At 34.2% G+C, this 57,671-nt stretch carries 54 protein-coding genes and 1 riboswitch (2 of these 55 running past the window's edge); of the genes, 10 read left to right on the forward strand and 44 right to left on the reverse strand.

Annotation, left to right across the window (positions count from 1 at the left end; all coding sequences use genetic code 11):
- Window positions 1-542: the 3' portion of an HD-GYP domain-containing protein gene (locus C8E03_RS09180; RefSeq protein WP_094377386.1), read on the forward strand. Its footprint begins 526 nt before the window's first position; only the last 542 of its 1,068 coding nucleotides appear in the window; its start codon lies beyond the left edge, outside the window; the stop codon is at window positions 540-542.
- A 137-nt stretch (window positions 543-679) separates the two neighbouring features.
- On the opposite strand, the gene C8E03_RS09185 is transcribed toward C8E03_RS09180, so the two are convergent.
- From C8E03_RS09185 to C8E03_RS09225, 9 genes are all read right to left on the reverse strand, one after another.
- The gene (locus C8E03_RS09185; RefSeq protein WP_094377385.1) at window positions 680-2,812 is read right to left on the reverse strand and encodes a glycoside hydrolase family 95 protein; all 2,133 of its coding nucleotides are present in this window, start codon (window positions 2,810-2,812) and stop codon (window positions 680-682) included.
- Window positions 2,813-3,016: 204 nt separating this feature from the next.
- Window positions 3,017-4,126, reverse strand: coding sequence for a beta-galactosidase BglB (bglB, locus tag C8E03_RS09190; protein WP_094377384.1), 1,110 nt, complete (start codon window positions 4,124-4,126; stop codon window positions 3,017-3,019).
- 198 nt (window positions 4,127-4,324) lie between these two features.
- Complete coding sequence (locus tag C8E03_RS09195) at window positions 4,325-6,025, reverse strand: CehA/McbA family metallohydrolase (RefSeq protein ID WP_110290876.1); 1,701 nt, start codon at window positions 6,023-6,025, stop codon at window positions 4,325-4,327.
- 164 nt (window positions 6,026-6,189) lie between these two features.
- Window positions 6,190-7,800, reverse strand: coding sequence for an extracellular solute-binding protein (locus C8E03_RS09200; RefSeq protein WP_170122957.1), 1,611 nt, complete (start codon window positions 7,798-7,800; stop codon window positions 6,190-6,192).
- Between the two features lie 85 nt (window positions 7,801-7,885).
- On the reverse strand, window positions 7,886-8,749 hold the full coding sequence (locus tag C8E03_RS09205; protein ID WP_110290878.1) for a carbohydrate ABC transporter permease: 864 nt from the start codon (window positions 8,747-8,749) through the stop codon (window positions 7,886-7,888).
- Window positions 8,749-9,705: an ABC transporter permease gene (locus C8E03_RS09210; RefSeq protein ID WP_110290879.1), complete on the reverse strand. Its 957-nt coding sequence runs from the start codon at window positions 9,703-9,705 to the stop codon at window positions 8,749-8,751. Before C8E03_RS09210 ends, C8E03_RS09205 begins: the two co-directional genes overlap by 1 nt.
- 368 nt (window positions 9,706-10,073) lie before the next feature.
- The gene (locus C8E03_RS09215; protein ID WP_110290880.1) at window positions 10,074-11,366 is read right to left on the reverse strand and encodes a UDP-N-acetylglucosamine 1-carboxyvinyltransferase; all 1,293 of its coding nucleotides are present in this window, start codon (window positions 11,364-11,366) and stop codon (window positions 10,074-10,076) included.
- Between the two features lie 326 nt (window positions 11,367-11,692).
- Complete coding sequence (locus C8E03_RS09220) at window positions 11,693-13,231, reverse strand: M23 family metallopeptidase (protein WP_110290881.1); 1,539 nt, start codon at window positions 13,229-13,231, stop codon at window positions 11,693-11,695.
- Entirely contained in the window at window positions 13,228-13,746 is a 519-nt protein-coding gene (locus C8E03_RS09225; protein ID WP_330410749.1) for a shikimate kinase, read from the reverse strand. Before C8E03_RS09225 ends, C8E03_RS09220 begins: the two co-directional genes overlap by 4 nt.
- Before the next feature lie 145 nt (window positions 13,747-13,891).
- Here C8E03_RS09225 and C8E03_RS09230 point away from each other — a divergent pair, with 145 nt between their 5' ends.
- The gene (locus C8E03_RS09230) at window positions 13,892-14,833 is read left to right on the forward strand and encodes a pectinesterase family protein (RefSeq protein ID WP_110290882.1); all 942 of its coding nucleotides are present in this window, start codon (window positions 13,892-13,894) and stop codon (window positions 14,831-14,833) included.
- Window positions 14,834-14,878: 45 nt separating this feature from the next.
- On the opposite strand, the gene C8E03_RS09235 is transcribed toward C8E03_RS09230, so the two are convergent.
- The 5 genes from C8E03_RS09235 to C8E03_RS09255 are packed head-to-tail and all read right to left on the reverse strand — an operon-like array spanning window position 14,879 to window position 19,896.
- The gene (locus C8E03_RS09235; protein ID WP_110290883.1) at window positions 14,879-15,568 is read right to left on the reverse strand and encodes an ABC transporter ATP-binding protein; all 690 of its coding nucleotides are present in this window, start codon (window positions 15,566-15,568) and stop codon (window positions 14,879-14,881) included.
- On the reverse strand, window positions 15,561-16,496 hold the full coding sequence (locus C8E03_RS09240) for an ABC transporter ATP-binding protein (protein ID WP_110290884.1): 936 nt from the start codon (window positions 16,494-16,496) through the stop codon (window positions 15,561-15,563). The genes C8E03_RS09235 and C8E03_RS09240 overlap by 8 nt, the downstream gene beginning before the upstream one ends.
- A complete protein-coding gene (locus C8E03_RS09245) occupies window positions 16,496-17,326 on the reverse strand; it encodes an ABC transporter permease (RefSeq protein ID WP_110290885.1) in 831 nt (276 codons plus the stop codon). Before C8E03_RS09245 ends, C8E03_RS09240 begins: the two co-directional genes overlap by 1 nt.
- Window positions 17,323-18,264, reverse strand: coding sequence for an ABC transporter permease (locus tag C8E03_RS09250; RefSeq protein ID WP_110290886.1), 942 nt, complete (start codon window positions 18,262-18,264; stop codon window positions 17,323-17,325). Before C8E03_RS09250 ends, C8E03_RS09245 begins: the two co-directional genes overlap by 4 nt.
- Before the next feature lie 9 nt (window positions 18,265-18,273).
- Window positions 18,274-19,896, reverse strand: a complete 1,623-nt coding sequence (locus C8E03_RS09255) for an ABC transporter substrate-binding protein (protein ID WP_110290887.1) — start codon at window positions 19,894-19,896, stop codon at window positions 18,274-18,276.
- 173 nt (window positions 19,897-20,069) lie between these two features.
- Window positions 20,070-20,245, reverse strand: a riboswitch (cobalamin riboswitch).
- Window positions 20,246-20,479: 234 nt separating this feature from the next.
- Between C8E03_RS09255 and C8E03_RS09260 the strand changes: the two genes are divergently transcribed.
- Window positions 20,480-21,685 (forward strand): Y-family DNA polymerase, encoded by a 1,206-nt coding sequence (locus C8E03_RS09260; protein ID WP_110290888.1) that lies wholly within the window; start codon window positions 20,480-20,482, stop codon window positions 21,683-21,685.
- On the opposite strand, the gene C8E03_RS09265 is transcribed toward C8E03_RS09260, so the two are convergent.
- The 10 genes from C8E03_RS09265 to C8E03_RS09310 all read right to left on the reverse strand — a co-directional run bounded on the left by C8E03_RS09265 (window position 21,686) and on the right by C8E03_RS09310 (window position 33,778).
- Complete coding sequence (locus C8E03_RS09265) at window positions 21,686-22,288, reverse strand: helix-turn-helix domain-containing protein (RefSeq protein ID WP_110290889.1); 603 nt, start codon at window positions 22,286-22,288, stop codon at window positions 21,686-21,688.
- Window positions 22,289-22,497: 209 nt separating this feature from the next.
- On the reverse strand, window positions 22,498-24,372 hold the full coding sequence (locus C8E03_RS09270) for an ATP-dependent nuclease (protein ID WP_110290890.1): 1,875 nt from the start codon (window positions 24,370-24,372) through the stop codon (window positions 22,498-22,500).
- A gap of 63 nt (window positions 24,373-24,435) precedes the next feature.
- Window positions 24,436-25,101 carry a flavin reductase family protein gene (locus tag C8E03_RS09275; RefSeq protein WP_110290891.1) on the reverse strand — a complete coding sequence of 222 codons (666 nt, stop codon included), beginning with the start codon at window positions 25,099-25,101 and terminating at the stop codon, window positions 24,436-24,438.
- Window positions 25,102-25,119: 18 nt separating this feature from the next.
- Window positions 25,120-26,769, reverse strand: a complete 1,650-nt coding sequence (locus tag C8E03_RS09280) for a putative manganese-dependent inorganic diphosphatase (RefSeq protein ID WP_110290892.1) — start codon at window positions 26,767-26,769, stop codon at window positions 25,120-25,122.
- A 43-nt stretch (window positions 26,770-26,812) separates the two neighbouring features.
- The gene (locus tag C8E03_RS09285; protein WP_242993464.1) at window positions 26,813-27,748 is read right to left on the reverse strand and encodes a YitT family protein; all 936 of its coding nucleotides are present in this window, start codon (window positions 27,746-27,748) and stop codon (window positions 26,813-26,815) included.
- 12 nt (window positions 27,749-27,760) lie between these two features.
- On the reverse strand, window positions 27,761-28,231 hold the full coding sequence (locus C8E03_RS09290; protein ID WP_110290893.1) for a hypothetical protein: 471 nt from the start codon (window positions 28,229-28,231) through the stop codon (window positions 27,761-27,763).
- Between the two features lie 562 nt (window positions 28,232-28,793).
- A complete protein-coding gene (locus C8E03_RS09295) occupies window positions 28,794-29,432 on the reverse strand; it encodes a GTP pyrophosphokinase (RefSeq protein ID WP_110290894.1) in 639 nt (212 codons plus the stop codon).
- A 109-nt stretch (window positions 29,433-29,541) separates the two neighbouring features.
- A complete protein-coding gene (locus tag C8E03_RS09300) occupies window positions 29,542-30,069 on the reverse strand; it encodes a cob(I)yrinic acid a,c-diamide adenosyltransferase (RefSeq protein ID WP_094380101.1) in 528 nt (175 codons plus the stop codon).
- Between the two features lie 138 nt (window positions 30,070-30,207).
- Entirely contained in the window at window positions 30,208-31,992 is a 1,785-nt protein-coding gene (locus C8E03_RS09305; RefSeq protein WP_110290895.1) for an ABC transporter ATP-binding protein, read from the reverse strand.
- Window positions 31,985-33,778, reverse strand: coding sequence for an ABC transporter ATP-binding protein (locus tag C8E03_RS09310; RefSeq protein WP_110290896.1), 1,794 nt, complete (start codon window positions 33,776-33,778; stop codon window positions 31,985-31,987). Before C8E03_RS09310 ends, C8E03_RS09305 begins: the two co-directional genes overlap by 8 nt.
- 202 nt (window positions 33,779-33,980) lie before the next feature.
- Here C8E03_RS09310 and C8E03_RS09315 point away from each other — a divergent pair, with 202 nt between their 5' ends.
- The 3 genes from C8E03_RS09315 (at window position 33,981) to C8E03_RS09325 (ending at window position 37,387) form a co-directional block, all read left to right on the forward strand.
- Window positions 33,981-34,829 carry an AraC family transcriptional regulator gene (locus C8E03_RS09315; RefSeq protein WP_094380095.1) on the forward strand — a complete coding sequence of 283 codons (849 nt, stop codon included), beginning with the start codon at window positions 33,981-33,983 and terminating at the stop codon, window positions 34,827-34,829.
- Between the two features lie 331 nt (window positions 34,830-35,160).
- The gene (locus C8E03_RS09320; protein WP_110290897.1) at window positions 35,161-35,427 is read left to right on the forward strand and encodes a hypothetical protein; all 267 of its coding nucleotides are present in this window, start codon (window positions 35,161-35,163) and stop codon (window positions 35,425-35,427) included.
- A gap of 190 nt (window positions 35,428-35,617) precedes the next feature.
- A complete protein-coding gene (locus C8E03_RS09325; protein ID WP_094380091.1) occupies window positions 35,618-37,387 on the forward strand; it encodes a GGDEF domain-containing protein in 1,770 nt (589 codons plus the stop codon).
- Window positions 37,388-37,493: 106 nt separating this feature from the next.
- On the opposite strand, the gene C8E03_RS09330 is transcribed toward C8E03_RS09325, so the two are convergent.
- The 3 genes from C8E03_RS09330 to C8E03_RS09340 all read right to left on the reverse strand — a co-directional run bounded on the left by C8E03_RS09330 (window position 37,494) and on the right by C8E03_RS09340 (window position 40,523).
- The gene (locus C8E03_RS09330) at window positions 37,494-38,843 is read right to left on the reverse strand and encodes a glucose-6-phosphate isomerase (RefSeq protein WP_094380089.1); all 1,350 of its coding nucleotides are present in this window, start codon (window positions 38,841-38,843) and stop codon (window positions 37,494-37,496) included.
- A gap of 134 nt (window positions 38,844-38,977) precedes the next feature.
- Window positions 38,978-39,703 carry a hypothetical protein gene (locus C8E03_RS09335; protein WP_094380087.1) on the reverse strand — a complete coding sequence of 242 codons (726 nt, stop codon included), beginning with the start codon at window positions 39,701-39,703 and terminating at the stop codon, window positions 38,978-38,980.
- Window positions 39,704-39,830: 127 nt separating this feature from the next.
- Entirely contained in the window at window positions 39,831-40,523 is a 693-nt protein-coding gene (locus C8E03_RS09340; RefSeq protein WP_181899246.1) for a 5'-methylthioadenosine/adenosylhomocysteine nucleosidase, read from the reverse strand.
- 152 nt (window positions 40,524-40,675) lie between these two features.
- Between C8E03_RS09340 and C8E03_RS09345 the strand changes: the two genes are divergently transcribed.
- Window positions 40,676-40,915 (forward strand): TIGR03905 family TSCPD domain-containing protein, encoded by a 240-nt coding sequence (locus tag C8E03_RS09345; protein WP_094380083.1) that lies wholly within the window; start codon window positions 40,676-40,678, stop codon window positions 40,913-40,915.
- Window positions 40,916-40,933: 18 nt separating this feature from the next.
- The gene (locus tag C8E03_RS09350; RefSeq protein WP_110290898.1) at window positions 40,934-41,995 is read left to right on the forward strand and encodes an undecaprenyldiphospho-muramoylpentapeptide beta-N-acetylglucosaminyltransferase; all 1,062 of its coding nucleotides are present in this window, start codon (window positions 40,934-40,936) and stop codon (window positions 41,993-41,995) included.
- Window positions 41,996-42,045: 50 nt separating this feature from the next.
- Here the strand turns inward: C8E03_RS09350 and C8E03_RS09355 are convergent, their stop codons facing one another.
- Entirely contained in the window at window positions 42,046-42,456 is a 411-nt protein-coding gene (locus tag C8E03_RS09355) for an HIT family protein (RefSeq protein WP_094380079.1), read from the reverse strand.
- 96 nt (window positions 42,457-42,552) lie between these two features.
- Here C8E03_RS09355 and C8E03_RS09360 point away from each other — a divergent pair, with 96 nt between their 5' ends.
- A complete protein-coding gene (locus tag C8E03_RS09360; RefSeq protein WP_110290899.1) occupies window positions 42,553-43,296 on the forward strand; it encodes a two-component system sensor histidine kinase NtrB in 744 nt (247 codons plus the stop codon).
- A 79-nt stretch (window positions 43,297-43,375) separates the two neighbouring features.
- On the opposite strand, the gene C8E03_RS09365 is transcribed toward C8E03_RS09360, so the two are convergent.
- From C8E03_RS09365 to C8E03_RS09430, 14 genes are all read right to left on the reverse strand, one after another.
- Window positions 43,376-44,365, reverse strand: coding sequence for an SCP2 sterol-binding domain-containing protein (locus C8E03_RS09365; RefSeq protein ID WP_094380075.1), 990 nt, complete (start codon window positions 44,363-44,365; stop codon window positions 43,376-43,378).
- A 60-nt stretch (window positions 44,366-44,425) separates the two neighbouring features.
- Entirely contained in the window at window positions 44,426-45,061 is a 636-nt protein-coding gene (locus C8E03_RS09370; protein ID WP_094380073.1) for a rhomboid family intramembrane serine protease, read from the reverse strand.
- A 102-nt stretch (window positions 45,062-45,163) separates the two neighbouring features.
- Window positions 45,164-46,525 carry a DUF6382 domain-containing protein gene (locus C8E03_RS09375; RefSeq protein WP_110290900.1) on the reverse strand — a complete coding sequence of 454 codons (1,362 nt, stop codon included), beginning with the start codon at window positions 46,523-46,525 and terminating at the stop codon, window positions 45,164-45,166.
- Between the two features lie 11 nt (window positions 46,526-46,536).
- The gene (locus C8E03_RS09380) at window positions 46,537-46,989 is read right to left on the reverse strand and encodes a TadE family protein (protein WP_094376398.1); all 453 of its coding nucleotides are present in this window, start codon (window positions 46,987-46,989) and stop codon (window positions 46,537-46,539) included.
- Complete coding sequence (locus C8E03_RS09385) at window positions 46,980-47,405, reverse strand: prepilin peptidase (protein ID WP_094376399.1); 426 nt, start codon at window positions 47,403-47,405, stop codon at window positions 46,980-46,982. Before C8E03_RS09385 ends, C8E03_RS09380 begins: the two co-directional genes overlap by 10 nt.
- A 12-nt stretch (window positions 47,406-47,417) precedes the next feature.
- Window positions 47,418-48,353 carry a hypothetical protein gene (locus C8E03_RS09390; RefSeq protein ID WP_146212316.1) on the reverse strand — a complete coding sequence of 312 codons (936 nt, stop codon included), beginning with the start codon at window positions 48,351-48,353 and terminating at the stop codon, window positions 47,418-47,420.
- 11 nt (window positions 48,354-48,364) lie between these two features.
- On the reverse strand, window positions 48,365-49,906 hold the full coding sequence (locus C8E03_RS09395) for a DUF5702 domain-containing protein (protein WP_094376401.1): 1,542 nt from the start codon (window positions 49,904-49,906) through the stop codon (window positions 48,365-48,367).
- A 58-nt stretch (window positions 49,907-49,964) separates the two neighbouring features.
- Window positions 49,965-50,138: a Flp1 family type IVb pilin gene (locus C8E03_RS09400; RefSeq protein ID WP_094376402.1), complete on the reverse strand. Its 174-nt coding sequence runs from the start codon at window positions 50,136-50,138 to the stop codon at window positions 49,965-49,967.
- A 28-nt stretch (window positions 50,139-50,166) separates the two neighbouring features.
- Entirely contained in the window at window positions 50,167-51,639 is a 1,473-nt protein-coding gene (locus C8E03_RS09405) for an immunoglobulin-like domain-containing protein (protein ID WP_094376403.1), read from the reverse strand.
- Between the two features lies 1 nt (window position 51,640).
- On the reverse strand, window positions 51,641-52,381 hold the full coding sequence (locus tag C8E03_RS09410; RefSeq protein WP_094376404.1) for a type II secretion system F family protein: 741 nt from the start codon (window positions 52,379-52,381) through the stop codon (window positions 51,641-51,643).
- A 24-nt stretch (window positions 52,382-52,405) separates the two neighbouring features.
- A complete protein-coding gene (locus C8E03_RS09415; protein WP_094376405.1) occupies window positions 52,406-53,632 on the reverse strand; it encodes a CpaF family protein in 1,227 nt (408 codons plus the stop codon).
- A 62-nt stretch (window positions 53,633-53,694) separates the two neighbouring features.
- Window positions 53,695-54,684, reverse strand: coding sequence for a P-loop NTPase family protein (locus C8E03_RS09420; RefSeq protein WP_110290902.1), 990 nt, complete (start codon window positions 54,682-54,684; stop codon window positions 53,695-53,697).
- A gap of 102 nt (window positions 54,685-54,786) precedes the next feature.
- Complete coding sequence (locus C8E03_RS09425) at window positions 54,787-55,269, reverse strand: prepilin peptidase (RefSeq protein ID WP_330410755.1); 483 nt, start codon at window positions 55,267-55,269, stop codon at window positions 54,787-54,789.
- Window positions 55,270-55,455: 186 nt separating this feature from the next.
- Window positions 55,456-55,728 carry a pro-sigmaK processing inhibitor BofA family protein gene (locus C8E03_RS09430; RefSeq protein ID WP_110290904.1) on the reverse strand — a complete coding sequence of 91 codons (273 nt, stop codon included), beginning with the start codon at window positions 55,726-55,728 and terminating at the stop codon, window positions 55,456-55,458.
- 210 nt (window positions 55,729-55,938) lie between these two features.
- Here C8E03_RS09430 and C8E03_RS09435 point away from each other — a divergent pair, with 210 nt between their 5' ends.
- Entirely contained in the window at window positions 55,939-56,211 is a 273-nt protein-coding gene (locus C8E03_RS09435) for a DUF2508 family protein (protein ID WP_242993466.1), read from the forward strand.
- Between the two features lie 42 nt (window positions 56,212-56,253).
- Here the strand turns inward: C8E03_RS09435 and C8E03_RS09440 are convergent, their stop codons facing one another.
- Window positions 56,254-56,730, reverse strand: coding sequence for a flagellar export chaperone FliS (locus tag C8E03_RS09440; RefSeq protein WP_110290905.1), 477 nt, complete (start codon window positions 56,728-56,730; stop codon window positions 56,254-56,256).
- 9 nt (window positions 56,731-56,739) lie between these two features.
- Window positions 56,740-57,671 carry the 3' portion of a flagellin N-terminal helical domain-containing protein gene (locus C8E03_RS09445; protein ID WP_110290906.1) on the reverse strand. Its footprint extends 592 nt past the window's final position, so 932 of the gene's 1,524 nt are visible here — the last part of the coding sequence; its start codon lies off the right edge, out of view — the gene reads right to left on this strand; it ends in the stop codon at window positions 56,740-56,742.

Consider the following 57,671-nt stretch of genomic DNA (forward strand, 5'->3'; position numbering starts at 1 on the left):
ATGATACCGGTAAAATTATGATGCCGGATAATATTTTAAAGAAACCGAGTCGGCTTTCCGTTACAGAATATGAAATTATTAAAACCCATCCTTTTCAGGGATATAATCTTCTTAAGGGAGAAGATCTTGATGAAAGAATTAAAAATGCGGCTTTAATGCACCATGAACGCTGTGATGGTTCAGGTTATCCCAGTCGTCTGGTTTCAAATGAAATTGACGATTTTGCTAAAATTGTTGCAATTGCCGATGTTTATGATGCAATGACATCTGCCAGAATATATCGAGGTCCGTTGTGCCCATTTGATGTGATACATATATTTGAATCGGAAGGCTTAAGAAAATTCGAACCAAGATTTTTACTTCCATTTCTTGAACGAATTGTAAATACTTATATGAACAATGATATTTTATTAAATAACGGTGAAACCGGAACAATCATTATGATTAACCGATTATATTTATCTAAGCCCGTGATTAAAACAGCAACTGGTTTTATTGACTTGTCAGCGGAACCTGATCTATACATCATGAAAATATTGTAACTTGTAAATTATAGCTTTTGGTGTACATAGTTAAAACCACCGATGTTGCATCGGTGGTCTACTTATTGGTTTCGTAATACATATAATCTTTGTATACATTACTTGATGTTTAAAATATAGCTTACATTTTATTCATATTAATAGATCTGATAATCTTTTAATTTCCCATCCGCCCATTGAATATCAATCGTTTTTCCATTTTTAATACGAAGTCCTTTTACATATCCATTTTCGAACTCCTTTGGTAAAGCCGGAAGGATTTTTAAACAGCCATTTCGATCTTGTACAAGCATATTAGCAATTCCTGCTGTCCCACCGAAATTTCCATCAATCTGAAAAGGTGGGTGCGCATCCCATAAATTATCATAAGTAGATCGAGTAAGTAATGTTTTTAAAAATGCATAGGTATTATCACAATCCTCAAGAACTGCAAATAAGTTAAGAATCCAAGCACAACTCCACCCTGTATGACCCCCGCCATTTTTCAGCCGCTCCTCTAGGGAAATACGACATGCTTTGATTAATTCTTCCTGGTCTGCAAAAAGCTCCGAAGGAAATAATCCATATAAATGGGAAACATGACGATGTCCCGGTTCACTTTCTTCAAATTCCTCATGCCATTCAAGAAGCTGCCCTCTGCTTCCTATTTGAAAAGGAGCAAGAAGTGATAGCTTTTCTTCCACACTGTCTAATATTTCATCATTAATTTCCAAAATATCACATGTCTTTTTGAAGTTTTTAAATACTTCCCTAATGATAGCAAGATCCATAGTCGTAGACATAGCGACACAACTGGTCAATCCGTCTTTTGTTTTAAAGCGATTTTCCGGTGATGTGGACGGACAAGTCACATAATAGCCATTGTATTGATAAACCCAGTCAACAAAAAATAATGCGGCTTCTTTTAAAATAGGATAAGCCGTTTCACGAAGAAATTTCTTGTCAGGATTATATTCATAATGTTTAAACAGTTCACTTGTTAGCCATCCGCCTCCCATTGGCCAAAATGACCAGGTAACACAATTTTCTTCGCCTCTTTCCTGTCCGTAGGCCAACCCAACAGGGTTAGTATTACACCAATAATCGGCATTGTGATGATGAACAAATCCTCTACATTTATAATGTACTCTTGCTGTTGTTTTTCCTTCTTTACATATTTTCTTTAAAAATTCAAAGTAGGGAGAAAGACATTCCTGTAGGTTGCAGCTTTGTGCCAGCCAATAGTTCATCTGTGTGTTTATATTTGTCGTCCAATTACAGCTCCATGAAGCTCTGAATTTCCAACTCCAAATCCCCTGTAAATTTGCAGGCAGGCTGCCTTCTCTCGAAGAACTAATAAGCAAATATCTACCGTATTGAAAGTATAAAGCATATAAACCATTATCACTTTCACCATTACGTAGTCTGCAAAGGCGCTCATCTGTCGGTATATCTAACTGTTTGCCCAGATATAATTCAACCTTATTAAAAATTGCTTTATAGTCTTTACAGTGAATTTTTTTTAATTCTTCATAATCGTTACAAGAATTTAAGTCCATTGGCCTTATAGCCTCAAAAGCTAAAATAGCTGTATAAGCTCCGCTTATCTGTAAAGAATCTTGTGTTTGAGTAATTTTTCCATCTGAATAAAGAATCTTTAAACCAGCATCAAAAAGTATTCCTCTGTTTCCTTGAATCACTGGTTGAATACTATCCACATAATTAGGATCAACATGTTCTGGACATTGACCACTTATGTTAATGCCATCTTTCGTATAAGAAATCTGACTCTTAAGTTCTGATTCAAACGAGATCGATAGATTCAGCTTAGGTTTATCACAAGTAAATTTTATTAATATTGCTTTTGTTGGATAGCTTGCAAAATATTCTCTTGTATAAAATATTTCATCTGCTTTATATGATACATGGGCAATCGAATTTTGTAAATCCAGAGAACGTTTATAGTCATCTATTTCCTCATTGTGTTCGAATTGAAACTTAAGATTACCAAGTGGTAAATAAGATTCATTGTATTCACCAAGCATATTGTCTCTGATTAATTCTTCCGCTTTTACATATTCTCCATTTTGGATAAGATCTCTGACGTCTTGTAAATAATTCGCAGCATTGGGGTTATTTTTATCATGATAATAACCAGACCATAAACTTTCTTCATTTAATCCGATTTTTTCAAGCGTAGTTCCTCCCCATATCATCGCACCTAAGCTTCCATTGCCGACAGGCAAAGTTTCTTCCCATTTCGTTGCAGGCTTTGTATAAAATAGTCTCATATGAATTCTCCTATAAGTTCTGTCCGGTTATTACTCTTTAACACAATAATTTTGCAGTAAAATAACCGTAATATTTTCACTTCCCAGTACTAACCATTTATGAATTATCATATCATAAACTTCTAGATTATTCACCTGTGTTCATTACAAAAATAATCCTATTATCTACTTTTTATTCATTTGTCAATTCACGTATGCTTGCTTTTAAGCCTTTTCATCTTCCAATATTTCAAGCAGAAATAGGATTGCCAGAGCCTGTCCATAAGGCATGGATTTAATCTCAATATTTTTATAAAATTGTATTGATTCTCTGCCCATAGCCGTTCCATATGAAACCTGATTTACTATACCATCATCTGTGATATACTTTAGTACCGGGCTAAGAGCTTTATAGGCACAATCATGATATGATTCCGGCAAGTATCCCAAATGAACCGCTCGTAAAATACCATAAGCAAACCCACAGGTAGCACTGGTTTCAACATAGGATGTTTTGTCATCAATCAGAGTATGCCACATGCCTGTATCTTCCTGATAATGTTTCAACGCTTTTGCCTGTGCTTTAAACGCCTCTAATAGAAATCTGTGTGTGCTGGCCTCACAGGAAATCATGTTCAAAAGTTCAGGAATGGCTACTGTGACCCAACAATTACCTCTTCCCCATAACGCATTTGTAAAATTATGATTTCCCTGAAACGACCAACCATGAAACCAAAGACCTGTTTTTTTATCTGTTAAGTATTTTATGTGTAGCATAAATTGATATTTTGCTTCTTCCATGTAAGACTGATTATTCACAATTCTTCCATAGTTTGCAAGAAACAAAACCGCCATGACTAATGTATCATCCCACAATTCCTGTTCGTTTAACGTATCCGATGTTAAATGCTGAAATCCACCTTCTTTTGTCTTGGGAAGTTCTGTCATAATCCACTCTGCCCATTCTTTGCAAAGTTCAAAGTATAAGTCATTCTTCGTAAATTCTGCAAGATAAGATAATGTCAGCATTGGTGCACAGGTATTAATATTTTTCGATGGAAGCCCTGTTTCAATGCGTTCATCATAGTATTTCAAGAGCATATCAAGATATTTAATATCTTTGGTCTTTTCAAAAAACTTCCACAGCCCAAATAATCCAACTCCTTGTGTCCATTCCCAAAATTGATATTTACTGATGTCATCTCCAGCAAGATTATTACTTTTCATATTTAATAAAAAGTTAGTATCATCTTCATATAATACTTTCTGAAAATTATTTACTAAAGCATTCAATTTTAATTCTATGCAATTTTTACGGTCGTTTATGTTAAACATTAAAATTGTTCCTTTCTTATCTGCTACACTACATTTTTATGATCTGAAATTATATATTTGAGCTTTAAATTTCTCTAATTTATTTGTTAGTATATCAATTTAGTCAGCCAATAACTACGTGTTTTTTGACTAATATGTCATTTTTTATTGCATATATTGCTTTTATATGAGTTTATACGTAAATAGTTTGATTAAATTTTAATTATTAAAAAATATGGGATTTGTGATAGCCATGTTAGTACAATCTTGTTTTGCAATAAAAAACATCCATTTTACTCCCTTTATAGGTATCTGTGCTATTTTTTGACTGTAGTCAAATTTATTTGTTGCTGTCTCTGGCATATCAAGTTGGATTCTCTGAATATGAATACCGGCACACTCTTTCCCTATTATATATTCGTTGCACGGTCTGTTATTGTTTTTTAAGTCATCTATTTCATTTGTATAGATATAGAGCCATTTTAGTGGTTTGTTTGCAATCAGCATCACATCTATATCAATATAATTTTCACTGATATAAACCATATTACCTGAACTCCTTCCATTGATCTGTGGAATTAGTATCGGACCATTTGTTAAAAAACTATGACCTTTTCTCAAGGCATCCAATATCTTATCTGAATTCAACTCTCCCTCTACCTGAACGTAGGTACGTACTCCAGCACTGCCTAGATTGGTTTGAGCCCATTTTTCAAAAAGCACCATTTCATGATTCATTAGTTCCATATAAAAATCTATTTGGGGCTTTAGTGGTTCCGGTATATCTATTTCTGAGTTTTTTATTTTTTCTCTCAGCCACATAATCTTATTAAAAATAAAATGATAATCATTTGCCCTGATATTGTGCGTATCACTCCCCGTTGTAGCCGGAATATATTTTCCTTCTACAAGAAGTCGAAGCCACAAATTGAATGCTTTACCATTTGTGGTACCTTCGACCATTGGATTGGATCCATTCCATATTTCCATAGTTTGAAAAATTGAAAGCATATCATTATAAGCAGGATTCCAAGAAATTGATTTGCTGTGCTCGCATGGATGATTCACTTGGGGCAAACCTCCCAGTTCTTTAATTTGATTGGTAATTCTTATAAATTCCTGACGTAAGTGAACATCGTCTCGTTCTTCTTTTGGTATTTCATAAATAATATCTTCTTTCACTCCCATTGCCATAACATGACCATTTGAAGTGGATATCTCTTTTGACAAAATCGGAATAAAATCTTTAGTTATCGTTTGTTCCCATTCAGGGTGGTTTAAAACATTATGATGATCGCTCAACGCTCCATAGGATACTCCCACTGCCATCATAGAACGGCAGACCTCATTCGGAGTTTCTACAACTGGATCGGTACCTTGGTAAACGGGACTGCTGTATATGCTGTGATGATGTAAATCGCCTGCATACCATCCTAATTTTTTCAATTCTACAATTGGAACTAAACAAAAGGAAATCTCTGTTGTCTTGTTTTCGCATATTTCAAGCCTGCCTTGTATTATTTCGTATTCCGATCCCTTTGAGATTTCAACAAAATAAAAACCAGTTGGCAATTTTATACTAGCTTTACCATTATAATCTGTAATCTCACGTATCATATTTATCTTGCATTTGATACTTTTATCATGCTCTGTACTATCTTCTATTGGAAAAAGCTTCACCTGTGAAACGGTTCCTCTTTCTTTATCATCCACAACTAAAATGTCTACTGTTCCCATTTGGTTCAAATGCTTATTTGAGGAATAAAATAGTTTTTTATGACTGCAATATTCTTCTAACCATAATATTAGTTCATTTAATTTTACTGTGTCCATCTTTACTTGTTGAACCATATTTTCGTGATACATCCTGCTGTATGCCATATCCATAGCAATAGTTAAAAATTTTTTTTCTTTTGACATTGCATTTCCTCCTTCACAGTATTCTACAAATACTGATTTTTCAGCTTTTATATAATAGAAAATGAAATGAAATTCTTATTGTATAATGAAAGAGTGAGATAGCTTTTATGCTGCCTCACTCTTCCCAATAAACTTTCTTGTTTATATGTTTTATTTATTTGGCTTTACTTTTTCGCAACATTTTGCTCATAATATGCACGTCTATCATTTAATACTGTCTCTAAGCCAGCGGTAACCAGTTTCTTGTATTCTGATTGCTGTAAAGAATCAAATTCATCTGATTTGCAGCTTATCAGCTTATAAGCATACTCAATTGCCATAGTACTCAATTTTGCTCCATAAGTTGTTTCAGACTCCAGTACAACAGGATACGTAGGATATAGGTACTGATTGGTATTCATAACAGTATATAAGCTATTAAACCAATCTGTTGATAAGAAATTATATGTGTTAGCCCACTGATCTACAACACTGTCCTTGTTATCAACAAAGCTAAAATGGTCATTAACGATATTGTAATCTGCAATGTTACCAGGATATCCTTTTTCATTTAATTCATCTTGTAACATAGATACCGGAACTCCGGCACTATCTAATGTATGTTCAGGAGTATACATAACATTCTCTGCATTTGTTGCATCTGATAACCAGTTTAAATATTTTACACAAGCATCTGCTTTAGATTCACTTGTTTTTGGAACCATAACATACATACCATATAGTGGCTCTGTTGGATTTATATATTCACCTTCTGGCGTATCAAAGCAATTGAGAGGTACAAATTCTGCCCCATCTACACTGGACTGTAAAGTAGGAATTAAATCGAAAATTTCCGTTGCATCAGCCAATATAAAACCAGCATTACCAGCACTTACATCCTGTTTAAAAATATCAGTAGTGGTATCTGTTGCAAAATCCTGTGTTATCAATCCCTTGTTATATAACTCATTTAACTTCTTAAGACCATCAATCGCACCATCTGCAAATACCTTATAATTTTCAGCATATACGTATGCATCTTCCTCTGACAATTCTGCAACATAAGAACCTACAAAGCTTAGGTAAAATTTTTCTGTATCTGTTGATCCACCCATCGCCCAAGGAACTACATCTGAAACGTTGCCGGGATTTTTTTCTTTAAAAGCTTCCAAAACTGTGAACAATTCTTCTTTTGTTTTTGGAATGCTTAAACCAAGTGCATCCAGCCAATCTTTTCTGATATAAGAAACATGTCGCGGAACTTGCTGTCCTCTTCTTTTCATAATGGCATATTGCTTATTATCTACCACTCCCATATATTGAATATTACCAATATTAGTTTGAATATCGGTGCCATACTTTGCATAAGCATCTGTCAAATCTGCCAGACCACCGTTTGATGCGAAATTGCTAAAAATGCTTTGGTTGTATGAGAAAACAATATCTGGAGCATTTCCGCCTGCCATCATTACATTCAACTTATCATCGGAACCTGATCTTGGAACAGCAACAAAATTAACTTTTACATTACAAGCTTCTAAAACCTGTTCTTGAATCCATTTAGTCATTTCATTTTCTTCATTTGATGTTCCTGGTGCCGAAGAACCACGGTCCCAAATCATAACATTGATTTCTTGTGTTTCCCCATTGTCGGTATCATTTGATGCTGTAGTACCATTGTCTGTAGCCGTTGTTGAACCGCTATCGGTGTTGGAACCACATGCGGTAAGCATACTTGCAGTTAACACTGCTGTGAGTAAGAAACCAGTGCATTTCAATAAACTTTTTCTAACCATTGTTTTTTCCTCCATAAAAAAATGTGATTTTACTTTTATTTTAATCACTGATTGTGATTAGAATACGTTTAAAATTTAGCTAAATCTAACCTTTTACGGCACCAAGCATGATACCTTTTGTAAAATATTTCTGGATAAATGGATAAGCGATCAACATCGGCGTCATAGAAATCACAATACTTGCCGCTTTAATGTTATCCGCTGCCAGCTGACTTGTTTTACCTTCCAGTAGTGATATTTTAACTGAGTCAATCATCTGTTTTAACATCATCTGAACTGTATATAAATTTGATTTGTTGATATAATACAAAACGTCACTCACATTATTCCAACGCCAGACTGCATAAAACAAGCTTAAAGTTGCTATGGCCGGCACAGATAATGGAACGGCTATTTTATACAATGCTTTCCATTCAGAGCAGCCATCTATATAAGCAGATTCATAGAGTGACTTATCAATGGAAGTGAAAAACGAACGCATTATAATTAAATTATATGCACTCAAAGATCCTGGGATAATTAAGCTCCATGCAGTATTAATTAATCCAAAACTTTTTACATTTAAATAAGTTGGAATTGTCCCCGGATCAAAATACATAGTCAGAACAAACAGTGTCATAATGATGCTGCCACCCTTTAAGCCTTTTTTGGAAAGAGGATATGCTGCTAAAATTGTCATCATCATAGATATAGCCGTAAATCCCAACGTTAATACAATGGTATACACAAAGGAGCGCAAGAAATTGATATTTCCAAAAACCTTATGATAAGCTTCCATAGTAAAACCTACTGGAAATACAAATACCTGCCCTGCCAAAATAGCTGATTTCGAACTAAATGAAATAGCAATTACACGCAATACCGGAATCAGTGTTAACGCACAAATTAGCACAAAGATTACTCCCGATACCAATTGAAAAATTCTAGAAGACCTACTATTGATTTCCATTAAATAACACCCTCCTCACCGAATTTTTTTGCCATAGCATTTACAATCAAGAGTAACAAAACACCTACTACTGATTGAAATAATCCTACTGCAGTTGCAAAATCAAAGCGCGCTGATTGCAAACCAACAGAATAAACATAGGTGCTGATAACATCTGACACACTCTTAACTAAGGTGTTACTCATCATATAAGGGCGATCAAAGCCAATCGATACCACTTGTCCTAATTTCATAATTAACATAACTGAAATTGTTCCTTTAATTTGTGGTATTGTAACATACCAGATTCTTTTAAATCTACCAGCTCCATCAATATATGCTGCCTCACCAAGGCTAGGATCTGCACCACTAAGAGCAGCCAAATAAATAATCAATCCATATCCTGCACCCTGCCATAACCCTGATATCCAATAAACAGCCTGCCACATCCATGGAACTGTAAGGAAGTTTATACTCTTTCCACCAAAGGCTGTAATTATATTATTGATCATTCCACCATTAGAGCATAATTGATTAACAATACCCGCTATAATAACCCATGAGAAAAAATATGGAAGATATAATATAACCTGCGTGGATTTTTTAATCACTTTGCTATTCAATTCATACAGAAATAAGGCCAAAATAATCGGTATAGGAAAACTAATTATAATATCTCCAACATTTAAAATGAGTGTATTTTTCAATGCCATCCAGAAATCATTTGAAGCAAAGGCTTCCTTAAAATGGCTTAACCCGGTCCAAGGGCTTCCCCAAACACCTCGAAATACATTATAATTTTTAAAGGCAGCCACTACTCCTATCATTGGTTTATACTTAAATAAAATAAGATATATTACCGGGAGCACTAGCATCATATACAATTGGTAATTGTTTCTTATATATGTTTTTGCTGCGACTTTTTTCTTCTTTTTTCCTATGTTTTTTTGTATTGCAGTATCTGACTTCTCACGCATACATCTTCCTCCTTGTTTTTCTATTGGTCGATAGTTTCTCATCACTGAATTCGTTCAATATACAAATGAACTTAAGGTAATGTCAAAATATCAAATATTTACAATACAAATCACCTTATTTGTAGCAAATTACTTATCTTGTTTAAAATATAGCATTCACACATAATAGTTTCTACGTATTATTTGTTAATTTTGTATAATTTTATCGCATATTTTGCTTAGTCATTTATGATGAATGCCCAGTTACTCAAATTTTATTCAAAATTGCTATTAATATTCATAAAATAAGCGAAATAAGAAAAAAGCGGTCAAGGCAATAAAAAAACAAGAAGCTGTTATTATTTCAGCTCCTTGCATTTATTTATATATTAACCAATTTTCAGTTTAAATTTTTGTATATCTTTTTCCGTTTCGACCTTATCTATATTTCCTCCAAGACTGCGAAGCTTCTCATCAAAGTCTTCGTAACCCCGTTCAATATAAATAATATCCTCTACGGTAGTATAGCCCTCTGCTGCCAGACCTGCAATTACTAAAGCAGCACCTGCTCTTAGATCCGGAGCATTGACCTGTGCTCCTGTTAATTTCATAACACCATCGATGATAGCAGTATTACCTTCTACCTTAATACTAGCTCCCATTCTGGTAAGCTCATCTACATATTTAAATCGGTTTTCAAAAATACTTTCTGTCACTATACTTGTCCCTACAGATACAGCCAGCGTAACAGAGAATTGAGGCTGCATATCTGTCGGAAATCCGGGATATGGTAATGTCTTGACATGGGTATGCTCTAACCTTTTTGCTGCTACCACACGCACAGCGTCATCAAGTTCCTCCACTTCACAACCCATTTCAACCAATTTAGCTGTAATTGCCTCCAGATGCTTTGGTATCACCTTTTTAACTGTTACATCACCCATTGTAGCTGCTGCTGCCAACATGAAAGTTCCTGCTTCTATTTGATCAGGGATAATAGAATATTCACTTTTGTGTAGCTTTTCTACTCCAAGAATTCGAATCACATCTGTTCCTGCTCCCTTAATATTAGCACCCATACTATTTAAGAAGTTAGCTACATCAACGATATGTGGCTCCTTTGCTGCATTCTCAATAATCGTGCTGCCATATGCCATAGCAGCCGCCATCATAATATTGATGGTTGCTCCAACAGATACCACATCAAGATAAATATGACTTCCGACCAAATTATCTGCTTTGGTCTTTATCAAACCATGTTCAATTGACACTTCTGTTCCTAATGCTTTAAATCCTTTAATATGCTGGTCTATTGGTCTGCTTCCTATGTTGCACCCACCTGGTAAAGCTACCTCAGCTCTTTTATATTTTCCAAGCAAGGCTCCAATTAAATAATAGGACGCCCTTATCTTCTTTATATACTCATTATCAATCGTTGTACCTTTTATATTTGAACCGTTTATCTTAACTGTATGTCTGTCTACTCTGTCAACACTTGCACCGATTTCCTCAATTGCCTGTAACAAAACATTAATATCCCTAACATCCGGCATGTTATCTATCAAAACTGTCTCATCTGTCATAATGGATGCTGCTAGTATTGCAAGTGCAGCATTTTTAGCACCGCCTATTTCCACTTCTCCAACCAGTGGATTACCGCCCTTTATAATATACTGTTCCATAATACACCTCATATTAAATTCCAATTTACTTAATTTATTTATAATTTCATCTAATGTCTATTATACTTTTATCAAATGCCATAATACATCTTTTTACTTTACACACATTATACTATAGTACATCAAAACATGTAATATGGCAACAACTTCTTAGTAAAACTATTGCTTTTTTTTCAAAAAATTTTACTATAAAAACATACATATTATAAAGTATCATTCTTCATAATTATATTCATAAACTGGCCAGTCTGCTAACATAATTTTTACCAAAAATGCTTTATATAGAATAAATTTACTCTATATAAAGCATTTGCAATATCTGAAAATCAATTCAAGTAATTTAATGGATTTACTTGACTTCCATTTTCAATTATTTCAAAATGAATATGCGGTCCTGTACTTCTTCCCGTATTTCCGCTAAGTGCTATTTTTTCACCCTGTGATACATTATCTCCTGCACTCACAAGTATTTTACTTAAATGACCATATCTGGTTTGTTTTCCATCGGAGTGCTTAATGGTGATACAATAGCCATAGCCATTAGACCAACCAGCACTTACAACCTGTCCACCGCATGAAGCCTTGACTGCGGTTCCAATCGGGCATGACCAATCGATTCCTTTGTGCATTTTTCCCCATCTTTTTCCAAAACCAGATGAAAAATTTCCTCCTGTAATTGGCTTTATAAACGTAGGTGGCTCTTGCGTTCCTATCTCTATAATGGTAGGAACTGCCTCTGTAATTACATCTTCATTTAATACTTCTCGATTTGTTTCTTCCCCATTTCTCTTGGTTATCTTAGCTGTTACTTCCCGGTAACCTGTACTTCCTTCTTGTTTTACCTCCTGCTTCGTGGTGTACCAACTGTCATTTTCTATGTATTCAACCGCAACCTCATATTCCTCCTCATAGGTTGTTTGCTCTGCTACAAGAACTGATAGCTCAGGTTCAGGTACCGTAACCACGATTTCATCTCCAATTTGAATTACTGAATCTGCATCCAACTGCTCATTCATTTCAACGATTTTAGCAACGGTAGTGTTATTTTTTTCGGCTACTACGGATAGGCAATCTCCTGATGCTACCTCGTATATCTTATTTTGCTCCTGATCATTAGTAACCATACTAATAGCAGTATCTAAATCCAAAATAGACTCAACAGGCACATAGGTTTCAACCACTTCAACTTCCTCTTCAAAGCCAATCGAAAGAATTCCATCCTCTTTCGCCTGATCCTGCAAAGACGTGTCATCTGTCGTTAGAACCTCACCAGCGGCTGCCTCCGTGTTGCCAACTGTATCTGCTTGGTTCTTGGATTTTTCCATTTTGACAATACTTGGTTCCATTACATCAAGCTCTTTATTCTCCTCTAAGACAAGTTCAATCGAAAATTCATTTTTCTCGTCATATTTATTTTTTGCAGCATTTAAAAGTTCTATTACTGCCTCCTTACTTGGTAATGTTATGGAAAAATCATCAATTTTAACAGTATACGCCTTTTGCTTTGTTTCTACTATGCTCGCATTCAACTCATTATATACATTCTTCTTCACAGCCTCCATATCATCTATTTTCCCAATCAATTTTTTATCTGCAATGATATCCAGTTGATAATCCATATAGACAATATCTTGTGATTGCGCCGCAAGCTGCTTTCTAACCTCTGTGACGATATCTGTGGCCGTCTGCTCTAAAAGTACACTACCTTGTTGCTTTCCATTTATTACAACACGATAAAAAGTTCCGTCTTTATCACCCCGGTTGCTGGTAATAGGGTTTGCAAGCAGCATAAAAATGCAAGTGGAAAACGCACTGACTGCATATGTAAATTTAATTTTACTGCTAAATTTTGTTAGTCTCTTCATATATTAATAGCCTCTGTTATGGTTGTAATCGTTTCTTCCACGGTTAAATTTTCCTCATTAATTATGATATCTGCATACTTATCATACAGCATGGTTCTTTCCTCATACAAATCTTTCAAGGTTTGTCCATCTCTTAAAGCTACACCCCTTCCTTTAATATCACTTAAACGCTCTTCAATCTGTTCATAAGATAGCTTTAAATAAATAATCTTACCTATGCTCTTAAAATTTGCCATTGCTTCTTTCCCATATACTGCGCTGCCTCCTGTCGCAATGACTGCCCGATGAACCTGTAAGGAAGCGTTAATCTGATTTTCTATTTCAATAAAGCCTTGTACACCTTCTGCTGATATTATTTCATGTAAAAGTCTTTTTTTTCTTTCTTGTATTACTAAATCCGAATCTATAAACTGATATCCCAAAACCTTTGCCAAAATAACTCCTACCGTACTTTTTCCAACTCCGGGCATTCCAATTATTATCAAATTATCCATTTCTATCCTCATCTTTCTCATATGGTAACTCTTATTTAATATGTTATTAAAAATTACGTAAAATATCAAGTACTATCTTTTAAATTATGTTATACTATTTAGCAAATATCTGGAAAACCAACAGATGAAAGATGAAAAAGACAAATAAAGGAGAGGATTTAAGCTTATGATTACTATTGACCCAAACGGGCAAGGAGATTTCACATCAATTGAAGCTGCATTAGCTTCTGTAGAAAAAGATACAAGCCCAATACAATTATTTATAAAAGCCGGTATTTATAAAGAAAGAATTGAAATTACAAGACCCAATATTGCTTTGATTGGTGAAAATCGTGAAAATACGATTATAACCAATGATTATTATGCAAAAATGAAAATGGAGGACGGTTCTCTTCGAAGAACCTTTCGTACCTACAGCGTATTTTTGGATGGAAAAAATATAACAGCCGAAAATCTCACCTTTGTAAATTCCTCAGGACTTGGTAAAGATGTAGGTCAGGCAATAGCTGTTTATGCAGAAGGGGATTTTCTCACTTTTAAAAATTGCTCTTTTCTTGGAAGTCAGGACACTTTGTTTACAGGCCCTTTACCCCCAACGGTGATTGAGCCAGGCGGCTTTACAGGTCCAAAAGAATTCGCTCCTAGAATCAATAGCCGCCAATTATATGAGAATTGCTACATTCAAGGTGACATTGATTTTATTTTCGGAAGTGCAACTGCTTACTTTGATAATTGTGAAATCTTTTCTCAAAATATTAATCAGGAAGTAAACGGCTATGTCACTGCTCCATCTACTCCCCAAGAGCAGGAATTTGGGTATGTTTTCAATCATTGCCACTTGATAGGAGATTGTCCCAAGGAAAGCGTATACTTAGGCCGCCCATGGCGTAATTATGCCAAGGCGGTATTTATGAATTGTGAAATGGGTGCACATATTAAAAGGGAAGGTTTTCATGATTGGAATAAAACAGATTCACATGCTACTACATTCTTTGCCGAATACAATAGCTATGGTCCAGGAGCAAATGACAAAGCCAGAGCACCTTGGGTAAAAATCCTAAACGAAGAGGAAGCTAAGATATTTTCTAAAGATAATGTTTTTAAATAAACTTATTTTAAAAAGTGTTTTTGAATGGATCATAAGGTTCAACCGTTAATTTGAGTGATTGTCAGTTAGTATGGATAGTTTTCCTTTCTCTAACTGCAGCACTTGATTCGCAAACCAAAAAGCAACCTCTGTATCATGAGAGATAAATAGAAATGTCAGATTACGTTTTTTTTGTATCTGCTTTAAAATATTTAAAATTTGAGCCTGAACAGAAATGTCAAGCATAGAGGTGGCCTCATCTAATATTAGTACTTTTGGTTCTAATAACAGTGCTCTGCATAATGCAGCTCTTTGGATTTCGCCTCCACTTACTTGGTAAGGATATCGGTTTAGAATCGCCTCATTTAATTTCAAAGCATGAATTAACTTTTGAATCTTTTCTTTTGTATCCGTACGGTTCAAGTGATGGATAGCAACTGCTTCCATAACGCTTTTTCCCAATGTCCAGTTTGGATCAAAAAAAGACTCCGGATGTTGGGAAATATACTGAACCTCACGCCGATACTGTTTTATCTGTCTCTTATTCTTTATGTCAAGTCTCACCCCACGGTAATAAATTTCCCCTTCATTGAACGGTTCCAAAAGCAAAAGAATTCTTGCCAATGTGCTTTTGCCACTGCCGCTTGAACCCATAAGACCTATGGAGTCTCCCTCATGGATCTTTAAACTTACATCATTCAAAACCTGTGTCTCGTTTTTTTGCCACTTTTTTGATACATTTTTCATCTCAATCATATAGAAAACACCTTACCATTTCCTCATTATTCCCATATTCTGTTGGTGACTGCTTTCTGCATACAGGCATAGCTTTACTACATCTGGATGCGAATCTGCACCCTAGCATAATTTCCCCCGGCGCCGGCGACTTTCCTTCCATTGCATGCATTCCGTGGGATGGAAATGAATCCAAAAGACCTTTTGTATAAGGATGTCTGGGATTACTTAACACATTTTTCCCTTTTTCAATTATCTGACCGCTATACATCACTGCCACACTATCACACAGCTTTTCTGCAAGAACAATATCATGAGTAATGATTATCATTCCTTCTACTCCATGCTTTTTTATCTGTCTTAGATTTTCATATGTCTGCTCGCGCAAATCATAATCTAATCCTTTTGAAGGCTCATCGGCCAATATCCAATTCGCATCAGAGGCAATCCCCATAGCGGAGGATATTCTTTGCTTCATACCACCGCTTAATTGAAACGGATAAGACTGTAGAACCCGTGTTAACTGTTCCTTTGGAAATCCAAAATCTTTCAATAATCCATAAAGTTTTTTATTATGTTCAGAAAAATCACCTTGACTTAGCCGAATTGCTTCCATGAGTTGACCTTTTATTTTTCTTACAGGATTTAAAGAGTCTGCTGGATTTTGAGCGATGAACCCAATTTCTCTTCCTCTGAGATTTCGCATTTGTTTTGGAGACATCCGAAATAAATCATTTTCGCCAAGCCATATAGAACCCGATATCTGTGCATAAATTGGAAGAAGCCCCAAAATCGCCAGTCCTAATACAGATTTTCCACAGCCGCTCTCACCTATAATTGCGGTTATTTCACCGGATTGAAACGTAGTAGTAACTCCGACGGCTGCCTCAACAAACCCCTCTTTTACCGGAAAACGTATTTCAACTTGATCCAGTCTGATATCTCTCATCACTGATAACCTCCAGCCTCTCCCGTTTTTTTATCAAAAATATCTCTTAGCATATCTCCTATCAGATTAATACTCAAAAGTAAAAGAAACATGCATAAGCCTGGGATAATAATAAGGTGAGGAGACGAACGAAAATTCATTCTGGCATCACTTATCATCACGCTCCAATCAGGAGTAGGAGGCTGGACGCCCAGTCCCAGAAAACTTAACGCGGCTATGGAAAGAATACATCTTCCCATTCTGGTTGCAAATAAGACAATCGTATTACCTTTCATGTTTGGAATCACATGCTTTCGTATAATCGTACCATTGCTTGCTCCCAGGCATTTTAGACCTTCGATAAAATTTTCTGTCTTTAGTTTTAATACTTCCGTTCTCACAATTCTGGCAAATCCTGTCCAGCTTGTAATAACAAGCGCAATCATAAGACTTTTCATACTTGATCCCATAATTCCTGCTATAGCTATCATTAAACTAGTACCTGGAAGACCTTGAAATATATTCAAAATTACCATAAGCACTTCGTCAACCAGACCACCGTAATATGCAGATAATGTTCCTATCATCATACCAATTAGCATGGAAGCAGCAGTGGCTGCCAAAGCTATAAGCATAGAACTTCTTCCGCCATACAAGATACGGCTTAGCATATCTCGTCCAAGAATATCCGTACCCATTAGGTGTTGACGTGAAGGTGGCATAAGTGTTTGCGTCATATCAACAGCATACGGATTGCTCGGTGCCAAGATAGGGGCAAAAATGCTGCATACTATGATAACAAAAAGGAGAATCACACCCAGTATCCCAGGTATCATTTGCTTTTTTTTCATGCTTTTCCTCCCAATCTCATTTTCGGATTTAACAATGCGCAAAGCAAATCAATGCCAAGAGAAATAATTACATAAACTACTCCCATAAATAATACATATCCCTGAATGATTGGATAATCTCTTGCATGTATTGCCTCTAAAACATAACTGCCAATACCGGGAAGAGAAAAAATTGTCTCGATTACAGCAGAACCACCCAGAATACCGCCCAGACAGCTTCCCAGATAAGTAATAACAGGCAGCATTGCATTAGGTAAAGCGTGAAACAACAAAATTTGTGTTCGTCTTATTCCTTTCGCATCCGCAGCCAGCATATATTGCTTTCCGAATTCTTCTAGCATAGATGACCGCATTAATCTGCCAGTCATAGCGATATTGGCGCTGGCAAGTGTAACGGATGGAAGGATAAAAGACGAAATCCCATCGATTCCGTTAGTTGGTAAAAGCTTTAAATTCTCTCCAAATACAATAATCAATATAATTCCCAGCCAAAAAGCTGGGAAAGCCATCAACAGATTCATAATAAATTTCATAATTACATCAGGAATTCTATTCAAATAAGCAGCGGAATACACCCCAAAAAGCAGACCAAATACACATACAAGGAGCATTGTGTATCCAGAGAGTGTAAGTGTCACCGGAAGGCGGCGAAGTATTTCGCCGCTAACCGATGTGTGATCTACATAGGACTTTCCCAAATCTCCTTTGATGGCCTTTTTCGCCCAATTTAAGTACTGAATGAGTCCAGGCTGATCAAGTCCCAACTCTTGTCTTTTGTTTTCTAATAGCTGAGGAGTGACTTGGGAAACACCATCTCTTCCCAATGCCATGGCCGCAGGATCTCCTGGTGTTATGAGTCCCAGCATAAAAGCGATAATAGAAATTCCAATGATAACCGGTATGACGGATATGAACCGTTTCCCTGTATATCGGATCATGTTTTCTCCTTACTCTGCCCAGCCAATTTTAGGTAGATCGATTCCATAAATCTGTGCCTCATAGCCTGTAAGCTTTTTGTTATAAACCATCAGGGTCTTTTCATTAAATAGAGGAACCACATTCTGCTGCTCTACAGAAATATTCTGAAGCTCGTCATAAATTTCCTGTCGTTTTGACATATCAATTTCTGCATCAGCCTGATCAATCAAACCATCAATCTTGGTATCTTGGCATCCTAAGCTATAAGTAATATTCTGGTCACCGGTAGAATACATAAAACGCTTGAATATAGTGATTGCTTCCATGTTCGATAATCCCTGCTGAGATCTTGCAATTTCGTAATCACCTTTTGTCATCATATCCTTTATTGTTGCCCAGTCATAGGATTCAATGGTTACATTAATTCCAATTTCAGGAAGAATTGCTGCAATCAGTTCAGCTTCTGCTTTCTGCTCTGCATTATCCTGTTGAACCAGATATTTTACATCAACTGTTGCATCACCAAGAACTTCCTTTGCAAGTGCTTTGGCCTGCTCAACGTCATATTCCACCGGATACTCTTTATAAAATGGTGTACTGTAGTTTAATATATTTGTGGTGGGTGATGCATAGCCTGCATAAATCTGGTTGGCAATCGCATCTCTGTCAATCATTAGACTTACTGCTTTTCTCAATCTGACATCATTAAACGGTGCCTTTGTACCATTGAGGCACAAGAAATCAATCATTGTAGAATTTGTTGTAGTAATAGCAAATTGAGAATCTGTTACAAGCTCGGTTGCCAGAGAAGGAGTAATTGCTTTTAAATCAATGACACCCATAATTTCACCTGATTTTAATGCGGAATATCTGGTATTCACATCAGGAATTGTTTTTACACGGATTGATTTGGCAATTGCCTTTTCTCCCCAATAATCCTCATTGCGTTCCAAAAGAACATACTGGTCTTTTACATTCTCAGTAATTTTAAAAGGTCCGGTTCCCTGAGCTATGCCGGTAAAGTTATAATTATCGTCAAAACACTTGGGGCTGTACATCGCACTTCCAAAGTTAGTCATAGTATATAAAAGACTTGGGGATGCTTCTTTAAATGTAAGCTGAACGGTATAATCATCTATTTTTGTAACCTCGTCCAGATTTGGATAAAAGCTGTCTATATTTAGATTGTAAAAACCGGATGTCTTTACCTCTGATCTCATACGATCAAAATTATACAAAACCGCGTCTGCATTAAATGCTTCTCCATCATGGAATGTTACACCTTCTTGAAGATTAAATGTCCATGTTTTAGCATCCTCACTCATATCCCAGCTTTTTGCAAGCTTTCCAACGGGTTCTCCATTTTCATCCATTGTAACTAATGGTTCCCATACATAAAGTATAACACTACAATAGTAAGCATCTTCGATACCAGGTGCTATGTTTCGATACCCCGCCAAAACAATTTCATCATCTGGGTTTACCTGTGTACCTGATGACTCTTCCTGTTTCGTATCTGTATTTGTAGTATTTGTGGTTTCGGTAGTTTCAGTTGTTATCTGATCTGATTTCTGACACGCAGATAATGATAATACTAAAGTTGACATTATCAACAATGATAGAATTTTTCGAAATACATTCTTGTTTGTCATATTCCTTTTCCTCCTTTGTTTGCATAATTCCTCCCTGAAGAAGAAAGCGTTAAATTTGCTTACGCTCTTGCGCCGAGCGGCTTACAAAAAACCTGCTTTCCAAATTTCAGAAAACAGGCATGCAAATAAAAGTTTCAAACGAATCTTTTAGATGCGATGCCTTACACGGAGGCTTCATCTCTACATATTAAGCAGGTTTCCTGGCTTACAGATTATCGCTTTATCTTCCCTTCTCATATGAATATTCATACAATGGATTTAAAGATATTACTCCCTGCTTACAGTGACCGGATCGCTCAGGATTTGCACCTGATTCCCTATTATAAACGCTTAATATTGAACAATATTTAATTATGCAAAGCAAGCATAACATAAATACATTGTTATATCAATCATAATTTATTTTTAAGTATCACATCGTTTTAACTAATAAAAAGTGGAAAATTACCTTTCATAAATGTCTCATTTGTGCCAATTAATATTTTGTAGTATAATAATAAAAATTATGAGTGTCAATACTTTAAACGCAAGGGCTATATAAACTTAAACGTATGACACAGATATTAACTGGCGGTGATATAGTATGGATCGAATCATTTTTCATATAGATGTTAATTCAGCTTTTCTTAGTTGGAGTGCGGTAAATAACTTAATTGTCGACCCCGGCTGCATGGACCTTCGCTCTATACCTTCTATCATTGGTGGAAACAGAGAAAGCCGTCACGGAATTGTGCTTGCCAAATCGGTTCCTGCAAAAACGTATCAGATACAAACTGGAGAACCAATTGCTCAAGCCTTACGAAAATGTCCCACACTTGTGATTGAGCCGCCTAATCATGAACTTTATAAGGAATATAGTAAGAAATTATTTGATTTGTTGGCAGAATATTCTCCTGATATTGAGCAGCTTAGTATTGATGAAGGTTTTCTTGATTTTACCCCTATCGCCCATCAATATTCTTCTTCTGTAATTGCTGCTACTATGATTAAAAATCGAATTTACGAGGAGCTTGGTTTCACTGTTAACATAGGCATAGCTCCCAATAAATTACTCGCAAAAATGGCTTCTGATTTTAAGAAGCCTAACTTGGTGCATACACTTTTTTTAAATGAAATAAAAGATAAAATGTGGCCTATGCCTGTAGGTGAATTATATATGGCAGGAAAAGCCAGCGTCAAAACGTTAAACATGCTAGGTATTCATACCATAGGTGATTTGGCGGCTACTTCTCCCAAATTGATTACCCTGCATCTAAAAAGTCACGGTCAACTGCTTTGGCAATATGCCAATGGCATTGATGATTCACCTGTCATGCCCTCACAGGTCAATTTAAAGGGAATCGGCAATTCCATAACTCTATCATTTGATGCTGTTACCTCTGAAGAAATTAACCACGTTCTACTAGGACTGGCTGAACAAGTCTCAAAGCGATTGCGTCTTTCCAATCAGCTTGCTGGCATGATAAGTGTGGAAATTAAATATAATGACTTTTCTACAGTATCCCATCAAATGCAGCTTACTACTCCTGCTAATACAACCGAGCAGCTTTATCATGCTTCCTGTATTTTAATAAGTGAGCTATGGAATCATAATCCGGTTCGGCTGCTCGGTGTCAGAACCTCTAAGCTGGTTCATGAGGATGAGCCTGTTCAGATGACTCTGTTTGATACTGTTGTGAGTGAAAAACAATTAAAAGCAGAAAAGGCAATGGATTTAATTAAAAATAAATACGGAAACTCTGCCATTGTACGCGGCAGCTTTCTTAATACTCCAAGCGGCAAAGAATAACTATATACTTGAGACTCTGTTTGTTTGAGGAAATAATTCAATTGACTCATGCTGATCCCAATAAAGCACAACATGTATATACAGTATTTTATCACTGTTATTTCGATAGGTATGCTCTTGATTGGCTGCAAACTTGATTGAATTATTTTTCTGAATCTTATATTGCTCCTGATTGACTATTAGAGTAAGCTCTCCGTTTGAAACCGTAATGCATTCATATGTATTCTCTCCATGAGATCCTGTTTTATATTCTCCATTTGGGTCTATTTCTATTAGGTATATTTCAAAGCTTCTTTTCATGTCATATGAAAAATAGACATATACACGGCAATTATTGGGAATGTCTCTTATTTTCGTAAGTTCTCCTTTTTCCGCTATGCTGACCTGCTCTATCGGCGTTTTAATAAGCTCTTCAAAGGAAACCCTTATTCCCTCTACAATCTTGCTGATCGTTGATACGGTAGGAATTGATTCACCTCTCTCAATTTGTCCAAGCATACTTTTACTGACACCTGTTTGTTCTGCCATCATATCTAAGCTCATATTTTTTGCTTTCCTTATTCTTTTTAGATTAACTGCAATATTTCTGTCCAAGTGGCTCATATAAAACTCCTTTTCTACTTGATTGCTTTTTACATAATAGGATTGTTAACATTTACTATTATATATAAAAAGCACCAAGTCACTTTTTCTAATGACTTGATGCCACACCTTCGTTGCATTTGCCTGATTCAATTATATTTTCGTAAAACAGTCTTGCTTCATAATTTTTACGAATTATATCTTTTCTTATCATATATATTTTTCTTTCATTAGTCAATCGTATCTTTTTTCCTGCTTTCAAAATAGACAAACCTGTCAATGGCATCCAGTATATTGGCAAAGGTTTCCCGGGGTGCCGTATCAACATATTTCTTTAATATCTCTGTTTCTGCACTGCCACGATATTTACCATAGAAAATATCATATAGATTATGTCCCCGCACATATATCTTTATATTCTCCATATTTTTCTTTAAATCTTCCTTGCTTCTGATCCTTGCTCCTGTAATTTTAATCATACGCTTCATACTAGGAAGCTTAAATAAATACGCTTTATATTTATCATATAAAATATGATAGAATTCTTCTTCGTTCTTAATCACACCAATCTTACACATGACAGCAGGGTCTAAGAAATAATTTTCAAAGGAATAGTATTTCAGTACCAAAACGTTTTTTTCCTGAACTCTTGGTACATTGCCCTCATCCTCCTTGGCTCTTTGACTATAGTAGCTGCATAACTGTCTTATCAAATAATTCGGATTTTTTCCATCACTGTCTCGAATCATTAGAAACTGATCTTTTAAATACAATTTATTAATATACTTTAAATTGGCATACGTCTTTATATTGGTACAGCTATTAGTTGGAATAATTGAAATTCTTTTCAGCATTCCGCTTTCATCATATATTTCTGAATAGTATTTTTCAAGCAGCAAAGGCAGCCGATTGCTGTCTTGCTTTCCTTCCACAATAAAGACAAAACTGACATTCATCATATCGTTTGCGGTATAACCCAAATCATCCAATATTACATCAATATCAACATCTTCTTTAATTGTTGTATTATATTCTTCATCAGCCACTACCTGCTTTATCTGTTTGCTTGAAAAATTAAACAGCATATTAGGTGAGTGTGTGGAAAATATCACTTGATTTTTCTTAGACAGTCTGTATAGTATTTCACTTGCAACCTTTTGAAGCTGTGGATGAAGATAAATTTCAGGTTCTTCAATCAAAATAATGCTATTAACGCTGTTATCTCTTTCAATATAAGCCTCTAATAACGAGAAGATATAAATGCTTCTGGTTCCTGCTCCCAATGTATCTATGGAGCCTCTGGTTCCTCTTTCTTTGTTCTCAATCATTGTATCCATTGCAAATGCTTTCTCAAAATCAAAGCTCATTACATACTTAACATCTTGTGCCTCTCCATTATTCTTATGCAAGTAATAATTGATACGGCTTTCAAATTCACCAATATTGGTAGTGAACAGCTTATATTCCAATAGCCTTGCCGTTTCGGTAATATCAAGCTGCTCTGTCTCTTTTTTATGTATATAGCCAATGCACTCAAAGCATCTGGTACATGGCTTTTTTACATTAAACATACACTTGTCATATCGAAGATTTTCCAGTGCTTTATTACCTTGAAAGCTGAAAATATCCTCCTGGATATTGCTCAAATCTCTTGTACTATTCAGATAGTGAATTTTAGGAAGTATTTCTTTAATGTATTTATTATCCTTGCGGATTCCATCTGAGTATTTTCTTTTGCCGTCAGGATGAATGGTACAGGTAAAGGTAAGAAGTTCCTCCTCCTTAGAATAGGATGGAAATTTTTCCAAAAAGTCCTTCTCCCATATATCATAGCGCTTATATCTGCTTACAGCACCCCGTTCATTTAAATTGATTAAATCCTCTTCATCAATGTTTAATGTTACACCAATTTCAATGCTTAGATTCTTAGCAAAAAAATCGGATTCTTTGATTACATAGGAATCGGAAAGAGCTAAAAGGGCATCTAAGACAACTGTTTTACCTGTGTTATTTTTACCAACCAAAATCATTGCATTTTCAATTTCATCTATGGTCAATTTTTTAATTGATTTAAAGTTCTCTATTGATATTGCTGCTATTTTCATATATTTCCCCTACCTGTTCCGCTTTTTTGTTACATCGCTTTCTGATAGCTTACTTCTTATCTGTTATTTTTTATCACCTTTTTTATGACTATTTGCATTAACCCATGTTAAATTTTTCTTCTTTAACTGAATATTTTGTTTTGAATTTACTTTTTGCTTCTTTCCCTTTTTCTTAACGGAATAGCCAAAGGTCCCAAGCTTTTCTTTAAGATTATAATAATCTCCATGAGAATATACGATTAAGTCGGAGCTGCTAAGCCTAAACTTACCCTTATTATCCATATAGCTCTCATCAACATCCACTGCTAATACCTCTGCTATAAACATATGGTGGGACCCCAGTTCCTTTACCTCAACCACTTTACATTCTAAGCTAACCGGACTCTCCATGATGATTGGTGCAAATGTAAGCTTTTCAGCTTTTCCACGAGTCAGCTTCATTTCCTTAAACTTATCCACATCCCTGCCGGAACGGACACCACAGTAGTCAGTTGCCTTTGATAGGCTCTTGGTTGTCAAATTAACCACAAATTCTCCGGTTTCCTTTATCATTGAGTATGAACTTCGCTCAGGACGAACTGAAATATATAGCATAGGAGGATTACTGCAAATAGTCCCTGTCCATGCGATTGTAATAATATTTGTTTTTCCATTTTTATCTGCACAGCTTACCATAACAACCGGCAGTGGATATAGCATATTTCCTGGTTTCCAAACTTGCTTTCCCATTTACTACCACCTTTAATTTTATTGTTGCATAGCTCCCATGAATGCTGGTATCAACTGTTTCTTTCGTGATACAACATTCTTTAGAATATAGGAGTTACTTTCTGATTTAACATCAAATGCATTTTCAACAATTTGCTTAGCATCTCTGCCTTGACACAATACTTCTGTTGATTCCTCAATGATATTTGTTAACATAAAAAACAGCATATCTAATCCGTGTTCCTTATATGCCTTATCCATATAAGGTATTAATTTACTCTTAATATCCTCTAATTCATTCGAATTCATGGAATTAATCTGCCCCACTCCAAAAGTAATATCATTCACATTGAATTTCTTAAAGTCTTGATAAAATATTTCTTCCGGTGATTTATTTTTCAGATTACTTCCTGCATTAAACATTTCATGCGAGAATTCTTCTACATTAATTCCTGCTATCAACGCAAGCTCTTGTGCCGCCGCCTTATCAACAGAAGTACAAGTAGGTGAGCGATACATTAATGTATCAGATATAATTGCCGCACATAACAGTCCTGCAATATTTGGATCAATTTGAATATTTGCCTCCTGATACATCTTATAAATAATTGTAGCAGTACACCCAAGTGGCTCATTTCTAAAAAATACAGGTGATATTGTCTCCAAAGAACCTAATCTGTGGTGATCGATAATTTCTAGTATTTCAGCCTCCTGAATCTGGTCAACCGCTTGTGATACTTCATTATGATCTACTAAAATTAATTGCTTTCTTGTCATATTGAGCAAATTTCGTCTTGATATCATACCTACATAACCACCGTGTTTATTGATAATAGGAAAATCTCTATGCCTCTTTTTTGCCATAATTTCCTTAGCTACTTCTGTAAAGTCATCTGTTTTAAAAATAATTAAATTATCTTTTCGCATGAAATATTTAATTGGCATACTTTGATTTATCAATCTAGCAACAGTATATGTATCATGAGGTGTGCTGATTACGACACAGCCTCTCTCCTCTGCAAGCTTCTTAATTGTCATGGAAATGGTTGCTCCTTCGCACACTATAATGCACCCTGCATTCATTTCAATTGCACAAAGCTGAGACTCGTAACGGTTTCCAAGAATGACTAAATCATCCTCTTCAATATAACTCTCCATCAAATCCGGATTAGCTGCTGCGATTAATACCTTTCCATTTACAAAATAAGCATGTTCATTTCCTACTACCATAGTTCCTTCTAATGTTTCTAGTATATTCATATATTGTGTTCTGGCTGCTGATAAAATCTTACTGTCAAACACATCCATATAAGAGGTTGCAATATCCCCAATGGTAATCAACCCCTCTAAATGGTTTTCCTTATCCGTAATGGGTAAAGTTACCACATTATCATCTTTCATAAGCTGCCATGCCTTTTTGAGTGAAATGCTATTTCGAACTCCTTGTGTTTCTCTGATTTCAATATCCCTGATTTGTGTTCCTACATCTGACATATAAGGAGGTGCTTCCATTCCAAAGCGTTTTAAAACATATTGCGTTTCCTCGTTAATCTGCCCTGCTCTTCTTGCACAATACTCTTTAGAAGAAATCTTGTTTTTTAACGCTGTGTACGCAATAGCAGAACAAATAGAATCCGTATCCGGATTCTTATGTCCTATGATATAAATTTTATTATTTGTTTTTCCCATTTTAAAGTCCTTTCTAACCTGCCAAATCTTATCCTATGTTATTTTATAATCTTTTTTCAAAATTGCCATAAACGTCTAATCTGCTGCTCATTATCATAAACGCATTTGGATCTATATCATACACGATCCGCTTCAGTCTGGCTATCTCATATTTAGATATGACGGTAACTAATATAGTCGTATCCTCATTTGTATAAGCACCCTTTCCTTTCCACTCGGTAACGCCTCTGACCATTTCTGCCATAATGGCGTCGGCTACATTTGTCTTTTTTGTAAATATAGTAACGGATGTATTGATATTTTGGTAATGTGCCCGATCCATTACAATTGATACAAATACAGTATAAATCACGGAGTAAATCACTACCTGTATATTAAACAGCAAGGCACAGGCAATGTATACAAAAAAATTCACCGTCATGGAAAGCTTACCCACACTAAAGCCAGGCTTTACTTTGGTAACATACATTCCCAGTATATCCAACCCTCCGCTTGAGCCTCCTGCACGAAGCATAATTCCGGTTCCAAAGCCAGCTAAAATACCGCCAACAATGCAGGCTGTCAGCTCATCCTCAACAATTGGTATCATGGGATTTTTTATTATTGTAAGAAATACGGTTAAAAGTATGGTTCCAAATACTGTTTTTTCAAAAAATCTCTTACCCAGTTTTTTATAAGCCAGCAAAAAAAGGGGAATGTTCATAACTAAATTAATAATACCCGCCACATCTAAGTTCCCCAGATTAAGAGAGGTATAATTTACCAATAATGTACGAATAATCTGAGCAATCCCAACAAATCCACCACTATACAGACCAGCAGGAACGATGAACAGATTGACCCCGGCCGCATACAAAAATGTTCCTGTAAGGAGAACTCCATATTGCGATAGCTGATTTTTGGCATCATTTAAGCTATATACTCTTGGAAGTTTTCTCATTACTTTATTGTTGCTTTTGGAATAGCCACAGTCCCTCATTTCATATCCTTTCTATATAATTCCTAATATATTTGTTATTAATAAAACTGTAATTAAGAATAAAAACCAAAGAATCGCCTTATTGATTCTTCCGATTGACTTTATCTTTTTTTGCTGCTTATCATCATATTCTTCCAATATGCCCTTTATATTCTTATATAATTTCGCATTTTCCTTATTAATATCCTCATTTAGCTGATTTTTAATCATAGTAAGCTCATCTGAAAATTCACTCTTTATATTTTTCATTTCCTGTCTAAGCTCTTCTATTGCCACACTATCCGCCTGGGAAGCTGCCATTTTAGCTTCAAGAGATTTGATTTTCATGATACTGGCCTCTACTAATGTATTAATTTTTTTAACCAGTTCAACATTTTCCCCAGTCTGTTTTTTCATTTCCTTTAAGCACTGCATTGTAGTTTCTGCAATACTTTTGTCTACACTTGTATCTCTATTGCTTATCATATCCATTAACCCAGCCATTATAAGTCCTCCTTTATTAGAATCAGTCTATCTTCATTCTAACTATTTTTTTGATTTATTTCCACACTTTTTTATATAATATTTAACTTATTAAATATTTTTGTTGTGGTCGTGTGTTTTTGCATTTTGTCTACTAATTTAATCAATTTTTAATGATTTTAGCAATTATTAAAATAATTTTTATTATTTTTTAAATCAGTCTATATTACTTGTGCATTATTATGTATTTTGCCTTAAAAATGATTGTTGTTTTGTGTATCTTTTACATTATATTAATATGATGTTCATATTTTGTTCATATGTAATTGCTATACTAATATCAACTTAAGTTATTAAAATACTTATTCATGTGATTTACGTAATGTATTCATTACACATTATAGATAAATTTTTTCATAATAGCCTCGGTCTTGTCACCGGGGCACTCCTCATTTATGGGGATCTTTTTATTTTATCGCACGTAATTGCCTGTCACTACATTATCTTCTTTAACCAGTATCATTGAAGTAGTCATTTCTTATAGAATAAAACGTGGTGCCATTCATATAAAAGGCACCACATTTTATTGTTTATTTTCACATTGTTTAATTGCCTCGTTTAGAGATAGCATTTTGGCATCCAGCACCGATACCATCTGTGCACACTCCTTAAGCTCTCTGCTGATTCTATCTGGCGCATTTCCTTCGAACTTGTAATAAATCTTATGCTCCAGACTGGCCCAAAAATCCATAGCTATGGTTCTGATTTGTATTTCAACCTTAGTATCCACTACCTTATCAGACATAAATATCGGGACAGTTGCAACTAAATGATAGCTCTTGTAACCGCTTTCTTTTGGATTCTTAATATAATCCTTAACCGCAATCACCTTTATATCATTCTGCTTTGATAATATTTCCGCAATCCTATAAATATCAGAAGTAAAAGAACAAGTAATTCTCACCCCTGCAATATCATTAATATATTTTACCATATTGTCTATGGTAGATTCATGACCTTCCCTTTTTAGCTTTTTCACAATGCTGTCTGGCGTTTTCATTCTTGATTTTACATGCTCAATTGGATTATATTGATGCACGTGCTGAAATTCATCATTCAATATATCTATTTTTGTTACAATTTCCTTTAATGCTGACTTATATAAAAACATCATAGTTTTATAGCAATCTATATCGTCACAAAGTATTTCTGAAAAATCCATAATATCACTTCCCTCTCAAATAGCTGTCAATCCTGACCAGTATATATTATATCATATTTTACGTGATATTGTCTTTTTCGATTTCATAATTCACATTAATTTTATATTGCTATCTTTCTATTCCAAATCTGGCGGTCTGTCCCTGATCATAAGGATGCTTTATTTTTTTAATTTCAGATACATAATCCGCTGCATCCACTAAGCTTTGGCTGGGTCCATCTCCTGTCATAATAACTTCAAGTGTGACAGGCTTCGTTCTAAGAAACTCTAAAACAATTCTTTCATCCAGTAAGCCTGCCCGAAGCGTGTAGATAATTTCATCCATAAAAAGCATATCATAATTCTCTTCTACAGCTTTCTTAGTAATCTCTAGAAATTTCTCGGTATAAAACTCCTTACGAAGCATTTTTTCTTCTGTTGTCATTTGAAAGCTGAATTTTTCCTGCTCCAGTCCGTCAATTATTGTAATATTAGAAATGGTCTGTAATATGATTCTTTCACTTGTTTTATTGTTCTTCATAAACTGATAGATTAACACTTTCATGCCATATCCTGCTGCTCTTATCGTCAGTCCCATTGCTGCTGTTGTTTTTCCTTTTCCGTTTCCACAGTAAATATGAATCAGTCCTTTTTGCATCCTGTCACCTTCTTTTTATTGTTATATAATATCACACCAAGTAAAAAGCACAATATATGCACCTATAATAGTCTTTATAAGTATTACGTTGTATTCTACTATATTATAATATATATATTCAATAATTCCTACCTTGTTTTACGCCAAAAAACTGTATTGTGACAAATACAAATTATAATATTCACCCTTTTGCTTCATCAATTGCTCATGACAGCCCATTTCTACTATTTTCCCCTTATCAATGTACATAATACAGTCTGCTGACTTAATGGTTGAAAGTCTATGGGCTATAATAAAGGATGTTCTCCCCTTAAGAAGCTTAGCAAGTCCCTCTTGAAGCATGATTTCTGTTTCCGTATCGATACTTGAGGTTGCCTCATCAAGTATTAATATCTTAGGATTGGCAAGCAACGCTCTTGCAAAAGAGATAAGCTGACGCTGTCCCTGTGAAAGTCTGCTGCCTCTTTCATTTACCTGTGTAGAATAACCCTGCTCCATTGCCATAATAAAATCATGGGCACGAACAATTTGGGCCGCACGAATCACCTCTTCATCACTTGCTTCATGATTGCCGTAACGAATGTTATCCATAATAGTTCCCGAGAAAATAAAGCTGTCCTGAAGCATGACACCCATTTGCTTTCTTAAGGAACGTATTGTTACCTTGCTTATATCAATCCCATCAATCAATATTTTACCTGATTGTATGTTATAGAAACGACTGAGCAGATTGATAATGGTTGTTTTGCCTGCTCCTGTCGGACCCACGATTGCATAGGACTCTCCGGTATTCGCTCTAAAGCTTACCTTGTCTAAACGCTTTATTCCATCTTCGTAAGCAAAGTCAACATTTTCAAATTCCACAGCTCCCTGAATAATCGGCATATCTACTGCACCCGCTTCATCTTTTACAGTCACCGGTTCATCAATGGTTTCAAAAATTCTTTCCAAATATGAGATTGAGGTGAGTAGTGAATTGTAAAAGCTTGCAAGTGTTGTAATCGGTGTCCAGAATCTGCTGATATAGCCTGTAAATGCAATTAATACACCCGCTGTAATAGCAGCTTCACCGCCTATCATCCAGTTAATTCCAAGTACATACACCATAGAAGTGGTTAATACCGATATGGTATCTACAATCGGCGAGAGCATCATATTATAACGAACTGCCTCCATCCAAGCACTTTTATAATCGCTGCTCAATCCATTAAAAATATTCTGATTTACTTCTTCTCTTACAAAGGATTGTGTCACTCGTATCCCATTTAAGCTCTCTGCTATGTACGCATTTAGGTTGGATTGTTTATTGCTTTCTATCTGCCATGCTCGCCTTTGCTTTTTCTTCACCGTCCATATCAGTACTGCAAGAATGGGAATACCACACATGCATACAAATGTGAGCTTAATATTGATACTTAACATGAACAAGATTATAAAAATCAGACTGCTTAAATCGGTAATCGTATTTACAATACCATTTGACAATAAATCGCTTAAATTATTTACATAATTTACCACACGAACCTGAATTTTACCATGGGGTCTGTCATCGTAATACGAAAAAGGTAATTCCTGTAAATGAACAAATAAATCACGTCTTAATGCATAGATTACATTTTGTCCAACGCGGTTCGTCAATATAATCTTTGTCTTTAAACTGGCACATACAAAGACGACAATTGCCATTGTTGCAATGCTGAGCATTACTATTCCCTTTATATTTCCCTCTGGAATATAGACATCCATAATTGTCATGAAAAATCTTGGAATGAGCATAGATAGCGCACTAGAAAGCAACATAATGACAATAGCCTTAATCATATCCTTTTTGTAAGGTCCGACATATTTTGCCAATCGCTTTAGCTGACCAAAATCAAATCCTTCCTCTAGTTCTTCATCTATATCATATTTGTTTCTAGCCATAGCAGGCTGCCCCCCTTTTCTTTTCCTTTACATACTCTTTGAAGTCCTTGCTATCCTTTAGCCGGTCAAATTCTCCATATTGGTGACTGAATACAGTATAGTAATAACCACGTTTACGGATAAGCTCATCATGAGTACCTTGCTCAACCACTCTTCCTTCATTTAATACTAAAATTATATCTGCATCTTTGATGGATGATATTCTATGGGCAATGATAAATACCGTCTTTTTGTTCTGAAGCTTATTAAGCTCCTCCTGTATTCTTGTTTCTGTTTCCATATCGACTGCAGAGGTAGTATCATCCAGTATGATAATGGCAGGGTCAGTAAGTAAGGCTCTTGCTAATGAAATTCTTTGCTTTTGCCCACCTGACAGTCCCATACCGCGTTCTCCGACAATCGTATCATAACCATCCGTGGTCATTTTAATAAAAAGATCCGCATTAGCCGCCTTAGCTGCCCATTCTACTTCTTCAAAACTGCAATCGGGTCTGCCATAGGCTATATTTCCTTCAATGGTGTCGGAAAATAAAAACACATCCTGCATTGCCATTCCAATGTTTTGACGAAGCGAAAATAGATCCATATCCTTTACATTAATATTATCGACATAAACATTGCCCTCTGTTGTATCATAAAAGCGGCATAAAAGATTCATCATAGTTGACTTTCCGGCTCCTGTTGCACCTATAATTCCTACTGTCTGACCTGCTTTTATCTCAAAATTTACCTGATTTAAAATATCTTCATCTTCTGCCTGATAGGAAACATTTTCAAAGCGTACACTGCCGCTTAGATGTTTTTTAACTACTGCGTTCTCAGGTCTTTTAATATCCGGTTCATGGCTGATTGTAGAATAAATTTTCTCTAAGGAGGTCAGAAATCTTTGGATATCATTAATGAGCCATCCTGCCGTTCTTAGGGGCGTAGTAAGCATCCATAAATAACCGCTTATCGTCACCATATTTCCTAAGGTCATCTGCCCATTGATTACCATAATTGCGCCGGGCAGCATCAAAATCAAGGTTAATATATTGGATAAAAATTCAAATATTGGTATATACTTTGCCCATATGTTAGCCCCCTCTAATTGGACAGCCCGAAAATTTTCGTTTTCTAGATCAAACTTTTCAGTTTCAAAGTCCTCCTTTGCAAAAGCTTTTACAACTCGATTTCCACTGATGTTCTCCTGTGCAAATGCATTTAATCTGGAAAACATTACACGGCTTTTTATAAAAACTGGCTTTATATTTTTCACCTGAAAGTACGTTGTCAGCGCTGTAAATGGTAAAACCAGAATCATAAAAAGAGCTATTTTTAAATTTACAGTGAACATCATAATCAGTGCAAAGGCAAATATAAATATCGATTCTACCACCGCATAGATAACATGTGCCACAAAATGTCTGATTGCATCCATATCGCCTGTCTGTCTCGACATCAAATCACCGGTACGGTTTTTATTATAAAAATTAAAATCCTGTAAGAGCAGCCTTTTGTATACAGAATCTCTCAGGCTATACAGCATTCCTTGGGAAGCTTTTTCCATACTCATTATCATGACAAACCGAATTCCACTTCGAAATAAAGTGGTGACTACAAGAAGTAAAATCAGCTTCGGCAATAACTCTACATTTTTTTCCTTAATTACAAGGTCAACTATCGCACCCGATACTTTCGGATTAATAACAGCCAGCGCTGAAGCCGGCGGTATTATTATAAGCCCTGTTATAATGTATTTGGCATGTTTTCTTAGATGTGAATAAAACCACTTTAACGGTGTCATAACCTTATCCCCTTCTTTTTGTAAAATATCTGATTTCTTTTAACTGCCCTTGGAGTATATCGAAATTTACTTCAAATTAAAATGTACTTTTCGACACACATGATGTATATTATTATAAAGAATAAGTCATTAAAATTTGAGTGAAAGAATACCTTTTTCAGCTACTGGTAAGTACGCAAAAATCGTACAAATGGAGGAATTTATGTGTGACTGTAGATTTGACATTACTTACAATGATCTAAATCCAACGGTATTATTTGTAAGTAAAGGAAGAATGACGAAGAATTCTCGTTATCATAACCATGATTTTACCGAAATTACCTTTATAATGTCTGGCAAAGGACACTATCTTGTGGAGGGGATTACCTACGAGGTACAGGCCGGTGATTTGCTTATTTGTAACGCAGGAATCAATCATAATAATATTGTAATAAATGATAGGGAACCTACCTTTGAATTTTTTGCAGGTTTTACGGATTTTCATTTTAAAAATATGCCAGCTAATACGGTTTCTCTAAAAAATGGTGATTGTATCATGCACACCGACAGCAAGCTTCGTCAGGAACTGCTCAAATACTGCTACGCCATGCTTGCTGAAAATGAGACAAATCAGGTTGGTAAGTATTTTATGATTAAAGCATATCTGATTCAATTTCTATTGCTCATCATACGGCAGAATACAGAGCCTGCACCCAAGCAAGAGGGTTATCATTTTGACAGCCATTATAAAAGTGACGTTGTACATCAGATTATCAGCTATCTGGATGCTCATTATAATGAAAAAATATCACTGGATGCGATTGCTCAGAATATGTACTTAAGTTCTGTTTACATATCCAAAATATTCAAGGATGAAACGGGTGAATCTCCGATTAATTATTTAATCAAGATACGGCTTGAAAAGGCAAAGGAAATGCTGCTTGTCACAAACGCTGACAGTATTAAGAAAATAGCCAATCAGGTAGGGTATGAGGATGTATATCATTTTAGTAAGCTGTTTAAGAAATATTATGGAATGTCACCGCTTCATTATCGAAAAAGCGTAGAATAAAGTTTAAGTTTGCTCTCTTTTTGTGCTCACAAAGCCCCAGAATCAGCTACTCCCTGTGATAGATAAAGAGAGTGCTAGTTAACCACACTATTGTGTTGAAATTTTCAGTAACTTAAAAACATTGCCTTGAATATTGGTTTAATCACAAGTATAATAATAAACGTGACTCCGTATGAAATTGCAAGTTACTCAGCCAGACATTCTTTTATGTAAAATTCAATAATGTTTTGAGCAGCTTATCACTTTAAAAATAAAAACGTAAACTCCGGGAACACTTGATATATCAAGAAAACTCCCCTTTTACTAACATCGGACTGGAAGGAGATTTTTCATGTTTCGCTTATGGGCTAAAATATACACAAATAACCATTTAATAAAAGATATTACCATTGAGGATCCTACTAAGGATACTCGTACTCATAAAATATTTAATGCACTGGAACAAGTTTGTTATGGCTTCGACTTAAGCAAACCAATATGGCTTAACTCTACGATTGATGAATTTAAACGACATAGTAAGACTCGATTTAACCAAGATGCCTTTGTGGATAGAATAGACTTCGATTATCTTGAAATACAAATTATTGAGGAGGATTAATTTCACTATTAATAACTTGTATTAAAAGTAAAGTAATATAAAACTTATTTTTCTGCATTTACTTTCAAAGTTGATATCATTTAATCCAACACTATACTTACTTAAATAAAACGTATATAATAATTAATATAACGTTAATCTTGGTTTATTATCCTAATTTGGGGATTCTTATTTAGAGAGGTGAATTTAAATGCAAAACATAAATTTTCATTCGATTTCAAATTCTAGAATTCCTATTGCTATTACTGATTTAAAACTAACACTTCAATTTGGCAATCAATCTTTTTATACTCTAATTGGAAATGATTTATTTTATTCTATTTATAAAGTTGTACTTCCAAATGATAGGAACAGATTATCTGAATGCATTGAAGACATCGCTCAAGTCAAAAATATTATTGATGTTTTTTCTATCCTGTATCGCGATAATGAATATCATCATATGCTTCTTAATTTTACATATATGAATCAAAACCGGTTAATTAAAATTGAATTTCAATATTTATCAGATATTATAGAAGAACATTTTAAGTTAGAATATGAAATTAAGAAATATCGCACCTTATTTACTTTAGATGGTGATAATATTTTTGAATACAACCCCGAGACGAACTATTTTCAATTTTATTGGATTAATGATTCTCAAAATATTATTAGATACAACGGAGATTTTGCAGACTGGAAACAAAAAACTATAAACAGCAACCTTATCTCTAAAGTAGATTTGGATGATTTTATGGAGTTTTGCGTTTCAATAGAAAATTGCAAAGATAGTTTTGAATATCAAATCGCCACCAGTATTTTAACAGATGGTGAAATATTTGAATCTACCAAAATAAAGGGACTTACGATTAAAAACGAACAAGATAAAAAGATTGTAATAGGCGTATGGGTTTTATATAATACCATCTATCAAAATAAAGAAAACCGATTTGCCGATCATTTATATAAGGATGAGTTAACCGGACTTTTAAATAAGTATGAAATTACAAAATATGCACAAAACAGTCTTAAAAACAAGCCTAATTACACCGTCTACTTACTCATACTTGATTTAGATAATTTCAAGCAATGTAATGATACTTTTGGACATTTGTTTGGAGATGATATTTTAAAAGCAGTGTCCACAATTATTAAAAATACGATACAAAAGCATGGAGTGGTGGGGCGCATTGGGGGAGATGAGTTTCTCATTTTTCTGGAAAATGTGGAGACAGAAAAGCTTCTTCGTAATATGTTGCGTTCTATTCGTGCTAATATTCAATGGCTCTATCGAGAAAAGCTTTCTACCTTTCAGCTTGGCTGCTCTATGGGTGTATCCTGTTATCCAAAAGATGCAAAAGATTATGAGCAGTTGTTTAAACTGGCAGATTATTCTCTTTATATAGCTAAAAATAAGGGGAAATCACGCTACATCATATATGATTACAATTTACACGGCCCGGTTACCTGTAATGAAAATGATAACTCTATACTAACCCAAAAAATTCATACTACTAATTCTACATTATTAGATATTAAGAAAAAAATAGCTCAGTTATATTGCAGAGGAAATTTGGCAATGGATGATGTGTTACAAGCCTTAAAAGGTTTTTGTAATTTGCAAAATATTACTATATATATACCAAAAGCCACCAACCATGTAACTGATATGAATGACAATATAATCTTACCATTGCCTATACTATTCCAAGCAGAGTATTTAGAACAGTTTTCAGAGATTGAAGCTTATCTGGTCACCAATATCAAGAATATAGAATTCTCCTTTCACCGCATTTATAATTATTTTTCCCAAAGCACATCTTCCTCCTATTATCAATGCTTATTAAGAGATTCAAACAATGTTTTAATGGGTATTATCAGTTATGAGCGCTCTAGCGTTCACGATATCTGGACAAATGATACCAAACAGCTTTTAGCTTTGGTAAGCTCTATTATTAGTTGTATTGTCGTTTTATAAATGTTGTTATTAAAATTTTTATTCATAAATAAATTACTAATGCAAAAACCTTTTAATTGATTAGAATCACAATACTCAATTAAAAGGTTTTTAAATTTAAATTATTTTATAATCTCTTTAATAGTTCTTCTCTTTCTTTTTCATAGCCTGGTTTGCCAAGTAAGGCAAACATATTTTTCTTATAGCTTTCTACTCCCGGTTGATCGAATGGATTCACTCCTAGCAGATAACCACTGACACCACAAGCAAATTCAAAGAAATAGAATAATTCACCTAAATAGAACTCATTTTGCTCTGGAATATTGACTAATAGGTTTGGAACAGAACCGTCAGTATGTGCTAATATTGTTCCATTCATAGCACTCTTGTTTACAAAATCAACACTCTTTCCTGCCAGATAATTAAGTCCATCTAAGTCAACCGGTTCTTTTTCTAATATAATCTCATATTTAGATACTTCAACATTAAGAACCGTTTCAAACATAATTCTTGAACCATCCTGAATAAACTGTCCCATTGAATGTAAATCAGTAGTCAAATCAACTGCTGCTGGAAGGATGCCCTTTTGATCCTTTCCTTCACTTTCACCAAATAACTGCTTCCACCATTCTGATACAAAATGTAAGCTAGGTTCATAATTGGCTACAAATTCTACCTGTTTACCTTTTCTTAATAAAATATTTCGTATGGCTGCATACTGCAATGAGTCGTTTTCTTCAAATTTATTTTCTAATGCTCTTGCTCTTGCACTTGCTGCTCCTTCCATAAGCTTTGTAATATTCGCTCCACTTACGGCAATTGGAAGCAGACCAACTGCTGTTAATACCGAAAATCTTCCGCCTACATCATCAGGTACCACAAAGGTCTGGTAACCTTCTTCTGTCGCAAGCATTTTTAAAGCTCCCTTCGCTTTATCAGTCGTTGCGTAAATTCTTTGTGCAGCTTCTTTTTTTCCATATTTTTCTTCAAGAAGCTTTTTAAATACACGAAAAGCAATAGCGGGCTCAGTCGTAGTCCCTGATTTTGAAATAATATTAACAGAGAAATCTTTTCCTTCCAATACATCCATTAAGTGCTTAATATAAGCGCTGCTAATGTTGTTTCCAACATAGTATATCTCAGGAGTTTTTCTTGTTTCTTTGGATATGGAATTATAGAAGCTGTGTCTTAAAAATTCAATTGCTGCTCTGGCTCCTAAATAAGAACCTCCAATACCGATTACTAAAAGAACATCAGAGTCATTTTGTATCTTTCCTGCTGCCTTTTGAATCTTTGCAAATTCTGCTTTATCATAATCAACCGGTAAATCAATCCACCCAAGAAAATCATTTCCGGCACCCTTTCTTGATAATAATAGCTCCTTTGCTGCCTCCATTAGACCGCTCATCATATTAACCTCAGCATCATTTATAAATGTTGAAGCCTTTGAATAGTCAAATGTAACTTTATTTGCCATTTGTAAACACTCCTTTATTAAAATTGCAGTTTATACGCACTTGTCAAATTATCATGTCTTAATTCAATTTACCAACTGCTTCGTATAACGTTACGATACATCAATTTTTATTTTAGCAAAGTAGTTTCATTTAATCAAGATAAAAATTGGCTAATTACATCCTCTATAATGGCCTCTGCATTTTTATCAGAAGCCTTTTTTTCTTCTTCTTTACTTTCTTTTTCTTTTTTTCTGTAATGCAAAATTGCCTCTTGGTTTCTTTGTTCCCCTTTTAGTTCTTGTATGACAGGCATCTCGTTCATCTCTTCTTCTATTTCGTTACTAACTGCTGCAATTTTTTTAACATCTTGCATCAGACGAATTTGCAACGAGTTTTCAAAAAAATCAATCAAGTTTATGTACAATACTTTTTTTTTATAGGGAGCATCTAAAATAATCTCTGTCAACTTTAGAATCACTGCAGAGCCAACTCCATATATTTCATAAAGAGATCCCACTTTTACACTATAATTTTGTAAGTAGCAGATACAACCGCACCCAATACCTGCCACTGCACATATCCATGTAATAATAATTGGAATACGTTCTAAATGATTTATATTTATTCCACATATTTTATACTTGTGTATATATTTATCCACAAAAGCTTTCACGTTATTTACACCAAGATTTAATCTATAACAATTTTCAAACTTAAGTTTCATCTGCTTAATTAATTTATTTTTTGCAGTTGGTATATTTTCTGATTCCTCTACAAGATTAATTAAAATAAATGTTTGAACCACTTTTACAGCAACTCCAAACACAGTTGCAGCAATAATAAACGTTTTTACTATTTCCCCTTTTAACAGTTCTTCCAAAATAAATATCCCCTTTCTTCTCTTCAATACTTATAAGAATTATAGCTTATAATTTATTGAAAAAAAAGATAGGGGACAGATAAATCGTTTTACAAATTCTCAGTATTTATCATGCTTTACGACATTTTTACAGCTCTTTAAGCATATTCTCTACTAATATTACAGAATGCTCAATTGCCTTTTTCTCAAAAGTAGGATAATCGACATTTGCACTGTCATCCGCCTTATCCGAAATAGCCCTAAGAACTACAAACGGAATCTGATTTAAATATGCTACCTGTGCTATACTCGCACCTTCCATTTCAGTACAGTATCCATGAAATGTAGTTTCTATCCTCTCCTTTACTGTCCTGTCTGAGATAAACTGATCCCCGGTAACCACTCGTCCTACATGTGCGCTAATCTCAGGAATTTCTCTTTCACATATCTTTTTAGCCATTGTGATTAAAGCCTCATCTGCTTTGAATACAGAGGTTTCCATTCTCGGAATCACTCCTAGCTCGTAGCCAAATCCAGTCGCATCCACATCATGCTGCATTGCGTCATTTGAAATTACAATATCACCAATGTTAATTTTATTATGTAAAGAACCAGCTATTCCCGTATTAATTACACGGTCTATTTTGAAATCATCTACTAATATTTGCGTACAAACCGCTGCATTCACTTTGCTGATACCGCTTCTTACAATTACAACCTCTTTTTCATTTAAAGTCCCTTTATAAAACTCCATCGATGCTTTTTTGATAATTGTTTCTACCTGCATTTTACTTTTAAGAATATTTACCTCTTCTTCCATTGCTCCAATAATACCTGTAATACTCATACTGTTCTCCTTCATCTGTATCTTTTCTATCTTATTTTTATTCATTTATGTTTATAGTTATTATAACAAAATTTTTGTTAATAACCTAGTATATTTAATATATTTTTGTTATACTTTAAATTAATGTTATCTAAGGAGGTCTTTTAATGATTTATAAAACTAAAGGAGTCTGCTCACAAGCGATAAATTTTGAAATAGAAGATTCTAAAATAAAGTCTGTTGAATTTATTGGCGGATGTTCCGGCAATACACAGGGTGTTGCTCGTTTGGTAGAAGGTATGAATGTTGATGAAGCTATCAAGCGACTAGAGGGAATCAAATGCGGTTCTCGTTCTACTTCTTGTCCTGACCAGCTAGCCATAGCTCTTCGCCAGGCAACAAAATAACTTGGAGGCAGCTTGTTTATGAAACAAATTATACTAACTGGCGGAGGTACTGCCGGACATGTAACACCTAATATTGCACTTATTCCTAAGCTTAAAGAAGCCGGATATGAAATAAATTACATCGGTTCCTATGATGGTATTGAAAAGAAACTAATCAGTGACTTTCATGTTCCCTACTTTGGCATATCCTCTGGAAAGCTAAGACGTTATTTTGATATTAAAAATTTTACAGACCCATTTAAGGTATTAAAGGGATGTAGTGAAGCTATAAGATTAATGAATAAACTCAAGCCTGATATAGTTTTTTCTAAAGGAGGCTTTGTTTCTGTTCCGGTTGTTTATGCTGCTCAGCGCCGTAAAATACCTGTTATTATACATGAGTCTGACATGACACCAGGTCTGGCAAATAAACTATCATTACCTTTTGCCAATAAAGTATGCTGTAATTTCCCAGAAACGATACCTTATTTACCATCAGGAAAAGCTGTATTGACAGGTTCTCCTATTCGCCAAGAGCTGCTTTTAGGCAATCGGTTATCCGGTTTAAAGTTCTGTAATTTTACTGCTAACAAGCCTGTTATCATGGTAATTGGCGGAAGTATGGGAGCGGTTGCTGTTAATAATGCCATACGCGATGCATTATCAAAACTATTAGAAAACTATCAGATTGTACATTTGTGTGGAAAGGGTAAGCAGGATTCTTCTCTTAATCATATAACTGGATATATTCAGTTTGAATATGTCAAAGAAGAATTAAAGGATTTGTTTGCAATGACTGATGTTGTTGTATCCAGAGCAGGTGCGAATGCAATTTGTGAATTGTTGGCTTTAAAAAAGCCGAATGTATTAATCCCTTTATCAGCAGCGGCCAGCAGAGGTGATCAAATACTCAATGCTAAGTCTTTTCAAAAGCAAGGCTTTAGTGCAGTACTTGAGGAGGAAAGCTTGGACACTATGCAATTAATCGATACAATTAATGAAGTTTATACGAACAAAGCAACCTATATAAATGCCATGTCAAACAGTAAGCAGGCTGACTCAATTGACATTATTATTAACTTAATAAAAAGCTTAACATAAAATAATGCCATAAGCCAAAAAAAGTCTAAGGCTTATGGTATTATTAGAGATTATTTTGTTATTATTTTAACAATTTTTTCAATTTCTTCCGTTGAAATATTATGTGTCTGCCATCCTAACTGTGCATCATCATCTTGATATCGCGGAATCAGGTGAATGTGAAAATGAGGAACCGTTTGACCTGCAGCTGTTCCATTATTTTGGACAATGTTAAATCCATCACACTCAAGAGCTTTTGTCATTTTTTCAGCCATCCTTTTTGCCAAAAGAAATGCTCTTTTTGTTGTTTCTTCATCCAATTCATAGATATTAGCATAATGCGCCTTAGGCAGAATAAGTGCATGACCTTTGCTAGCAGGCCCTATGTCTAAAATGACTTTAAAACTTTGATCCTCGTAAATAGCCTTTGATGGGATATCACCATTTGATATTTTGCAGAAAATACAATTATTATCCTTCATTTCACTGTCTCCTTACTTGGTGTGTCACATTTTGTTACATTAATTTGTTTGTATTATTTATAGTTTAATGCTAGACTTAATTGGGGTGATTATTAAATGTTAAATAACGACGATAGGCAGAAAATGGAGAAATTGATGAAAATAAGTCCCGAATTTAACTGTCTAATTTTAAAAATTATTGAAGAATACAAATTTAATATTAGTAAATTTTCACATGAACTTAGAAATCCTATTACATTAATCAACAGTTCCTTGCAATTGATTGAATCTCAGCACCCTGAAGTAAAAACTTTTAAGTTTTGGAATGAGACTATGGCTGACATTCAATATGTTCGATTACTGCTCGATGAACTCTCTACATATAATCAAAGTAACACTTTGAATATAACTGAATTTAACATTCGTGAACTGCTTGATTCCATTTGCACAGGCGTATGTAATGATTTTAAGACATCCGCCAAAACATTTTCATGTAATTTTAGTGAATCACTTCCAACCATGACTGGTGATCCTGTTAAAATACGACAGGTAATATCAAATCTTCTCAAAAATGCCAAAGATGCGATTAATCCTGAAAATGGATCTATATCAATTACTGCTTTTTGCAAGGATCAAGAAAATATCCAGATACAAATTTCAGATAATGGGTGCGGAATTCCACCCGAATATCAAAGTAGTGTATTTGAACCTTTTATCACTCATAAAGAAAATGGCTCTGGTTTAGGTCTTTCCATTTGTCAAAAAGTAATCGAATCACACCACGGAATTATTACATTTAAATCACAAGTAAATAAAGGAACTACCTTTTATATAACCTTACCTATTCATTTACAATGTTAAAATTGACACCCACGGCTTACGTCGTGGGCATTCTAGTCCAATGCTTTCATAACCAGATATCAGCAGCATGATTATTTACCTAAAATGTAAACATTTCATCCAATAAACGGAGTATCTTAAAATCACCTTTAGCTGTCATTTCACCCGACATAAATGCCCTTTGGAATGTCATTCTTCCGTTTAAGATATTTTCGAATACATCTCTTGAAACTTTAACTGAAACATCAACATTTTCTTTGTTTCCATAGTAGCAATTAAATTCATCCTTATCAACATCTAAAACAAGTTTTTTTTGCTTGTCACTAATCTCGATTAAAAAGCTTGCAGTTTTATCATTAGAATGTACAAAATGTTGTTTAAAATCGTTAATATATTCAATTTCAAACGAAGTATCCTTTAAATCTAATTTCGTTTTAAACAAACTAGCTAGTTCTTCAATGTCTTTCTTTTGTTTCTTAACATACCTGTCGTCAGAGGCATATTTGGAGAGCTGTTCCGTTTCTTGCGGTGATAACTCAATTCCTTTTTTTCTTAACACATTTTGTTTTACCGCCATATTACTTGTTGGCATATTCTTTAGACGCTGAGAGATTGCACGATATAAATTTTCTGCTATTTTCTCAATTAATGTAGAATATTCTTCATTAACTTCAAAGCTAGCTAAATCATCTACATATCCACTAATTCCATTGCATTCTAACCCACCAAGTAAAGCCCATGCATTAGAAAGAGTAAGGCTTGCCTCTCTTTCCCCATATGTTGTAGACATAACGACAGGCTGCATATATACCTTACTCAGCTTTTCTTTGTCTGCATAAAGCCAACATGCATCTAAAAATAACTGCATATAACCGCCAATTCCAAGCCATTCAACTGTTGAAGCCAATATAATTCCATCTGCCTCCTTAAGTGTCTGCGGCAAGGTCATAATATTGTTTTTCTGTTCATATAAATTATACTTCACTGTCTCAACTCTCAGCTCGTCAAAAACCTGCTGCATCTTATTAATAACATATAAAGTAGGATCATCCATGAGTCCTCTTCCACCATAATATATATTAATTCTCATCATAACCTCCTACGTGCATTTTAGCAATCAAATCAATCTATTTGTCTATAATCATATCTATTATTGTATAATATCATCGTCAAAACAGCAAGAAGCTTTTTTCTTTCTATATAAGACAATTGCTATGAGAATACCACAGATCCCCCCTCCAATATGCGCAGCATTATCTATACTTGCTTCTGTAAATCCAAGATATAAACTAAATACAATCATTGCTCCGAGTCTTTTTATCGTTACATTTTCCAATCGTCCCTTATTAATTAGTACAACATAAAATAAAGCTCCAATTACTCCAAATATTGCTCCAGATGCACCTGCCGATACTACTACTTCACCTCTTATGTAGTTAAAAGCACAAGATAGTATACTAGCTCCTAAGCCGCTTAGCAAATAAATAATAATAAATTTTATATGTCCAATTGCTCTTTCTAAATTATCCCCCAGAAAAAACAGAACCAGCATATTGTTAAATATATGCTCAACGCCAAAGTGTAAAAACATAGATGTAAATAAGCGATAATACTGTCCATAATCTACAATAAGAAGTGAAACGGCTGCACCGTTATTTAACATATATTCCGTATCTAATGTAGAACCACGTATTTCCAACACCATAAAAACTATTATATTAATCAAAATAAACGTGTTCGTAATGATTGAATTTCTCACGATTCTGTCATAAGCTTCTTTTAACATTTTATGCCTCTTTCCTTTTCCTGTTAAAAAGACCTTATCACTTTCTAAAAGATATGTCAATCAAACACTTATGGATGAAAATTCAAATATTTCTATATTAATTTAGCAAAACACATATTCTACAGTAGCAAAGCGTATCCTATCTTCCGGATTAATTTCTACAGTTTCATTTGCCTCAAGCCTTCTTTCATTATGATAGGTACCGTTAGTAGAATTTAAATCAGTAAGGTAATATTTTCCGTTATTTTTTCTTATTTCAGCATGTATCCTGCTGATTAATTTATCATTAATGACTCCATCTACATGATCCTCCATTTTTCCAATTAAAAAAGAGTCATTTGAAAGCTCAAAATTATTATAATTATCTTTAGTAGAAATCAGCTTTGAATTTACTGTTTTATAGGCCAATAATACTGTATTGCCATAAGTCTGCGTCTGGGTCATTGACTCCTTATCTTCCATGGATATCTCCTCTGAATCAATACGATCATAGTGAAACCAATCTTGATTAACTTTTTCCTTATTAAATACTTCTTGTTCTTTATTATTACTCTCTAATCTCTTATTATCTGGTATTATAATCATATTATCTTCCTCCTTTGCTTCTTGCATGATCAGATATTTTCTCCATAGAACATACGCAGTTATTACTGCAACAATCAATATCATGCCCCCTATTTGAAGCAACAGGTCGTAATTTAATGAAATGCCCTTAAAAATCTTCCTATTTATTGTTGTATCATAAATCAAAAAGGCTAAAGCACTTACAATAACTAATCCACAAAAAAAGTAACTGGGTTTTATGTTATATTTCTTTTTCCTTGACTTTTCTTCTTCCTCTTTCTGATACTGCATATCTGCATAATCTGTACTAATAGCCATTTCTTCCTGAACGGTTTCAGTCAATTTAGATTCTGCTGCTGTACTCTCTGTAATAGAATACAAAATATCTCTTAAACAGTAATTATCATTCAAAGTCTGGCGATATAGCTCATATGTAATAGCAACTATATGCTTATCATCATGATCTATATTTTCCAATAGATAGGAACTCAGTTCACTAAAACTTTTACTAATATCAGCTTCATGACCCGGCATATAGCAAAAGAATATTTCATTGCTTTCAATATTCATATAGATATATTCAGGATCTAAAATAAAATCATTTGGATTTAATAAATAATCGATACTGCTATCTAATACTTTTAAAAAGCTTCCCAAAATAATATTAAGTACCTCTCTGCCAATTTTTTTCTTATTGAAAACACGGTTTATTGGATGCTTAGAGGTGATTTCATAATAGTATTTTACTAACCCATCAAATTTTCTTATATTACAGGGTAAAATAAATAGTATTTTGTTTGAAATCAGCATTCTTACTCTATAATCTTCCATTGACTTAAATGCATCCTCACTTAATATCATATAATTGTTATTTAAATCTCTTTTAAATTCTCGCTTCATACTTATACCCCTCAATTTAGAACTGAATGAATCAGTTTTTTCACCTTATTACAGTTTCTAATAAATTCTATGGGCTTATATCTTGGCATTGATTTTTCAGTAGTGATCCAAAATTGTTTATTAGAGAAAATAGATGATACTACATACATATTGGGAAACATAAAACTTCCGCTGCAAGAAACCAAGATTTTATTATTTGTAACTGTTATGATAGTAGATAGATCACTTGTTATAATTACTTTTTTATTAATTAATTCATTGCTTGCTTTAACTAGCTGTTGCTTTATTGCTTCATTGGTTATATTGTTCTCATTGGTATAACGGTTTGCTAAAATAATGGCTCCTTCACATATAACTGCCCTGTCGTGCAAGAAAAAGCTCATATAAATAAGTATTATAATAGCGCCTAAGACAAGCGGCATAACTAATGCTGCTTCTACAGTAAAGCTTCCCTTTAACTCCATAATATTAAATCTCCTATCCATGCAATAAACAAAAACGGAATAAACGGCATTTCATAATTTTTATTTACTCTTTTCATTATTAACAATATAGCTCCTAGTATGGCTGCCAGAAAGGCTGCCGAAAAAAGCAAAAACAGGTTATCAAAAAATCCCAAAAATAATCCTGTCACAATCAAAACCATTCCATCGCCTTTACCTATCCTCCCTTGTGTAATCATAGCAATTACAACTATTGCTGCACCAATTGTGATTCCCCCCAGTATCGACATAAGAGATAGCTTTTGATAATATAAATCACTTATAATTCCAATTATTATATAAAGAAATAATAATAAAATATTAACTTTTTTATATTTTATATCTATGATTCCAGCAATTAAAAGCAAGCCAGTAACCAATATTTCATTTAAGTTCATATGATCCTCCTTTTAGTTACCACATCTCGAGCAAGCTTTTCTTTTCCCTACCTGTGAAATTGGTACAGCTATAACATCTCTGGTAATACCCCCACAATCTTTCTTACTGTGGTATCGATTTCCTGTATTTGTTATATATACCGCTCTATAACTGGATTCGTCGCCGCAAATCTCACATTTATAATATTTTCCACCTTCTTTATTTCTAATATTCTTAATTTTATCCATTGATACATATGATATAGACAGATTAATATGGGTACATGATTTGTCTTTATGGTAAACACTTCCTTTTTCTGTGATATATACAATTTCTTCCTCTGTATTACTGTCATTTGTACCTTCAAAGCCAATCCAGCCTCTGATTCTTGCTCTTTGAATAACTGCAATGTTTTTGAGATGAAAGAAATTACAGGGTATCCGAATCTTATAAATAGCTATAATATCTATCATATCATTTTCTTTTATATAGGATGACAATATGAGACTCATTCCATTATCTATATTATTATTTGCAAAATAATCCTCTCCAAGCTCTTTTTTTACTTGATCTTTTACATATAAATTGCTAAGAGAACCAGTTACTAAATTTTCTATTTTGCCAGAGTCTATAATACTATTGCATTCTATCTGATTATATACATAGGAATAGAGAGCCAAATGTTTACCTTGTTTATATAGTTCATTTACGATTTCTGCCTGAATTCTTACTACTTCCGTAAAGTACATCATAAAACATATAGCAAACATAAAAATAGGCAGAACTAAAGCTGTTTCTACTGTAAGGCTTGCCTTAACAAAGGTGAATGAAGACACCCTTTCATGATTATAATGCTTTCTATCATTTGGGGATGATATCGAACGAAGTGTTTGGAGAGAGTTATTTTTTTGAATTTTTTTGTAATTGTTGTTTATATATTGATTGCTGCCATGAAAGGGCATCTTCATTCACCTCCTTTTTAGTAATACGAAAAATCTCTGGTAATAGAGTAACGATAACTTTTACTTCCTCTTTCAATCGTTTTAAAAGGTAATCTTAAAAAAAGCCCCTCTGCCTTATAATCAATTGTCGTAGTAAATGCTTGTGTACAATTATCAATCTTGAAATTCTTATTTGTCTTAGACTGTATTGTTAATTCAATTAAATCAAGGCTTCTCATTGTCTTATTTTTTACATTACTAAAATACGTTATAAGCTTTAAATACCCCTCATAATCAAGCCCCCCTTCGTCAGTCTCACCACTGTCTAGCATATCAGCTAATTTATCAAGATTATTAAGATCCAGAATCCAATTTTGTGAACTTTTAAGCAGGGGAACCTTTTTTCCAGAAAAAAGCATTCTCACTTCTATTACACTTTCCGCAAACGCCCAGGCAAGTAAAATAAGCAATGCCAATACTGGTGCCAGTGCTGGTGCGTACCAAAGAATTGCCGTAGCTAAGACTTCTGCTTCATGTTGCCGATGTGTTAATAAATAGGAAAAATTGATTCCTTCTCTTATTAACAGTAATTTCTCTGCCACCATTTCTAGATTTACCTTGTCACTTTTTTTGCCACATAAAATATATTCTGCCTGATAATCTAATCCCTCCTGATTATCATTACTGGAATCACTTAAATAATTAGGAAATTTCTCGATTAAATACTCATTAAAAAGAACCTGATTAAATAAGCTTTCTGTTTTAACCTGAAAGGTTGCATCACCTTTTTTTAATTGCCTTTTTGACGGAAGTTCTACCTGATTTCTTATGTTTTTATTGGATACATTTGACAAATCTTCTATCACCAAATCCAGTATAGATAATTTTTTTAATTCTTTTATTGTATCCACTGGATTAGAGACTTCTCTTGGTTTCTCTATTTCTACCTTACTTAGATCACCCTTAGCCTCCTCTAACGCTGCTTCGTATTCCACTTCATATTCTACCTTTTTATTTTCTATATCAGCCTCCATCAAACTACTACTCTTTTCGTAATTTTCAAAAATATCCTGCTTTTCTGTAATACTGCTGTCATATTGAGAAAGTAATTTTTGTACCAGTGATATTTCCAATTTGTCCTCCATATAAGAAACGGCCTGACTATAATAAGCTTTTGCATTTTTATCGGTTGCCAAAACATATTGATTTGTTGACACCTCGTTTATATTGGCTCTTAACATATCTGCCCGACGAAACATAGATAGAAGTCCTAAGTCCTTATTCACATTAATATTATATTCAGTAAATTCTTTTAATCGCATATTCACACGCTCGCTCGTGCCATCGTTTGTTCCATATCCCATATCAAGGAAAAATAAATCGTACAATTCTAATAAATCCCTGTTATATTCACTAAAAGTTGAAAATATTCCCATGTCTGTAATGTTTTGAAGCTGCATGATAACCCCTTGAAGTCTGGCACTTTCAATTGTCGTACATACTAAAGATAATATAAGGGTAAGAATCAGACTTAAAAATACCGTTATATGCCCTTTCCTATAATATTTTGTACCTACCATATCTCCTCCTCTTACCCTCTTTTATCAAATAATTTAAAATCAGATAATAAATTTTGATTTAGCTATAAATACTTGAAGCATCCGAATTTATTTTGTTAAAGATACTATTGACTAATTCACCTAACTGTCTTTTAAATATAATAACTAATCCAATTAATACCACTAGAATTAAGATCACCTCTACTACTCCTACTCCATCTTCTTCTTTCATAAACCTTTTAACTATATTCATTTTTTCCTCCTATTTTCGTTTTAATATATTACATTTGAAAGGACATACATGCTGGAATCATAATCATGATTAAAACTAATATCAAATTTAAAAACATAGGCAACATAAGCTTTGTACTAGCTTCCTCTCCTATTATTTTTGCATAAGCTTTACGCTCCTCAAATGCTTCCTTGCTTTCATTTTCAAGAATCTCTGATAAACCTCTTGATCCTTTCCTTAAATTTTGTGTAATCAGTGCTGTTAATTTTATATATCTTTGATTCTTGGTTCTTTTTCCAAAGTTTTCATAGACTTTTACTTCAGATACGCCGCCTACTAATTCATAATACGCTATTAACATTTCTTCATAAGCATAGCGATAATATTTTAAGTCTTTCTCTTTTTTTTCCCGATAATCAAGCGCAATTTTTTGCCAAGCGTTTTTCACTGTCATACCTGCACCCAATAAAAGAGTAAGCTTACTTACAATATTAGGATAATCCAATAAAAGCTCTTTCTCTCTTTTTTTTACTTTTCCCTCTAGATTTTTATCCTTACCACAATAAATAACGATTGAAGCTATGATGCCAATAATTAATACAATACGGCCTGGATTTGTCTTCTTTTCCCCCCAGTCAATCAGTTTTCCATTAATGTCTTGGGGAAGTTCCAGATATTGTTTTGTAACGCCGTCTTGATTGGCAATCTGTACTTTTTTCAAAATTTCTTTTAGTAAAATATCAGTTTTTGAAAGAAGAGGTGGAAGAACCTTTACCTGTATATCATAGGATTTTGTATCGGATTGATAAGTTAGAATGACTGTTAAATTTACCACAACACCTTCTTCATTTATCTCTTCGTTATTTACTTCACCATTGCTTCCTAACACTTCATAATTGTCTGTTTCCCAATTAATCTTAACTGGCACTCCTTCCATAAAGGATGGAAGCTTTAGATTATTTCTAACCTCCATAAGAGAGGTATTCTTGCCAAGAATTTGTGAGTCAATCCATTCTTTCGTCTTATCAAACATTTTAAATACTTGCGCTTTTGTTAATTGCTGTTCATCAATTTTTATTAAAACCTCTTGATTGAGAAGCTCGTCTTCAACTGAAACTGTCAATTTTTGTGTGTTTGAACCCTGTGTAAAGGTTCCTCTTTCGAGATACTTATCTTCTATAATGATTCGGCTGTCTCTTTGACTGATAATTGCTATGAACGCCAAGATACTTCCTGCAAATATTACCATGAATGATGTAGCTATTTTTTCCACGTAATATTTTTTAATATGATGATAAGAACGGTCTGTCGGGTTAATTTGCTTTAAGCTGTCTACTACCTGAGACTTTAGAATCCTCCTTTTTAAAAAACCAGATTTACTTTTAAAGCTCGCTTCTACAATAAAAGCACTTAACCTGTAAAAAGGAATCACTAGCTTACCGACAGGTTCGTACTGTTTTATTTCTATTTTACGAAATGTTACAAAAACTATTAAAAAGGAAACTAGTATTGCGATTATCATATTACACCTCCACATTTACTATTTTTCTGCCTAATAAATATGCACCTATGTAAATTCCAAGACAAATTGTCATAATAATGATGCCAAAAGCATTTTTATATAAAACATTAAAGTAACCTTGCGAAGTACTGCCAACATATAAAATAATACCAACCGGTATCATATTCATAATTTTTTGCTCAAGCTTTTTATTGGATAATAAAACATTAATTTCTCTTTTTACCTCACTTTTTCCACTAATGCTGTTTGTTGTCATGTCAATAATTGCAATAAAGTCACCTCCAGCTTTCTTAGCAATTGAAAAGACCTCAGAAAAGCTCTTAATATCTTCATCATTGCTTCTTATTGCTAAATCTTTTAATAGCTTTTCAATTGTTTCATTCATTTGCAGCTTCTTATTGATATAACTTAATTCTTTCATAATTAGAGCATCCTTAGAATAAATCAATTGTAAATCTTCATATATTTCCAGAAATGCACTTTCGGCAGAATAACCTGCTGACAGGGCAGATGATAGACTGTTTATCGCCTCGTTAAACTGTTCATTTAGTTCTGTTTTTCGTTTTTCCATTAAAAAAATTTTTTTATCATCTATAAAAAATTTAATAAAAAAAAATAAAATAACAATAGCAATTATTGATCTATAAAACAGCCAGCCTATCACACTGCTGATTAATATCCACTCACCTATGTAAAGAATTGTTTCTAGCCTTGTAAATTGATACCGATTATAATCAATCATTATTACCCTCCCTGCCCTCTTTACTTACAGCCTGATTCCTGCTGTTTTAAGCTTTCCCATACCTTCTAGTTCTCCTACCATATTTAGATTTCCAACAACCTTTTCACTGGTACTATCGGAGGCTTCTTCAAACAAAAACAAGGGAGCTGTTATAATATCTCCATTATTAAATCCTGTTATCTCAACAATTTCCAAAACCTTTCGGCTCTTATCGCGAAGTCTTCCAAGATGAACAATAATATCAATTCCAGATTCAAGCTGCCTCCTTACTGCATTCATTGGAATATCCATTCCCATTAATATCATAGTTTCCAAACGGCTTAGCATATCTTTAGCACTATTTGCATGTCCTGTTGATAAAGAGCCATCATGTCCTGTGTTCAAACATTGTATCAAATCAATTGCTTCTATGCCTCTAACTTCACCAATAATAATACGATCAGGCCGCATTCTGAGTGCACACTTAATTAAATCTCGAATCGTTATTGCACTACAACCCTCTACATTGGCATTTCTTGTTTCCAGCTTAACCAAATTCTCAATACCATAAATTTGAAGTTCTGCTGAATCTTCAATTGTTATAATTCTTTCATCCTTGGGAATAAAATCAGACAATGCATTCAGAAATGTGGTCTTACCAGAACCCGTTCCACCACTTATAAAAATATTATAACCTGCTATAACAAGCTTTTTGAGAAAATCTGCTGCCTCTTTTGTAATTGAATTCCAGTGCAATAAAGCTTCCATAGTAATAGGCTTATCTGGGAAACGCCTTATTGTTAAAATCGGACCATTGATTGCAGCCGGAGGCAATACTACATTAACTCTTGCACCATTTTCTAGTCTAGAATCTACTATCGGTGTAGATTCATTTACCACTCGATTCGTTCTTGCTACAATTTGCTGAATGACGTCTTGAAGCTTGTCTTTATTTTGAAAAACTTTATCCCATCTATATAAATGTCCTGCTCTTTCTACAAAAATAGCATCCGTTCCATTTACCATGATCTCTGTGACCGTATTATCATCTACTAGCTCCTGCAAAATATCAAGCTTTCGCAAAGAGTTAAATACTTCTGTACGTAAAATATTTTTACTTTCAAGTCCAATATACGCTTCCTTTGAAATATCTATAATAAAGCCGTCAATCATTTCATATATTTCTATGTCTGTCAGTTCTCTTGAAATATCCATTTCCTTTAAAACCTGCTCTCTTATGATTTCAAGGTATTTTACTGCCTGCTTTTCCATACCTGCCTCCCTCCATATAGATTTAGTCTACTCTTACAAATGAAAAGTTTATATCCTATTTCTTATCTGGCAAGCTGTCTTACAAAATCACCCAGCTCACTCCATATAAGCTGCTCGGCATAGCATTCTTTGTTTCCAAAACTATTATGGTAAGGAAGCTTGATCTTTTTAATATGTAAATTCAGTTCTCCATAACCAGTTCTCGTCAAAAGCTTTTCAAATTGTTCAATTTTTGCATTAGAAATATAATCTCCTCGAATTGGCATATAGACTTGTTTGCATTCGCTAAGTAATTCCAATAATCCATCAACCCCTTCTCCAAAATCTATGACAATGATCTCGTACTTACTATTTCTTCGAATCTCGCGAAACAATCTTTGCCATTCTTCCTTTTTTACTTCCCGGATATCCATTGGTGATGCGACTGGGGGAATATAATCCAATTGATTTAGAGATTCTACTATTCCCTCTAATTTTATCAAAATGTTTGATTTATCCTGACGAAGATAATAAATTACATCTGACAAATCCGCTTTATATTCCTGTCCAAGCACCGAGGAAAAGCCAGAATATTCCTCCATATTAATATAAAGAACTGCTTTTTCCTTAGCTAATATTTGTCCCAATGTCAAACAAAACGATGTTTTTAAGCTTCTTTTGACAGGAGAATATACGCCAATAATATTACAGTTTTTATGCAGCATAGCTAAGGGTTCATCATCTTTTTCTGCATAATAATTCATAATACTTTTTAAAATCGTTGCTGCCGACTGGTATTTATATACCGCAAGCTGATTTGGAACAACTTTCATAGCCTCATACTCCGAAAGCAGTACAAGCAATCCAATATTATTTTTATTGAGTAATTCAATGCTCATTCTGTCAGTAATTAACATGATATCTACAAAGTTCTGCGCTGCATATTCCAAAATGCTGTTCTCACTTGTAAATGCTTCTGAAAAAAAAATACTGTTTTTCTGATTGAAATAGTCGGCCAAACTATAAGCATAGCTTGCTTCCCCATCACAAATTGCTATTATTTTGTTTTTCATATCAATCCTCCATATAATATGTTTATTACCTACATTTTTTAGGCGGTACATATTATTATTATTCTTATTTCTTAGTTACATTATTATTTCAAGGGTGGCTTATCACCAAATTACTATATATATTAAAATACTAATGAACATGGGTAATGTAAAATGAATCGTGTTTGATTTTTCTCTTTCATAGATTTGAAATTTTTTTGTATTGTAAGTTTGGGAAAGATACCGAATTATGTTGTGGAAACAAAAAAAGAAATTTTTATAAACCAGAATTTTTACGAAAGATATCACAGCACCAATAACAAATGCTGTTATCATACATTTAAGTACTCCCTGTACTCCGATAAAGCCACCTATCACCGCAAATAGCTTTATGTCACCTGCGCCAATTCCTCCAATTATAAATACTAACAGTAAAATAGCAATGGGAGCTGCTGCTCCTAATAAAAATCCTATGATATTGCCTTTTTTATCCTGAATATAGGGAATAAAAAAACCTAATAATAGTCCTATAATTATTAATTTATTGCTCACCTTACCTGTAGCAAAATCCATAATTAACGCAATCAATACCACAAGAGATAATATTAAAAATTTACCAAATAACCACCCCTATCATTCTTTTGTACTTGCTTTAATAAGTGGGAAAATTTAATGCAGACTGCATTATTGAATTAGGAATTATCCTAAGTACGTTTATTATATTACAGCTTTCTAGATTTGTCTAGTTCTATTTTAAATATTTTATTTTTTATATTTTAAATATTTTATTTTTTACAGTAATTGAAACAGAGCTATTGCATATACTAAAAGAAAACCTGGTATCCCAAGTAATCCGATTGCTCCAACTGTTCCAAAATTAATGCCAACCATTGCATCAAGACCTTTTTCAATAAAAAGTGAATTTAAAAAATAAATTCCAACGGCACCAAATACCATTCTCAAAATAAAATTAATAATAAATTCCATCCTGATTTTTACAAATACTATAACCAGAACAATAACACACATAACAACCATAAGTAATGCAGCCTGATTAAATTTCATATTAAAGGACTCCTTCAACTGATTTATTACATAATAAGTTATAAATAAATATATGACAGTATGTTTAAAATATTACTTTAATGTATATAATTAACATAAGAGAACTATACTAGTAAAAAGAGGTAATTCGAATAAGCTATGTACTTATTATAATAAGGAGGCTAATTTTATTTAGCTAAATTATGGATTAGGAAAGAAAGCAGGGATAGTGTGATTAAAGATTTTTTTAGTAATATGAAAATGCTACCAGCGATAAAAGATGAATCAGTATCACTTAAAATATATCGCAACAAAGAACATCTTGATTTATTATCCGACTTAGCCAAGATACAAAATGATTTAGACATTGCATATTCCAATTTTGAGAACGTGGTAGACCCTGATTTGATTGACAGCTGTATTTATGAGCTAAATGCTGTACAAAAAAAGTATAAATTTTTATATGAGCGTGTAAAAGAACATGAATTTGAAAATTACACATAAAAAGAATGTGCCAAAAGCACATTCTTTTTATGAATAATTATACTATACCCGAAAGCCTCTGTTTGAACCTTGATTCGAAAAACTCTCTGTTAACGAACCTTTTCCATAGGTAAGACCTGCATACACTTGCTGCGTATTCCCCATTAATACTGGTGAGTCATCTTTCTTTGCAACTTCTGTAAAAGCCTCCAACAGACCTTGAAGCATTCGTCTTATTGCTTCAAAATCCTGTGGTTTTCTCTTTATAATAGAACGAATCAGAAGCTTGTTCATATATAAATAAAGAGGCATTAATTCAATTGCAATCGGATATTTTGTATCTAATACAGACATTAGCTCATATACACATGATCTTGCTTTCTTCGTTGCATCCAGAAATTCCTCTATCTCATCTTTCTCATAATATTCAATCGCCTCATTTATGTATTCTATTGTCATATCATAGATTACAACAACCAGCGCACTTCGATTACTCTGTGTTATTCTTAATGTAAAATCCGATATTTTATCTTTTTTCATAATAACCTCTTATGATAATAATTGCAATACGGTCTGCGGCTTATCGTTTGCCTGAGCAAGTATAGAGGTTCCTGCCTGAGATATCACGTTTAACTTAGTATAATTGGTCATCTCTTCTGCCATATCAGTATCCATAATTCTAGAATAGGCTTCCTCCAGATTAAGTGAGGTTGTATCAATACTTGATGAAGTTCCCTCTAATCTGTTTTCATAGGTTCCCACTGTACTTCTGGCAGTCATAATCTTAGATAGTGCACCATCTATTGCATCCAGAGAACGTGTCAGACCTTCCGCTCCAATCATATTAAGATTATCAATTCCAAGTGCATTCACAGAAACATCTGGTAATACAATATCAATAGTCTGACCCTGACTGGCACCAACTTGAAGAATCATAGCTCCCATTCCTGTTGCTTCAATATTTACATCGGCTGAAAGCGTTGAATCATCCGTCATTCTTGTTAATGTATCGCCATCAACAGAAATATTCATTTCAAAGCCATTCCTATCTGTAACCGTGACATTATCACCGTCTGCGTAATAAGTTGCTGTTTTTGTAAAACCGGAAGTAGTATCCAATGTCACCTCAGCATCCATGCCCACCTGCGATATACTTCCGCTTGTTGCCAATGCTCCCAGTCCTAAAGCATCCAATAATGCAGTATTATCCGAGGAAATATTGACATGTGTATCCGAGCCGTATTCTTCTGAAACAAATAAAAGACTTGTTGATCCATTTGCAAATGAGGTCACTGTATAACCTGCAGAATCAGTGGTATCAGATGTGTATGTGTTAAGAGCTGCAACACTGGAATCCGCTACAGAGAAAAGATTTACGTCTGCAATTTTGGCCCCGTCTCTAAGCTTTGTATAAACCTCATCTGCTGTATCTCCTTCTTCAATTTCAATGTCTACTCCATTTATTGTAATAGTACCTGCCT

It is taken from the genome of Lachnotalea glycerini (assembly GCF_003201285.1).
Classification (GTDB): Bacteria; Bacillota; Clostridia; order Lachnospirales; family Lachnospiraceae; genus Lachnotalea; species Lachnotalea glycerini.

Excerpts from the sequence above, each read along its gene's own strand:
- C8E03_RS09185 (WP_094377385.1), bottom strand. The coding sequence starts at position 2,812 with ATGAGACTATTTTATACAAAGCCTGCAACGAAATGGGAAGAAACTTTG.
- bglB (WP_094377384.1), bottom strand. The coding sequence starts at position 4,126 with ATGTTTAACATAAACGACCGTAAAAATTGCATAGAATTAAAATTGAAT.
- C8E03_RS09195 (WP_110290876.1), bottom strand. The coding sequence starts at position 6,025 with ATGTCAAAAGAAAAAAAATTTTTAACTATTGCTATGGATATGGCATAC.
- C8E03_RS09200 (WP_170122957.1), bottom strand. The coding sequence starts at position 7,800 with ATGGTTAGAAAAAGTTTATTGAAATGCACTGGTTTCTTACTCACAGCA.
- C8E03_RS09205 (WP_110290878.1), bottom strand. The coding sequence starts at position 8,749 with ATGGAAATCAATAGTAGGTCTTCTAGAATTTTTCAATTGGTATCGGGA.
- C8E03_RS09210 (WP_110290879.1), bottom strand. The coding sequence starts at position 9,705 with ATGCGTGAGAAGTCAGATACTGCAATACAAAAAAACATAGGAAAAAAG.
- C8E03_RS09215 (WP_110290880.1), bottom strand. The coding sequence starts at position 11,366 with ATGGAACAGTATATTATAAAGGGCGGTAATCCACTGGTTGGAGAAGTG.
- C8E03_RS09220 (WP_110290881.1), bottom strand. The coding sequence starts at position 13,231 with ATGAAGAGACTAACAAAATTTAGCAGTAAAATTAAATTTACATATGCA.
- C8E03_RS09225 (WP_330410749.1), bottom strand. The coding sequence starts at position 13,746 with ATGAGAAAGATGAGGATAGAAATGGATAATTTGATAATAATTGGAATG.
- C8E03_RS09230 (WP_110290882.1), top strand. The coding sequence starts at position 13,892 with ATGATTACTATTGACCCAAACGGGCAAGGAGATTTCACATCAATTGAA.
- C8E03_RS09235 (WP_110290883.1), bottom strand. The coding sequence starts at position 15,568 with ATGATTGAGATGAAAAATGTATCAAAAAAGTGGCAAAAAAACGAGACA.
- C8E03_RS09240 (WP_110290884.1), bottom strand. The coding sequence starts at position 16,496 with ATGAGAGATATCAGACTGGATCAAGTTGAAATACGTTTTCCGGTAAAA.
- C8E03_RS09245 (WP_110290885.1), bottom strand. The coding sequence starts at position 17,326 with ATGAAAAAAAAGCAAATGATACCTGGGATACTGGGTGTGATTCTCCTT.
- C8E03_RS09250 (WP_110290886.1), bottom strand. The coding sequence starts at position 18,264 with ATGATCCGATATACAGGGAAACGGTTCATATCCGTCATACCGGTTATC.
- C8E03_RS09255 (WP_110290887.1), bottom strand. The coding sequence starts at position 19,896 with ATGACAAACAAGAATGTATTTCGAAAAATTCTATCATTGTTGATAATG.
- C8E03_RS09260 (WP_110290888.1), top strand. The coding sequence starts at position 20,480 with ATGGATCGAATCATTTTTCATATAGATGTTAATTCAGCTTTTCTTAGT.
- C8E03_RS09265 (WP_110290889.1), bottom strand. The coding sequence starts at position 22,288 with ATGAGCCACTTGGACAGAAATATTGCAGTTAATCTAAAAAGAATAAGG.
- C8E03_RS09270 (WP_110290890.1), bottom strand. The coding sequence starts at position 24,372 with ATGAAAATAGCAGCAATATCAATAGAGAACTTTAAATCAATTAAAAAA.
- C8E03_RS09275 (WP_110290891.1), bottom strand. The coding sequence starts at position 25,101 with ATGGGAAAGCAAGTTTGGAAACCAGGAAATATGCTATATCCACTGCCG.
- C8E03_RS09280 (WP_110290892.1), bottom strand. The coding sequence starts at position 26,769 with ATGGGAAAAACAAATAATAAAATTTATATCATAGGACATAAGAATCCG.
- C8E03_RS09285 (WP_242993464.1), bottom strand. The coding sequence starts at position 27,748 with ATGAGGGACTGTGGCTATTCCAAAAGCAACAATAAAGTAATGAGAAAA.
- C8E03_RS09290 (WP_110290893.1), bottom strand. The coding sequence starts at position 28,231 with ATGGCTGGGTTAATGGATATGATAAGCAATAGAGATACAAGTGTAGAC.
- C8E03_RS09295 (WP_110290894.1), bottom strand. The coding sequence starts at position 29,432 with ATGGATTTTTCAGAAATACTTTGTGACGATATAGATTGCTATAAAACT.
- C8E03_RS09300 (WP_094380101.1), bottom strand. The coding sequence starts at position 30,069 with ATGCAAAAAGGACTGATTCATATTTACTGTGGAAACGGAAAAGGAAAA.
- C8E03_RS09305 (WP_110290895.1), bottom strand. The coding sequence starts at position 31,992 with ATGGCTAGAAACAAATATGATATAGATGAAGAACTAGAGGAAGGATTT.
- C8E03_RS09310 (WP_110290896.1), bottom strand. The coding sequence starts at position 33,778 with ATGACACCGTTAAAGTGGTTTTATTCACATCTAAGAAAACATGCCAAA.
- C8E03_RS09315 (WP_094380095.1), top strand. The coding sequence starts at position 33,981 with ATGTGTGACTGTAGATTTGACATTACTTACAATGATCTAAATCCAACG.
- C8E03_RS09320 (WP_110290897.1), top strand. The coding sequence starts at position 35,161 with ATGTTTCGCTTATGGGCTAAAATATACACAAATAACCATTTAATAAAA.
- C8E03_RS09325 (WP_094380091.1), top strand. The coding sequence starts at position 35,618 with ATGCAAAACATAAATTTTCATTCGATTTCAAATTCTAGAATTCCTATT.
- C8E03_RS09330 (WP_094380089.1), bottom strand. The coding sequence starts at position 38,843 with ATGGCAAATAAAGTTACATTTGACTATTCAAAGGCTTCAACATTTATA.
- C8E03_RS09345 (WP_094380083.1), top strand. The coding sequence starts at position 40,676 with ATGATTTATAAAACTAAAGGAGTCTGCTCACAAGCGATAAATTTTGAA.
- C8E03_RS09350 (WP_110290898.1), top strand. The coding sequence starts at position 40,934 with ATGAAACAAATTATACTAACTGGCGGAGGTACTGCCGGACATGTAACA.
- C8E03_RS09355 (WP_094380079.1), bottom strand. The coding sequence starts at position 42,456 with ATGAAGGATAATAATTGTATTTTCTGCAAAATATCAAATGGTGATATC.
- C8E03_RS09360 (WP_110290899.1), top strand. The coding sequence starts at position 42,553 with ATGTTAAATAACGACGATAGGCAGAAAATGGAGAAATTGATGAAAATA.
- C8E03_RS09365 (WP_094380075.1), bottom strand. The coding sequence starts at position 44,365 with ATGAGAATTAATATATATTATGGTGGAAGAGGACTCATGGATGATCCT.
- C8E03_RS09370 (WP_094380073.1), bottom strand. The coding sequence starts at position 45,061 with ATGTTAAAAGAAGCTTATGACAGAATCGTGAGAAATTCAATCATTACG.
- C8E03_RS09375 (WP_110290900.1), bottom strand. The coding sequence starts at position 46,525 with ATGAAGCGAGAATTTAAAAGAGATTTAAATAACAATTATATGATATTA.
- C8E03_RS09380 (WP_094376398.1), bottom strand. The coding sequence starts at position 46,989 with ATGGAGTTAAAGGGAAGCTTTACTGTAGAAGCAGCATTAGTTATGCCG.
- C8E03_RS09385 (WP_094376399.1), bottom strand. The coding sequence starts at position 47,405 with ATGAACTTAAATGAAATATTGGTTACTGGCTTGCTTTTAATTGCTGGA.
- C8E03_RS09390 (WP_146212316.1), bottom strand. The coding sequence starts at position 48,353 with ATGAAGATGCCCTTTCATGGCAGCAATCAATATATAAACAACAATTAC.
- C8E03_RS09395 (WP_094376401.1), bottom strand. The coding sequence starts at position 49,906 with ATGGTAGGTACAAAATATTATAGGAAAGGGCATATAACGGTATTTTTA.
- C8E03_RS09400 (WP_094376402.1), bottom strand. The coding sequence starts at position 50,138 with ATGAATATAGTTAAAAGGTTTATGAAAGAAGAAGATGGAGTAGGAGTA.
- C8E03_RS09405 (WP_094376403.1), bottom strand. The coding sequence starts at position 51,639 with ATGATAATCGCAATACTAGTTTCCTTTTTAATAGTTTTTGTAACATTT.
- C8E03_RS09410 (WP_094376404.1), bottom strand. The coding sequence starts at position 52,381 with ATGATTGATTATAATCGGTATCAATTTACAAGGCTAGAAACAATTCTT.
- C8E03_RS09415 (WP_094376405.1), bottom strand. The coding sequence starts at position 53,632 with ATGGAAAAGCAGGCAGTAAAATACCTTGAAATCATAAGAGAGCAGGTT.
- C8E03_RS09420 (WP_110290902.1), bottom strand. The coding sequence starts at position 54,684 with ATGAAAAACAAAATAATAGCAATTTGTGATGGGGAAGCAAGCTATGCT.
- C8E03_RS09430 (WP_110290904.1), bottom strand. The coding sequence starts at position 55,728 with ATGAAATTTAATCAGGCTGCATTACTTATGGTTGTTATGTGTGTTATT.
- C8E03_RS09440 (WP_110290905.1), bottom strand. The coding sequence starts at position 56,730 with ATGAAAAAAGATAAAATATCGGATTTTACATTAAGAATAACACAGAGT.